Raw genomic sequence first — 57671 nt, 5'->3', positions numbered from 1 at the left:
GTCCCTGCCGTCGATCCGCTTGGTTCAGGAAAACGACAAATCGCTGGTCACCAAGATCAACTCGACACTGGTGAACACGGTCCCGCTATGGGAAACGCAGCTGGCCCAAGCGGTTACGATACAACGCAGCGCCGAAGCCGCCGCCGCGGTGCGGGATGCCAACGACCTGACGAACGAGCTTTTGACTTCGAATGCGGCCAACCTGCGCGAATCGAACAAGATGATCCGCCAAGAGATGGAGCGCGGCGTGTTCGACATCGAAGCGGTCAAGCAGGCCAATGCCGACCTGATTGGCACCATCAACGAAAGCCTTGCCATTGCGGACGAAGGCAAGGCCAAACGCGCCGCAGCCGAAGCTGAGTTGCAGAAGATGGAAAAGGAACTGCGCGACACTTTGGCGGCCGCCAAGGCGCGCCGCGACGGAACCGGCGACACTGCCGGTACGGCGGTTCCCGGCTAAGGGCGGGATCGGCGTGCGGGCCTTCGGTTACTTGAAAGGGACCTTGGGGATGGTATCGCTTTTGGCTCTGGCCAATTGCGACGAGACCCTGACGTCATCTGTTGTTCCGCAACCTCGCCCGACACCCGCCCCCGTGGCAGCCAATGCCTATGTGCCGCCGTCGGCCGCAAGTCAGGATCTGGCGCGTTTTTATCAGCGGGTTGAACGGGATTTGCTGGTGCGGGGGCTTTTGCGCACCGATGGGGGCGGTCCGGACACCCCCTATGATGCCGACGATCTGGCGCGGAATTTTGAAGCGATTGCGTTCTACAGCGAGTATCCGACGCAGAGCGTCGCGGTTGGCTCGCGTCAGACGGACGGGCAACTCAGCCGATGGTCCGGCTCTGTCCGCATACAGACCGAGTTCGGGCCCTCCGTGCTTCCCTCTGCACGGCAGAAAGATGCAGATCAGGTGCGGTCCTTTGCAACCCGACTGGCCAGATTGACCGATCATCCGGTTTCCGTTGTCTCCCGCAACGCCAATTTCCATGTCTTTTTTGCAGGCAAGGATGACAGCGCCTATGTCGTATCCCGCCTCAAACAGCTGATCCCGAATATCAGTCAGGACTCGCTGAATCTGGTGGCCAATCCACGTGCAAATTTCGACTGTCTGGTGTTTGCATCGGCAACGACCTCATCACCGCACAGATACGTACGTGCCGTGTCCCTCATTCGGGCGGAATTGACGGATTTGGGTCGCCAAAGCTGCATTCACGAAGAAATTGCTCAGGGTCTTGGTTTGTCCAATGACAGCCCGGCAGCGCGACCTTCGATTTTCAACGATGATGACGAATTTGCCTTGCTGACCAGTCACGACGAAAAGCTGCTGACGATGTTGTATGACCCACGGTTGCAGCCCGGCGTAGGCGTTGATGAAGCGCGGCCCATCGTACGAATTATCGCACATGAATTGATGGGGCAGTCGCTCTGACCCCAAGGACAGGAGAACCCAAATGGGAATATTCGATTTTCTGACCGGAGAATTCATTGATGTCATTCATTGGGTGGACGACACCCGTGACACGATGGTCTGGCGGTTCGAACGTGAGGGCCACGAGATCAAGTATGGCGCCAAGCTGACCGTGCGCGAGGGCCAGGCGGCCGTATTCGTGCACGAAGGCCAGCTGGCCGACGTTTTCACGCCGGGCCTCTATATGCTTGAAACCAACAACATGCCGATCATGACGACGCTGCAGCATTGGGATCACGGGTTCCAGTCGCCGTTCAAGTCCGAGATCTATTTCGTCAACACGACCCGGTTCAACGACCTGAAATGGGGCACAAAAAATCCGATCATGCTGCGCGATCCCGAATTCGGCCCGACCCGGATCCGCGCCTATGGCACCTACACGATCCGGGTGAAGGACCCGGCCAAATTTCTGGTCGAGATCGTGGGCACCGACGGTGAATTCACCATGGACGAGATCAGCTTTCAGATCCGCAACATCATCGTGCAGGAATTCAGCCGGGTGATCGCGGGCTCGGGCATCCCGGTTCTGGACATGGCTGCAAACACCGCCGATCTGGGCAAGCTGATCGCGGCCGAGGTCTCGCCCGTGCTCGACGGTTATGGGCTGGAAATGCCGGAATTCTACATCGAAAACATCTCACTGCCGCCGGCAGTTGAGGCGGCGCTGGACAAGCGCACCTCGATGGGGCTGGCGGGGGATCTGGGCAAGTTCACCCAGTATTCCGCGGCCGAGGCGATGACGGCGGCCGCCAGTTCCCCGAGCGGAGGCGGCGGCATGGGCGCTGGCCTTGGTATGGGAATGGGCATGGCGATGGCGAACCAGATGTCGAACATGGCAGCGGGTCAGTCGTCAGGCCCGTGGGGCGCGCCCGCGCCCGCTGCCTCGCAACCATCCGCGCATGTGGCCCCGCCGCCTCCGCCGCCGGTCGAGCATGTCTGGCATATCGCGGTGGACGGTCAGACCAGCGGCCCGTTCTCGAAGGCCAAGATGGGCCGCATGGCCAGCGAGGGAGAAATTACGCGGGACACTTTCGTGTGGACGCCCGGCCAGGACGGATGGAAGAAAGCGGGCGAGGTGCAGGAACTGGCGCAGCTGTTCACGATCCTGCCGCCTCCGCCGCCCGGGGCGTGAGGCATCGGCATGACCGCATCGCGGAAACGCTCGAAGACAGGCGGGCGCAAAGCGCCGCAGCCGCAATTCATCTGCCCTTGCTGCGACTATGTCACCCTAGCCGAGCGCGGGGCCTATCTTCACTATCCCCTCGACAAGTGACCACCTATGACCCAGCCTCCTGCCCCGCCATCCGGTTCTGCGGAACATCGTTTTCAATGTGACAATTGCGGCGCGGATTATCGATTCGACCCGCAATCCGGCACTCTGACCTGTGACCATTGCGGCCATTCCGAACCGATCGGTGCAGGCCCCTGGGGCAGCGCCAGCCTGCGCGAGCTGGATTTCGACGCTGCCATCGCCGACCGCCTGCCCGACAGCGAAATCGAGGAGACGCGGGTTCTGTCCTGCCCGAACTGTGCAGCGCAGGTTGAATTCGATCCCGACACCCATGCTGCGGAATGCCCGTTCTGCGCCACCCCGGTCGTGACGGACACCGGGGTGAACCGGCATATCAAACCGAAAGGCGTTCTGCCCTTTGCGCTGGACGAGCGCGCCGCCCACAAAGCCATGAGCGACTGGCTGGGGCGGCTGTGGTTCGCGCCGAACGGGTTGAAGGATTATGCCCGCAAGGGCCGCAGGATGCAGGGCATCTATGTGCCCTACTGGACCTTCGACGCCGATACGAAGTCGGCCTATCGCGCAGAGCGCGGCATAGTCTACTATGAAACCCGCACCGTCATGCGGGATGGCAAACGGGTACAACAACAGGTGCCCAAGGTCCGCTGGACGCCCAAGTCCGGCCGGGTGGCGCGGTTTTTTGACGACGTGTTGGTGTTGGCCTCAAAGTCCCTGCCCAAGGCTTACACGGATGCTCTGGAGCCTTGGGATCTCCCAGCTCTGGAACCCTACCAGCCAGAGTACCTCGCCGGTTTTCGGGCCGAGGCCTATACGGTCGAGCTGAAAGACGGATATGCCGAAGCGCGCGCATATATGGCCCGCGTGATCGAGCGGGACGTGCGGTTTGATATTGGGGGCGACAGGCAACGCATCCATGCAGTGGACACCGATGTGCGCGATGTCACGTTCAAGCATATCCTGCTGCCGGTCTGGTTGGCGGCGTACAAGTATCGCGGTCAGACGTATCGTTTCGTGGTGAACGGCCGGACCGGCCGGGTTCAGGGAGAACGCCCCTGGTCGGCAATCAAGATCACGATCGCCGTTGTGCTTGGCCTGCTGGTTGCCGCGGGCATCGGATACCTGATGGCGACCGGACAGCAATGACCTTCGGGGGTTACTCCGCCGAAAACTCTGCGGCGGAACCCCTTGAACATCCCCGGCTTCTCACCCATCCTGCCGCCGGCTGCCCCGGAGGAGAAGACGACGTGACCCTGGCCGACCTGAACACGCTTCTGACCGCGCGCCATTCCTGCCGCGCCTTTCGGCCCGACCCGGTGCCACGTGGTGACATCGAACAGATCGTGGCCAGCGCGTCGCGGGTGCCAAGCTGGTGCAATGCGCAACCTTGGCAATTGGTCGTCACCAGCAAAGACGAAACCGACAGTTTCCGCGACGCGATGTCAAACGAAGCCAGGAACGGCACGCCGGCCCCCGATCTTCCTTTTCCCGTTTCCTACTCCGGCGTGTATCAAGACCGGCGCCGGACGTGTGGCTGGGCGCTTTACAGCGCGGTTGGCATAGAACGGGGGGACCGTGAAGGATCGGCGCAGCAAATGATGCAGAACTTTGCCCTCTTTGGCGCACCACATTGTGCCATCATCTCAAGCCCGGCAGAGCTGGGACCTTATGGTGCAATGGATTGCGGCGGCTTTGTCACGGCTTTTGCGCTCGCCGCTCAGGCCTTGGGCGTGGCAACCATCCCGCAAGCGGCATTGGCGGCGTACAGCCCTTTTTTGCATCAGTATTTTCAGATCCCCGATGACCGGTTGATCCTGTGCGCAATTTCCTTTGGCTATTCGGATATGGATCATCCTGCAAACAGCTTCCGTACGGAACGCGCGGCATTGGGTGACTTTGTGGACTGGCGCGGCTAAACCATCGCTCAGGCAGGCTCAACGTTTCGGGGGAGGAACCAAGTGCGCGCATTGCTGCAAAGGGTGACACAGGCCAAAGTGTCGGTCGAAGGCACCGTCATCGGCAAAACTGGTCCCGGGCTCATGATTCTTGTCTGCGCCATGCAGGGCGACAGCAAGGCACAGGCAGAAAAACTGGCCGAAAAAACCGCGAAACTGCGGATTTTCAAGGATGACGCCGGCAAGATGAACCGCTCGCTTCTGGATGTTCAAGGCTCTGCTCTGGTGGTCAGCCAGTTTACGTTGGCGGCGGACACTTCCAGCGGCAATCGCCCCGGATTTTCAAACGCAGCCCCGCCCGAGCTGGGAGAGCAGTTGTACAAGGTCTTCGCCGAGCACCTTGCCGCGCAGGGTGTCGCGGTGGAAACCGGCCAGTTCGGCGCGGACATGGCGGTAGAACTTGTAAATGACGGGCCGGTCACGATCTGGGTGGAGAATTGATGGATATTGAGAAGCAAGCCGTCACGTTGTGGCAGGCCGGTGTTGAGGCCGTCGGCGGGTACGAGGCCACCCTGGCCGCCTTGCCTGATGTCCCGAAACCCGACCGTATTCTGGCCGTGGGCAAACCCGCCGCAGCCATGGCGCGGGCTGCGCTGGAACATTTCGGCGCCATCCCAACGCTTGTGGTCACCAAAGACGACCATGGCCGCGACCTGCCGGGTGGGGTCGAGGTGATCGAGGCGTCGCACCCCGTTCCGGACGACCGCAGTCTTGCGGGCGGGCGGGCGCTGCGCCTGGCCATGGAACAGATGGGGCCCGGATCACATGTGCTGCTGCTGGTCTCGGGCGGCGCGTCATCTCTGGCCGAGGACCTGCTTCCCGGAACATCGCTTGATGACCTCGGGGCGTTGAACCGCGAACTGCTGTCGAAAGGGCTGGATATCCGCGCGATGAATGCCGAGCGTCGCAAGCTGTCGCGTATCAAGGGCGGCGGTCTGCTGTCCCATTTCGCCGGAGACCGCGCCACTGTTCTGGCGATCTCGGACGTGCCCGGAGACGATCTGAACGTCATCGGCTCGGGAATCGGAGCATTGCCCGACAACCATTCCTTTGCGGCCACCACCCGGATCGTTGCTTCGAACGCGCATGCACGCAATGCCGCTGCCAAAGCAGCGGAAACAATGGGGCTGAGGGTTTTGACCAATGATGAGGCCTTGCACGACGACTATTTGCAGGTCGCGGCTCGTCTTGGGCCCATGCTGCGTGGAATGGAAAAAGGCGTGATGATCTTTGGCGGAGAACCGACCGTGGTCTTGCCTGATTACCCGGGACGTGGTGGTAGAAATCAGGCCCTTGCGCTTGCTTTGGCAAAAGAGATCGCGGGGCAAACGGATCTTGCGGTGATCGTGGGTGGCACCGACGGCACGGATGGCCCGACAAATGCGGCGGGTGGAATCATAACGGGAGCAACCTGGGGTGAGGGCGCCGAACGCGCCCTTCAAAACGCCGATAGCGGGTCTTTCCTGGAAAAAGTCCAAGGCCTGCTGACAACCGGGCCAACCGGCACCAATGTCATGGATCTGGTTGTCGCGATACGTGGATGAATTGACGCTTATCATGCCGCTTTGGCCCGCAATCGACCAGAAACTACCCGAAAATGCAGAATGTATCTGAACACCCACTAAGCGATTGCCGCACACCGGACAACAAAGCGAAGGCTTCGGCCTTCGGCATTTAGGAGAAATAACCTTGCCCGGTTCGCGGAAATAAGCCAACGTTGACTCATGCGTCAACAAAAAGCCCCCCAAGGGGCTAGAACCACTCAATAGGGAGACACTCAATGAATGAACAAATAACGCATATGGCCGGTCAGGTCACAGCCGGGAAGATGACTCGCCGCGAATTCATGGGGAAAGCCGCGGCCCTGGGTGTTTCGGCGGCGGTGGCCAGCACGATGTTCGCAGACGCAGCACGCGCGGCTGGCCCGAAAAAAGGCGGTGACCTGAAATTTGGCCTTCAGGGTGGCGAATCCACCAACTCGCTGGATCCCGCGACCTATGCCAGTTCGGTTCCGTTCCAGAACGGCAAACAGTTTGGCGACCAGCTTGTGGAAGTTGCACCCGATGGGTCCATCGAACCGCGTCTGGCAGAAAGCGTCGAAGGCAGCGCGGATGCCAAGGTTTGGACGTTCAAACTGCGTCAGGGTGTCGAATTCCACAACGGCAAAACCATGACCAGCGAGGACGTGCTGAAGACAATGCAGCGCCACTCGAACGAAGACTCCAAGTCTGGTGCCCTTGGTATCATGAAGGGCATCGAGTCGATGAAAGCCGATGGCGACAATTTCCAGGTCACTCTGTCCGAGCCAAACGCTGACCTTCCGTATCTGATGGCCGACTACCACCTGATCATTCAGCCCGATGGCGGCATGGACAATCCCGGAGCAGGTATCGGAACCGGACCATACAAGGTGGAAGTAGACGAACCCGGTGTGCGCCACTTGTTCACAAAATACGAGAACCACTGGAACTCTGATTTTGGTAACTTCGACAGTGTTGAAGTCGTGGTTATCAATGACGCAACTGCGCGTACCGCTGCATTGCAATCGGGTCAGGTCCACGCCATCAACCGTGTTGAACCAAAGGTCGCGGACCTGCTGGGGCGCGCACCCAATCTGACCGTGCACTCGACCGCTGGCCGCGGCCACTATGTCTTTATCATGCACTGCGATACCGCACCGTTCGACAACAACGAACTGCGCACGGCCCTGAAGTATGCCATCAACCGTGCGGATCTGGTGGACAAAGTACTGCGCGGCTATGGCTCTATCGGTAACGACATGCCGATTAACGCAGCCTATCCACTGTTTGATGAGACCATCGAACAGCGCGAGTTCAGCGTGGAAAAAGCCGCCGAGCACTACAAGAAGTCCGGTCATGATGGCTCGCCGATTGTCCTTCGTGTTGCAGACGGCGCCTTCCCGGGCGCAGTGGATGCTGCAGCCCTGTTCCAACAGACAGCGGCCCAAGCTGGAATTCCCCTGGAAATCAAGCGCGAGCCAAATGACGGCTACTGGTCCGAGGTTTGGAACGTACAGCCCTTCTGTGCCTCTTACTGGGGCGGTCGTCCGGTGCAGGACCAGATGTATTCGACCGCGTATCTGTCGACGGCTGACTGGAACGATACACGTTTCAAAGTTCAGGCATTTGACGACCTGCTGTTCGCGGCTCGTGCAGAACTGGATGTCGAGAAACGCAAGGGCATCTATAGCCAGATGGGCCGCATGGTCCGTGATGAAGGCGGTCTGATTTGCCCGATGTTCAACGATTTTGTCGAAGGTGTCAGCAACCAACTGGATGGTTGGGAAAGCGACCCGACACAGGAAATGATGAACGGCAACATGTCCCGCAAAATGTGGTTCGTCTGATACAGGCATCGGATAATGCATCCTATCATAAAACTGGTTTCCCAGCGCCTCGCGCTGGGAATCCTATTGCTGTTCGGCGCTTCGGCCTTGATTTTTGGCCTGACCGAAGCTCTTCCCGGAGACGCCGCGCAAGCCGTCCTGGGGCAGTCCGCAACCCCCGAGGCCTTGGCCAACCTTCGCGAAGAAATGGGCCTGAACCGCCCGGCCCTGACCCGTTATTTTGAATGGCTGGGCGGCATCGTTCAGGGTGACCTTGGCCAATCGCTGACCAACAAGCTTGATATTGCCGAGAGCATCGGAAAACGCCTCGGGAACACGTTGTTCCTGGCTTGTGTCGCGGCAATCGTATCCGTCCCGCTTGCGATTTTCCTGGGGCTACTGGCCGTCCGGTACCGCAATCGCTGGCCCGACAAACTGATTTCCGCCGTCACGCTGACAACGGTTTCTATCCCCGAGTTCCTGATCGGCTACGTCGTGATCTACTACATCTCGGTCAAACTGGGATGGTTTTCCTCGCTTGCGATGATCAACGACTCGATGTCGTTCTGGCAAAAGCTGAACGCGATTGCGCTGCCTGCCTTCGTTCTGACACTGGTGGTCCTGGCGCAGATGATGCGGATGACCCGCGCTGCAATTCTGAACCTCATGCAATCAGCTTACATCGAAACCGCCGAACTCAAGGGCCTGAGCACATTTCAGGTCATCGCGCGCCATGCCTTTCCCAACGCAATCTCACCCATCGTGAACGTTGTCATGCTGAACCTCGCCTACCTCGTTGTTGGCGTCGTCGTGGTCGAAGTCGTGTTCGTCTATCCCGGCATGGGGCAGTACCTTGTGGACGCAGTGACCAAGCGTGACGTGCCGGTTGTTCTGGCCTGCGGCGTGGTGTTCGCGGCTGTTTACATCGGCCTGAACATGGTCGCGGATATCGTCTCGATCCTCGCCAACCCAAGACTGAGGCATCCGAAATGAAAAACATCCCTATTTCGGCTCTGATTGGCCTCATATTCACCGGCGCCTATTTCTTCGTGGCCATTGCTGCCCCGTTGATCGCGCCTTACGGGATGGCGGAAGTGGTCGGCGATGTATGGGAACAGGCCAGCGCCGAGCACCTGCTGGGCACCGACAATATCGGCCGCGACCTGCTGACCCGCATGATCTATGGCGGCCGCACGACGATCTTCATTGCCGCCGCAGCGACATTGCTCAGCTTCTTGACCGGTACATCGCTTGGTCTTCTGGCCGCCGTTCTGGGCGGTTGGGCGGATCAGGCGCTTAGCCGGACAGTCGATCTGATCATGTCGATCCCTACCCTGATACTTGCGCTGGTCATTCTGGCCATCGTTCCGGTTACTGTTCCGATCCTGATCCTTGTCATGGGGCTTTTGGATGCGACACGCCCCTATCGCCTGTCGCGCTCCGTCGCCGTGGATATCAACGTGATGGATTATGTCGAAGCCGCCAAACTGCGTGGTGAGGGGCGGACATGGATCATCTTCCGGGAAATCCTGCCGAACGCATTGTCACCGCTGGTGGCCGAGTTCGGCCTGCGGTTCATTTTCATGGTGCTTTTCATCTCTACCCTGTCCTTCCTGGGTCTCGGCGTTCAACCGCCGCTGGCCGACTGGGGTGGCATCGTGAAGGAAAACAAGGACGGCATCGTGTATGGCATTGGCGCGGCCCTGTACCCCGCGGTGGCCATCGCGACGCTCGCAATCTCGGTCAACCTTGTGGCTGACTGGATCCTCAACCGTACTACATCGTTGAAAGGAGGTCGGGGATGAGTGATACCCTTCTCAAGGTCCGTGACCTCAAGATCGGTGCGACCGTTTACCCACCGGGTGAGAAACCCCATGACATCGAAATCGTGCACGGGGTCAGCTTTGACCTCGAGCGCGGCAAGGTATTGGGTCTGATCGGTGAATCCGGCGCTGGGAAATCCACCATCGGTCTTGCCTCGATGGCCTATGGCCGGGGTGGCGTTGAAATCACCGGCGGCGAAGTCTGGGTCAACGGGCGCGACATCCTGAAATCATCGCATGGCGATATTCGGAATCTGCGCGGGGGTGAGGTTGCCTATGTCTCGCAATCTGCCGCCGCGTCGTTCAACCCGGCCAAGAAGATCATGGATCAGGTTGTCGAAGCGGCTGTCGAGCACAAGAAGTTTTCGCGCAAAGAGGCCGAGGCCCGCGCGCGTGAGCTTTTCGCAAAGCTGGGCTTGCCTGACCCTGACAACATCGGCAACCGTTATCCGCACCAGGTTTCGGGCGGTCAGTTGCAGCGTTGCATGACCGCATTGGCACTGTGTCCTGAACCCGATCTGGTGGTGTTCGACGAACCGACCACGGCGCTGGATGTTACCACCCAGATCGATGTTCTTATGGCGATCAAGGATGCCATACGCGATACCGGCGTTGCCGCTTTGTACATCACGCATGACCTGGCGGTTGTTGCGCAGGTCAGCGACGATATCATGGTTTTGCGGATGGGTGACACAGTCGAATACGGCAGCACCGATCAGATCATCAACAACCCGCAGGAAGAATATACTCAGGCTTTGGTCTCGGTGCGTTCGATCGAGCACGAAGAAAAGCAGCCCACACCTGAACCGCTGCTTACCGTTGACGGGATCACCGCGCGCTACAAGGGGCTGAACTTCGACGTGCTGCATAACGTCAATGTCGAGCTTCATCCGGGGCAGACGCTGGCGGTCGTGGGCGAATCCGGTTCGGGCAAATCCACGCTGGCCCGGGTGATCACCGGCCTGTTGCCGCCGCGCGATGGCGAGATCCGTTTTGCCGGTCGCACGCTGTCGCCGGACCTTGCGGGGCGTTCTCGCGAGGATCTGCGCGAGTTGCAGATGATCTATCAGATGGCGGACGTGGCAATGAACCCACGCCAGACCGTCGGCACCATCATCGGCCGCCCGTTGGAGTTCTATTTCAACATGCGTGGCGCTGAAAAGCGCAAGCGGATCATCGAGCTGTTGGATGAGATCGAGTTGGGCGAAAAGTTCATCGACCGCTATCCTGCGGAACTGTCCGGAGGTCAGAAACAGCGTGTCTGTATCGCCCGGTCACTGGCAGCCAAGCCCAAGATGATCATCTGTGACGAGGTCACTTCGGCGCTGGATCCGCTGGTGGCAGACGGGATCCTCAAGCTGCTGCTGGACCTGCAAAAGATCGAAGATGTGGCCTATCTGTTCATCACCCATGATCTGGCGACGGTCCGCGCGATCAGCGACAGCATCGCGGTGATGTATCAGGGTCGCGTGGCCCGTTATGGCTCGAAGAGCCAGGTGCTGAGCCCGCCCTTCGACGATTATACCGACCTGCTGCTCAGTTCGGTGCCTGAAATGCATCTGGGCTGGCTGGAAGAGGTTGTCGCCCATCGCAAGATGGAAAGCGCCGGCAACTGATCCGGTTCGTGACATTTCGATGAAGGTTTGAAATCCCGGCACCTTGTGTGAAGACAGGTGTCGGGATTTTGCTATTGGGGGCGCAAAGTGGCAGCCCGAAGACGTCGAATCTCTTAGGGTCGCCGGAACGCAATGTCTCTCAAAGGGCTTCGACATGGACCGCAAGCTACTTCTCATCATTCTGGACGGTGTCCCCTATCGCAACTTTCGCCGCCTGTTCGGCAATCTCGAAGGCTGGGTCGACAGCGGAGAAGCACGGCTTTGGAAACTCCGCGCGGTGCTGCCCTCGACATCGGCCAGTTGCTATGCGTCGATCCACACCGGCGTGACGCCGCAAGAGCATGGCTGTACCGGAAATGGAAACGTCTTCCGGCTAAGCCACAAGGACGTGTTCAGCCAGGTGCGTGAAGCCGGTGGTGTGACCGGGGCGGTGACACACAGCTATTGGTCGCAGTTCTTCAACCGTCATCCCTTCGATTACGTCCGCGACATCGAATATGACGAACCCGAAAGCGCGACGATCAACCATGGCCGTTTTCACAGCATGACGGGCTATGGCAAAGCCAATCAGATGACGCCATCCGATGTCGACCTGTATGCCACTCTGACCAATCTGTGCCTTCGTTTCGGGCTGGACTATGGCATTCTGCACACCTGCACGCTGGACAGTATGGGCCACCGTTTCTTCCACGATTGTGAAGAAATGGATCACGCTTGCTTTGTCGCCGACGAGATGCTGGCCCCTTTCATCCCCCGCTGGCGCCAGTTGGGATATGAAGTGATCGTCACCGCGGATCACGGCCAGGACGAGCGTGGGCACCACGGCGGGCGCGGCTCGCTGCAACAGGAAACGGCGCTGTACTATTTCGGCGACGCCGAAGGGCCGGACTCCGATACCGTTATAAGCCAGTTGCAATTGGCCCCGACGATCCTGAGCCGAATGGGCGCCCCCATTGCTGAGACAATGAAGGCCGAACCGTTTCTGCGGTAACACGCAAGCAGCTTCGGGGCCGCTTATGCGGCCTTCGCAGCTACCACTGTCGCAAACACCTGATATCCATAAAGAGACCCGTTTCGAGCACGTCTTTCGTGCTCGGCCACAAGCCCTTCTGCCAGTTCTTTTCCGATATCACCCCGCTCGTACATTTGCTTGGTGGTCAGGGCGACCCAAGGCAACATCTGCTCGGCTGTCGAGACAACTCTGCTCTGCACGTCAAAATGTTGCACGGAAAGTCCGGCATCGGAAATCATTGACCTGAGTTTTGCGACGATAAAAGGATCGGTCACAAACTCGCGCACAAACTCCTTTGCGCATATATCCAGTGGATCATTCGGAAAAGCATTGAAGGTCGCTTTTGAGAAATCAGCGTCACAGACGATCAAGATCCCATCGGGTTTCAGCACTCTGAAGGCCTCGGCAACCAACGATTTGGGGTCTTCTACATGCGTGAGCACCGTGTGCATGATAACCGCATCGACGGCATCATCCTCCAGCGGAAGCGCGGCACCGTCGGCAACCTTGAAAGTCAGGTTCGAATACTCCTTGGCCCGCGTGTTGGCTTCCGAGACAAATCCTTTCGAAGGTTCGAAACCTATGACCTTCGCCGGGTGGCAGTGTGATGCGATGCGACGTGTGACGGCGCCTGCACCGGCGCCGACCTCGACAACCGTCGATGCATCCGTGACGTTCAGATGACCCAGATACGCGGCCACGATCCGCTCCATCGTCGGGTCTGCTTGCCGCTGGTCCATCGAATCCGCAAACAGCTTGATGAATTCAGGCCCTGCGGCATCGACGTTCTGAAAGGGGTCGGCCATTAGGTAAGATCTCCTCGGAAAATTTGAGTGAGCTTACCCCAGCCAGCCGGTTTTCGGCATACAGGCCCCAAAAAGGACCAGAGCCTTCAATTCACTGCATCAGTCGTAGGACCAGATCCCCTGCCCCAGCGCTTCTATCGCAACCGAGATACGCTCAAAACTGTCGGCCGCACGTTTCACCGCGGTTCGTGCGCGCAGATACCCGTGCACAAGACCGAATTCATTGATCCAGTGGGCCTGCCCGCCCGCCGCATTGATCCGACTGCAATAAACTTGCCCGTCGTCACGCAGCGGATCGCAATCAGCCGTTACAACCACGGTCGGTGGCAGGTTTGAAAAGTCACTGTCCTGCAATGGCGCATAGGTCGGATCGCCCTGGGGCGGATCGCCCGCGCATCGGACGGTTTCATAGAACCTGATTTCATCCAACGTCAGCAAGGGGGCCTGGGCATGTTCCTGGTAGGACCCCTGACTGCGGTCCCCTCCGAGGCCCGGATAGATCAGCACCTGCCCCAGGATCCCGTCCAAACGCCCGCGCGCGTAATGGGATACGGCAGCAGCCAGATTTCCACCGGCGCTGTCACCGGCCAAAATCAAAGGGTCTCCGAATTCATTTGCCGCCCAGTTCGCAGCGCTCCAACAGTCATCAAACTGTGCCGGGTGCACATGTTCAGGACACAGCCGGTAATCGACGGCGACGACCCGGTACCCGGTTTGGGCGCATAATTCAGCGCAAACATCGTCGTGACTTTCCAGACCACCAACAACGAAACCGCCACCATGAAAATAGATGACGGTTCGGGTTGGTTGCCCGGCAGAGTAAATTCGAACCGGAACACCATCGGCCGCCCGGTCCTGAGTTTCCACGCCAGCCGGGCGTGGTTGGCGAAAGTCCTGACACATGGTGTCATAGACACGGCGCTGATCCTCGATCGACAGCTCGACCGCGTCATCGGGATAGCTTTCGGCCGTGCGACGTATGAACGCCCAGGTTTCTTCGTCGATCAGGCGTTCATAGTCCATTGTCCCTCCGGCTTATTCAGACCACTCCCATGGCCGGGTGTATACGCCCAGCACTTTTGCGACATCGTCTTCCGAAGATCCGTTCGCGTCAAGCTGCGCAACGAGGCCGCGTTTCTTGTCATCAATGACGGAAACCACCCGCGCCGCCAAACCGGCATCCTCGAGGGCGCCGTTGTAGATACGAGTGATGGCCTGTTTCCGAAGTTCAGGTTTGAACACCTTGCCAACGGCCGTTTTGGGCAGTTCATCCAGAATGGTCATGTGCTTGGGTTGCGCCGCGCGTTCATGCACGTGAACCTTGCAGTAATCCATCAGCTCTTTTTCGGTGACAGACGCACCCTCGACCAGTTCGACAAAGGCGCAGGGAACTTCACCGGAATGCGCATCCGGCTGGCCGATGGCACCGGCAAAAGCGACGGCCTCGTGACCCAGCAAAGCCTCTTCGATCTCGGCAGGGTCGATGTTGTGACCGCCACGAATGATCAGGTCCTTGGCGCGACCGGTGATCCATAGATACCCATCTTCGTCGAAGCGCCCCAGATCGCCCGTGCGCAGGTACTTGTCGAAGTGATACAGGTTAACGTTTTTGTCGGCCTCGGTATAGGTATTGCCCGCATAGACACCCGGGTTCGAGATGCAGATCTCACCGATTTGATCAGTTTCGCACTCGGTCGGTCCGTCTGGCCCATCCTGCAATATCTTGACGTCTGTATAGGGGAACGGAATACCGATCGATCCGATCTTTTTCTCACCATCCACCGGGTTGCACGAAACCAGACACGTGGCCTCTGTCAGACCGTACCCTTCGACAATGGTGACGCCAGTCGCTTCTTCAAAGCGGCGGAACAGTTCCACCGGCAGCGGGGCCGAGCCCGAGAAGGCCGTTTTTACGCTTGAGATATCGGCATCGACTGGGCGCTGCATCTTGGCTGAAATCGCGGTTGGCACGGTGATGATGAAGCTCACCTTCCAACGCTCGATCAGCTTCCAGAAATTGTCGAACACCCCGTCGCCGCGATATCCCTGTGGCGTCGGGAAAACCACATGGGCACCGGATGATACGGCCGCCATCACAATCACATGCACCGCAAAAACGTGGAACATGGGCAGCGGGCACATGATGACGTCGTTTTCGTCAAACAGAAGCGTGTTCCCCAACCAGCCGTTGTAGATCAGGCCGGAATACTTGTGCTGCGCCACCTTCGGCATACCCGTGGTACCGCCGGTATGGAAATAACAGGCGACACGATCTTCCTTGCTGTCTTCAAACGTCAGCGTCGTCGGTTGCTTGGCCAGTTCCGTGTGGAAGTTCTTGTAATCCGCATGGGCAAGCTTTTCCTTGTCGCCCATCTTGGGGCGCAGAAACGGCACCAGCCATGATTTGGGCGGGGTCAGATACCGGTTCAGATCGATTTCCAGAATGGTATTGACCTTGGGTGCGTGGCGCACCGCCTCTTCGACCTTCTGCGCGACATCTGTTTTCGGGAAAGATTTCAGCGTCACCACGACCTTGGCGCCGGTCTCGCGCAGGATCGCGGCAATCTGTTCCGGTTCAAGCAAGGGGTTGATCGGGTTCACGATCCCCGCAACCGCGCCGCCCATCATCGTGACCAGTGTTTCGTTGCAGTTGGGCAGCACATAGGCGACCACGTCTTTTTCACCCACACCCAGCGAGCGGAACAGGTTTGCTGCCTGGTTGACCTGACCCAGAAGTTGCGACCAGGTCAGGGTCTCGGCCTTGTCCTTCGGGCCCGAGAACAGTTGGAAGCTCATGGCATTGTGGTTGGGGAACTTCCCTGCGGTGCGCGACAAAAGCTGATGGAAGGTGACGGGCAAATCCCGATCCTCCCACGGCATTTCCTGTTCCATGCGCTTCTTGTCTTCCAAACCCACAAAGGCCATGTGGTTCCTCCCGTATTATTCTCCCGCGTTTTGCGCGGGCTTGTTGTTCGCAACCAAGATGGAAGCAAAACGAACCTCGCGCAAGCGAGGCCTTAGCCTTCAGGGGGAGTAAAATGTAGAATGACGCTACGGCGAATTCGCAAGTGCCGGAGCGTCACTCTTATTCTGCGGCGACACCATCGGTGAACTGCAACCGGGCAAGGCGTGCATACAGCCCGTCCTGAGACACCAGATCCTCGTGACTGCCTTGTGCAACGATGCGGCCTTCCTCTAGCACGATGATGCGGTCCGCTTTCTTAACGGTCGCCAATCTGTGCGCGACGATCAGGGTCGTGCGCCCGGCACGCATCTTGTCCACCGCGCCCTGCACTGCGCGTTCGCTTTCCGCATCCAGCGCCGAAGTCGCCTCGTCCAGCAGCAGAACCGGCGCGTCGCGCAGGATTGCGCGGGCAATGGCAATACGCTGCTTCTGCCCGCCAGAAAGCATGACACCGCGTTCGCCGACAAAGCTGTCATATCCTTGGGGCAAGGCCGTAATAAAATCATGCGCGGCAGCGGCCCGGGCGGCGGCCTCGACTTCTGCATCCGAGGCGTCCAGACGACCAAAGCGGATGTTTTCCCGCGCGGATGCAGCAAAGATCACGGGATCCTGAGGCACCAGAGCCATGTGGCGGCGGAAGTCCGACCGGTTGATGTCGCGCAGATCAAGACCGTCCAGCGTCACGCGGCCCGAGTTCGGATCATAGAATCGCTGGATCAGTTGGATCACGGTTGTTTTTCCCGCCCCGGATGGCCCGACGAATGCGACCGTCTCGCCGGGTTTCACCAGAAGTGACAGATGATCCAGTGCAACCGTATCGGGCCGCGCGGGATAGCGGAAGCTGACATCTTCAAACCGGATTTCGCCCTGAATGTTCTTGGGCAGCGCTTTGGGATTGGCAGGGTCGGTCACGGTATCTTCTGCATGCAGCAGCTCGACCAGACGTTCGGTGGCCCCTGCGGCACGCTGAAGTTCGCTCCAGATTTCGGACAGGGCCGCGACCGAGCCCGCCATGATGATCGAATAGATGACGAACTGGATCAGAACGCCTTCGGTCATCACGCCATTTCGTACGTCATTGGCACCCATCCACAGAACGCCCACGATGCCCGAGAAAACCAGGAAGATCACGATCACCGTCAGCACCGCGCGGGTCTGTATGCGGCGCAGCGAGACGCTGTAGGATGTCTCGGTCATCTCACTGAACTGCTGGCGGCTGGCCTGTTCATGAGAAAATGCCTGAACGGTCTGTACCGCGCCCAATGCCTCACCCGCGTTGCCGGACGAGGCCGCGATCCAGTCCTGATTCTCGCGGCTGATCACGCGCAGACGGCGACCAAGTACAAGGATCGGCACGATGACCACCGGGATCAACAACAATACCAGCCCGGTCAGCTTGGCGGATGTCAGCAACATCAGAACCAGCCCACCGACGAACATCAGTATGTTTCGCAGGGCAATAGATATGGACGAGCCGAGAACAGATTGGATCAGCGTCGTGTCAGTGGTGATCCGGCTCAGCACCTCACCGGTCATGATTCGCTCATAGAATTCCGGGCTCATACCGATGACCCGATCAAACACCGCCTTGCGGATATCGGCCACTACCCGTTCGCCCAGACGGGTCACAAGCGCATACCGAATACCGGTGCCCACGGCCAGAACGGCAGCAATGACCAGCGCGGCCAGAAAATACCAATCCAGAAGCTCTCCATCCTGAATTCGGAAATTGTCGACCACGCGCCGTACCGCCAATGGCAGCGTCAGGGTCATGCTGGCCGTCAGAATCAACGCCAACGTCGCGCCGATCATCAGGAATTTGTAGGGTTTCATGAACGGCCAAAGCGAGGCCAGAACCCCAATCCTCTTTGAACGGGCGCGTTCCTCGGAGGCTCCGGGCGCGGCGGTATGCGTTGGCTTGCTGGCGGCTTGTCTTGCCATGTCTGGCCCTTGTATCCTGAACCGTACTGAGTGACCGCTTTCTTGGAGGTAGCGGCAGGTATGGTCAAGCATCACAACCGCAATCGGCAGGTCGAAAGGGCCATTTGACGCAGAATTTCAAGGAAGGCATGGAGCGGGTAGACGGAATCGAACCGACATAGCCTGCTTGGAAGGCAGGGGCTTTACCATTAAGCTATACCCGCAAATGGTTTGCGCTGGTTAAGTCATGCTTTCGGGATCGTCAAGCCGGAAGTGGCAAATTTAGTGGCGCAATTTTTCCGACACTGCTCGGCCCGTCAGTCCTGATTGCGAAATATCCGGGTCGAGGAAAAGAACCGCTCCAGTTCTTCGATCCGCTCCTTGCTTTCTTCCCAACGCGCCTCCTGCACTTCGGCAATCAGCGTTTCCGAGATCAACTGCAAGGCAATGGTCGAATCCCAACTGGAGGGCGCCTCGACCAATGCGTGGAAGGAATAATTGGCGGTCTTTCCGATTGGCGAACCCCATTGGTCCGTAAACAGAACAACGGTGACGCCGCGGCCCGAGGCAACCTGTGCCAGCTTCTCCAGATGCGCCTCGTAACGGCGGATGTCGAAGATCACCAGAACGGATGATTCATCCATATCCAGAAGGTATTGCGGCCAGACATTCGCCGAATTGCCCAGCATCGTCACGTTGGGCCGGATGATCTGCATGTGATTGAACAGGTAATCCGCATTTGACCGCGTGATGCGACCACCTACGACGTAAAGATGACGCTCTGTCTCGGCCAAAAGACGCGCGACGGCATCGAACATCTCTTTGTCCAGACGTTCCAGCGTGTGGCGCATGTTGGTCCATACGGCCTGGGCAAAACGCGTCGTCGGATGTTCTGCCTCATCATCCACAACCCAGGCGTCCCGTTTTGAGATCGGCTTTTTGATCTGCGCCGCAACCTCTTCGCGCAGCGCATCCTGCAAGTCGGGGAACCCGTCAAACCCAAGCTTGCGCGCCATGCGAATAACGGTCGGGGTCGAAACCTGCGCCGCAGCGGCCAGCTTGGTGATCGATTGCAAACCAGCCATCGGATAATCCTGCAACAGGACCGAGGCCAATTGACGTTCAGACCGTGTCAGATCGTCCAGCTCATCCTGAATCCGCTGTTTGACAAGTTTGGCAACGGTGGCCATCGGCGCCCTCGTTTCTTGAATTTGTTACAGAATATGTTCGTTTGAAATTTTGTCTACAGAAATTTTCTTGACAGGTGAGAAGTTGCTGTAACAAATGCTACCTATGTGTCACGAGACCGAGTCATCATTGCTTTTGCCGACCGAAGCACCGGCAGCCCGCGTGCTCAATGCGCACGGTCGCGCGCCTGCCGTGCTGATATGCGAACATGCAAGCCGGTTTATTCCGGCCGCGCTGGATGGACTGGGGCTGGATGAGGCGGCGGCCAGCTCTCACGCGGCCTGGGACATCGGCGCGCTGGACCTGTCGGTGGAGCTGATGGGCGCTTTGGATGCGCCGCTGGTCCACTCGCGCGTCAGTCGGCTGGTTTATGACTGCAACCGCCCGCCCGAACGCGAAGATGCCATGCCGCAGGTCAGCGAAGTGTTTTCCATTCCCGGCAACATGAACCTGACAGATGCTCAGCGCGCCCAGCGGGTTCGCGACGTGTATGAGCCTTTCAAAACGCTGGTTTCATCCACTTTGGACGAACGGCCTGAACCTCCGGTTGTCATCACGATCCACAGTTTCACGCCCGTCTACAAGGGGACCCCCCGAACGGTAGAGCTGGGGATTCTTCATGACGAAGACGACCGCGCCGCGCAACTGATGCTGAGCCACGCGGAAAGCTCGGGATTGCGCGTGGCTTTGAACGAACCTTACTCGGCGACGGATGGCGTCACGCACACGTTGCGCGAACACGCGGTCCGGCGCGGGCTTCCAAATGTCATGATCGAAGTCCGAAACGATCTGATCGACACAGCAGACGGCGTGAACCGCATTGCGGGATTGCTGACGCCAATTCTGCAATCGGTCATCCAAAACTTATCGCACGCAGAGGCGAAACCATGAGAGCAGAGGTATCGGGATGAATTTCATGCGGGGATATGTGGCGGTCATTGACCGCACGAACCGCTGGATCGGACGCTTCGTCATGTACGGCATCTTCGTCATGATGGGCATCCTGCTCTGGTCCTCGATTTCAAAAACCTTTTTCCTGCCATCGCTGTGGACCCTGGAAATGGCCCAGTTCGCAATGGTCGCCTATTACATTCTGGGCGGACCCTATTCGATCCAGATGGGATCCAACGTCCGCATGGACCTTCTGTACGGCGAATGGTCCGACCGTCGTCGCGCGTGGACGGATGCGATCACCGTCCTTTTCCTGATCATCTACCTGGGCGTGATGATCTACGGCGGATACGACTCGCTGAGCTATTCGCTGCAATATGGCGAACGCAGCCCGACCGCGTGGCGTCCATACCTGTGGCCAATCAAGGTCATCATGGTCGTGGGCCTGTTCCTGATGTTGCTTCAGGCGATCTCGGAACTGTTCAAAGATATTCTGCGCCTCAGGGGCGATGACATCCCGCGCGAGGTGATCTGATGTCGTACGAATTGATCGCCATCCTGATGTTTTCGACCATGATGCTGATGCTGCTGACCGGGCAGCGCGTTTTTGGCGCGATTGGTTTTGTCGCCGTGATGGCCGCCCTGTTTCTGTGGGGGGATCGCGGCGGCTATGACATTGGCTTTTCGGCCGCCATGAAGCTGATGAAATGGTATCCGCTGCTGACCCTGCCGATGTTCATCTTCATGGGCTATGTTCTGGCCGAATCCAAAATTGCAGACGATCTGTACAAGATGTTCCACGTCTGGATGGGGGGCCTGAACGGCGGGCTCGCAATAGGCACGATCGGCCTTATGGTGCTAATTTCGGCCATGAACGGGCTGAGTGTCGCAGGCATGGCCATCGGCGCGACCATTGCGCTGCCGGAACTTCTGAAACGCGGCTATGACAAGAAAATGGTGACCGGGGTGATACAAGCCGGATCGTCATTAGGTATTCTTGTGCCACCCTCCGTCGTGCTGGTTCTTTACGCGATGATCGCGCGCCAGCCAGTCGGGCAGCTCTGGCTTGCCGGGCTGCTTCCCGGGCTAATGATGGCCGCAATGTTCATCCTTTACATCGTGATCCGCTGCCGCATCAACCCGGCGTTAGGGCCCGCCTTGTCAGCCGAGGAGCGCGACGTGCCCATGGCAGAGAAACTGCGCCTGTTGCGCGCAGGCCTTCTGCCCTTGGGTATTTTTGCCGCGATGATGGTGCCCTTCGTCAACGGCTGGACCTCGCTGGTCGAAAGCTCGGCCATCGGTGCGTTGACGGCGTTCGCCGCGGCCATCCTCAAGGGCCGCATGACACGTGAGGTTTTCGAGACATCCGTGCGGTCGACGCTGGGCATCACCTGTATGTTCATGTGGATCATCCTGGCTGCGCTTGCCTTTGGCGCTGTTTTCGACGGCTTGGGCGCCGTTCGGGCAATCGAGAATCTGTTTACCGAACGGCTGGGCCTCAACCCGTGGGTGATCCTGATCTTGATGCAGCTCAGCTTTATTCTGATGGGCACGTTTCTGGACGATACGGCCATGCTGGTGATCGTCGCGCCTTTGTACGTGCCGCTCGTGGGTGCATTGGGGTTCGACCTGATCTGGTATGGGGTTCTGTACACGATCACCACCCAGATCGCCTATATGACGCCGCCCTTCGGCTACAACCTGTTCCTGATGCGCGCGATGGCGCCACCAGAGATATCGCTGCGCGACATTTACGGTTCGATCCTGCCCTTCGTGATGGTGATGACGCTGGCGCTGGCGATCATCATGACGTTCCCGCAGATCGCACTGTGGCTGCCTGAATACATCTACAACAAATGATCCCGGATCAAACCGGGGCTTCGCGGGCAATCCCCGCACAATCGAAACTGACCAACGGAGAGAGAGAATGACGAACAGACGTACATTTCTGAAAGGTGCTGCGGCCGCTCCCGCCGCTGCTCTGGCGACGCCTGCACTGGCGCAATCGACCATCAGATGGCGGATGCAGACCTATGCCGGCCCGGCGCTGGCCGAACACGTGATCGACCCGGCCATCAAGATGTTCAACACGATCGCCGGAGACCGGATGCAGATCGAGCTGTTCTATGCCGACCAGCTGGTTCCGACGGGCGAGCTGTTCCGCGCCATGCAGCGCGGCACGATTGATGCCGTGCAGTCGGATGATGACTCGATGGCATCGCCCACCGAGGTCACCGTGTTCGGCGGCTATTTCCCCTTTGCCTCGCGCTACTCGCTGGACGTGCCGGTTCTGTTCAACCAGTACGGGCTGAACGAGATCTGGGACGAGGAATACTCGAAAGTCGGCGTCAAGCACATTTCGGCCGGCGCCTGGGACCCATGCCATTTTGCAACGAAAGACCCGATCAACAGCCTGGCGGACCTTCAGGGCAAACGCGTGTTTACCTTCCCGACCGCGGGCCGCTTCCTGTCTCAGTTCGGCGTTGTGCCGGTCACCCTGCCCTGGGAAGACATCGAAGTTGCGGTTCAAACCGGCGAGCTGGACGGCATCGCGTGGTCCGGTATCACCGAAGACTACACAGTCGGCTGGGCGGATGTGACCAACTACTTCCTGACCAACAACATCTCGGGTGCCTGGGCCGGTTCGTTCTTTGCCAACATGGACCGCTGGAACGAGCTGCCCGAAGATTTGCAGACCCTGTTCCGCGTCTGCACCGATCAGTCCCACTATTATCGGCAATGGTGGTACTGGGGCGGCGAGGCAAGCCTGCGCGTCAACGGAGACAAGATGCAGCTGACGTCGATTCCGGACGAAGAGTGGGCAACCGTCGAAGCTGCGGCCGTTGCCTTCTGGGACGAGATCGCAGCCGAATCCGAAACCAAGGCGAAGGTTGTTGAAATCTTCAAACAGTACAACGCCGACATGCTCAAGGCTGGACGGCCCTACCGCTACGGCTAAGACTTGGCCAAGCGACCCGCCCCTTGCATGGGGGCGGGTCTGACTGAACGAATGGCCGATGAAGGATTTCGGCAAAGACAAAGGTGGCACATGCTCACGTTCGAACATCTGAAAACGCAGGTATCCGAAGGTTCGGTTGATACGGTTCTGGTCTGCATGGTGGACATGCAGGGCCGGTTGATGGGCAAGCGTTTTCACGCGGGCCATTTCGTGGCAGGCGCATGGGAAGAGACCCATTGCTGCAACTACCTGTTGGCCACCGATCTGGAGATGGCGACACCTGATGGCTATGCCTCGACCAGTTGGGAACGGGGCTATGGCGATTATGTCATGAAACCGGACCTCAGCACCCTGCGCCCGGTGCCGTGGCTTGAAGGCACGGTGATGGTGATGTGTGACGTGCTGGATCATCACACGCACGAGGAAGTGCCGCACGCGCCGCGTTCAATCCTGAAAAAGCAGGTCAGCCGTTTGAAAGCCATGGGCTATGACGCCATGACGGCGACCGAGCTTGAGTTTTTCCTGTTCGAGAAAAGCTTTGACCAGATCCGCAAGGAAGGATTCCGGGATCTGGAGCCGATCTCGGGCTATAACGAAGACTATCATATCCTTCAGACCACCAAGGAAGAGCATGTGATGCGTCCGATCCGCAACCATCTGTGGGATGCGGGCATTCCGGTTGAGAACTCCAAAGGTGAGGCCGAGACCGGGCAGGAAGAGCTGAACATCAAATACGCACCCGCGATGGAAACAGCCGAGTATCATTCGATCGCCAAGAACGCTGTGAAAGAGATCGCGTGGCAACATGGTCACGCAGCGACGTTCCTGCCGAAATGGCACCACGAGAAAGTCGGCAGCTCGTCCCATGTGCACCAGTCACTGTGGGCAGATGGACAGCCTGCCTTTTATGACGCCGGGGACGATCTGGGCATGTCGGCGCTGATGAAAAGCTATATGGCTGGGCTGCTGAAATATGCCCCCGATTACACCTATTTCATGGCACCTTACATCAACAGTTACAAACGCTTCATGAAAGGCACCTTCGCGCCAACGCGGATCATCTGGTCCGTGGACAACCGCACCGCCGGGTTCCGCCTGTGCGGTGACGGTACCAAGGCCGTACGCGTCGAGTGCCGAATTCCGGGCTCAGATATGAACCCCTATCTGGCGATGGCTGGCATGCTGGCGGCAGGGATCGCGGGCATCGAGGAAGGGCTGGATCTGCAACCGCCGACCAAAGGCGACGTTTACCAGGGTGAGACTGCCATGATCCCGGGCAACCTTCGCGCTGCGCGAGATGCGTTGCACGGATCGGTCATGTTGCGCGCGGCCATGGGCGATGACGTCGTCGACCACTATACCCGTGCCGCGGAGGTAGAGATCGAGGAGTTCGAACGCGTGGTCACGGATTGGGAAATCGCCCGCGGATTCGAGCGGGCGTAAGGTCGGGACACGCTGGGGGCTCTGCCCCCAGACCCCCGGGATATTTTGGGCCAGATGAAGCAGGGATCCTGTTTCTTTCGGAAATGGAGTGAAAATGGGGCAGATGTTGAAATGTGTCTCGCCGATCGATGGATCGGTTTATGCCGAACGTGAAGTGTTGTCGCGAGAAGCCGCGTTCGGGGCCGCGGCGCGTGCTCGGGCTGCTCAGGCGGAATGGGCAGCTCGTCCGTTGCAGGGGCGGATCGATCTTGTGATGGCGGGTGTGGCCGCCGTTGGCGCCATGAACGATGAGATCGTGCCGGAACTGGCCCATATGATGGGTCGCCCAGTGCGTTATGGCGGCGAGTTCGGTGGATTCAACGAACGTGCCAGCCATATGGCGGAGATTGCCGAGACGTCCCTGGCAGATATCGCCGTCGGCGAAGACGAAACGTTCAAACGCTACATCAAGCGCATTCCTCATGGGGTGGTCTTTGTGGTGGCGCCCTGGAACTATCCCTATATGACGGCGATCAACACGGTCGCACCGGCGCTGATCGCGGGCAACACGGTCGTCCTGAAACACGCGACACAGACGCTGCTGGTGGGCGAGCGCATGGCAAAGGCGTTCCAGTCGGCAGGTGTGCCCGAGGACGTATTCCAGAATGTGTTCCTGAGCCATGACGTGACCAACGACCTGATCGCGGGTAATGCATTTGATTTCGTGAACTTCACCGGATCAGTCGGCGGCGGTCAGGCGATGGAACGTGCCGCGGCGGGCACGTTTACCGGCGTCGGCACCGAGCTGGGCGGCAAGGATCCCGGCTATGTCATGGACGACGCCGACCTGAATGCCGCGGTCGACACGCTGATTGACGGTGCGATGTTCAATTCGGGCCAGTGTTGTTGCGGAATCGAGCGGATCTATGTTCACGAGAGCCTTTATGATGACTTTGTCGCCAAGGCGGTGGACATCGTGAAGGGTTACAAGCTGGGCAACCCGCTGGATGCCGAGACGACGATTGGCCCGATGGCCAATGTGCGGTTTGCCGATGAGGTGCGAGCCCAGATCGCCGAGGCGGTTGCAGCCGGTGCGGTTGCGCATATCGACACCTTCGCTGAAGACGACGGTGGCGCGTACCTGACACCGCAAATCCTGACCAATGTCACTCATGACATGCGCGTGATGCGGGACGAAAGCTTTGGGCCCGTGGTGGGCATCATGAAAGTGTCCTCGGACGAGGAGGCCATCGCATTGATGAATGACAGTGAGTTTGGCCTGACTGCCAGCCTGTGGACCCGCGATGTGGATCGTGCGGCGCGGTTGGGTGACCGGATCGAAACGGGGACCGTGTTCATGAACCGCGCCGATTATCTGGACCCCGGCCTGTGCTGGACGGGCTGCAAGAATACCGGGCGCGGCGGCGGTCTGTCCGTCATCGGATATCACAACCTGACACGTCCCAAATCCTACCACCTCAAAAAGGTAACGGGCTAAGGACGACGGCCTGCTTCGGACCCACCCCCTCGCCGAAGCAGGCCTTATTTTGCAAAGGAAACCTGAAATGACACTTGTTGGAAACTGGTCCTATCCGACCGCCATCAAATTCGGAGCCGGGCGCATCAGGGAATTGCCCGAAGCCTGCGCCGCCGCCGGAATGAAGAAACCACTGCTGGTCACGGACAAGGGGCTGGCCGATCTGCCCATCACCGGCTCGACACTGGACATCATGGAAGCCGCCGGACTGGGACGCGGCCTGTTCAGCGATGTGGACCCCAACCCCAATGAGAAGAACCTTGAAGCCGGAGTTGCGGCCTATAACGCGGGTGGCCATGACGGGGTGATCGCCTTTGGCGGCGGCTCTGGGCTGGATCTGGGCAAGATGGTCGCTTTCATGGCCGGTCAGACGCGCCCCGTTTGGGATTTCGAGGATATCGGCGACTGGTGGACACGAGCCGATGCCGACGCGATCGCGCCAATCATTGCCGTTCCGACCACCGCAGGGACAGGATCGGAAGTGGGCCGCGCGAGCGTCATCACCAATTCCGAGACCCATGCCAAGAAGATCATCTTTCATCCCAAGGTTCTGCCGACCGTGGTGATTTGCGACCCGGAGCTGACCGTCGGAATGCCCAGGTTCATCACGGCAGGAACAGGCCTGGACGCCTTTGCGCATTGCGTCGAAGCCTTCTCGAGCCCGCATTATCACCCGATGAGCCAGGGCATCGCGCTGGAAGGGATGCGGCTGGTGAAGGAGTACTTGCCGCGCGCTTATGCTGACGGCACCGATATCGAGGCCCGCGCCCAGATGATGAGCGCCGCTGCCATGGGTGCAACGGCTTTCCAGAAGGGTCTTGGCGCGATCCACGCGATGAGCCATCCAATTGGCGCGGTATTCAACACCCATCACGGCACCACAAACGCGGTCTGCATGCCCGCCGTGCTGAACTTCAACGCCCCCGCCATTGCAGACCGGTTCCAGCAAGCTGCGGCATATCTGGGCATCGACGGCGGCTTCGATGGTTTTTGCGCCTTCGTGCAGGATTTCAACGACAGCCTTGGCATCCCCCGCACTCTGTCCGACCTAGGTGTGACCGAAGCTTCAATACCAGAGCTTGTCGAAGGCGCGATCATCGATCCTTCATGCGGTGGAAATCCGATTGAGTTGACGAAAGACAACCTGACTCAGCTGTTCAAAGCAGCGCTGTAAGAAACCAAAGGGCCCGGCGAAACTTGCCGGGCCCTTCGCGTTCGGATTGCCAAGATCAGATCAATGCCCGGTCAAAACCAGAGTGTTCACCGGCATCAGGATCAAACGCAGGCGCAGACCCGCTGCATGCACCACGCCGATCGTGTCGACCACGTGCAGGAAGGCCGCCTCCCAAAAGCCCAGATCTTCGTGCTCCAACCGCTCGTGATTGTCTGTGTAGACATTGGCCAGACAATTGCTGCCCGGTGGAATGTCATCGGCCATACCTTTGTACAGCGGCTCCATATAAACCAGAATCGAGCCCGGATTATTGTTGGTCTGCACATCCCGCAATTCATCCGATGGACGGATCTGGCCGGAAGGAATGACATCCTGCACCTCGACCACCACGGTGGGGATCACGGTGAATGGCTTGGTCATGCAGCCCAATTCGCCAATCATGCCCGGCTTGATCACCTGGGCAGACAGCTGGCTGAAAGCGGCCTGAAAGCGGTCATGTCCGGTGTGCGATGGCACTAGAACACCAGCAGGGCGCAACAGCGGGCTTACGTAATCACCGACCTGAAGGCCGAACTGTTCGACCCGCCCCGTGACGCCCGCTATGATTACGGTTTTGTCCAATTCGGTCTGCGCAGCATCCAGTTGCGCAATGGCACTTGCCAGCTGCGCGGGGATCAGTTCTTCAATCTGCTGCTCAACCGCAGCACGTTTGGATTCCGCTGCAAGAACCTGGGCCTCTCGCTGGGCAACAAGGTTTTCCAGCCTCTCAATCTCGGCCAGCCTTACCGCGCTTGAACCCTCATCTCGCAAGGTTGTGTTGCGCTCAAGATCCTCCAGAGACTGCGCAAGCGCTGCCTTGGCACCTGCAATTCCAGCTTCGGCCTCGGCCAAATCGGTTTCCGCAACCTTAAGTGAGGCCTGCACCTGTGCAATCTGCGCATTCGCCGCCTGAACCTGTGCAGTCTGGCTAAAATCCTCGATCCGGAAAATCGGTTGCCCAGCGGTTACCAGTTCGTTGTTCTTGACGAAAACCTCGGAAACACGGCCACCCAATTGCGGCAGAATGGTCACTGTCCGGAAATAGGATGCCGCGGTTTTACTGGCCGGATGAAAATAGAACAGCGTGGTGATCACGGTCAGCGCCAGAATGGCACAGGTGGTCAAACCCCAACGCAATTCGTACCACATGGTAAACAAGGTAATCTCGTGACCGATCCGCTTACCCTGAACGAACCGGCGGAACAGATAGTCGGGCAGCACAGTTACCAGGGCGCAGAGCATGGTCTCGATCATGTGGTGTGCTCCTGCGTATCGCTGGCTTCGGACTCCGGCGATGCCGGTACCGTTGTTTCAGGCACTGTCTGCGGAACAGGAGACGGACCCAAAGAACGAATGGCATCGGCAATACTTCTAAGCGGGGTGGCAAAATCCGGAAACTGGAACCCCGCGACCAGAATGGCGGCAATCCAGAAAAGCCCATTATGTGTGAACAGTGCCAGCAGCGCCAGAATACCCACCAATTGGAATTGCGGGTGATTGTTTTCGTGGGCCATTTTTTCAGGAACCGAATGAAGTGTCAGGTATCCGACACCGATCAACACCACCAGAACGACGAAAAAAACGACCATGGCGGAGAAAAGGTAATCGCTTCCGTCAGCTGCGACAACGTATCCGGGAATATGCCCTGTGGCCATTGGATGAAGGTCTGCTGCGGTCACCTTACCCTCCTGTTTATTTTGATACTTCTTTGACCGGGTTGAAGCGCAATTTCAAGGCTGCTTATAGTCTGAAAACCCAAACGCGTGGCGAATAAGGAGCTTTAGGGTCAGCATGGAGTTCAAGAAACCCATTGCATATCCGTTTCGAACGGATCGCAAGTCATGATTGATTTCCTAGTCATCGGCGGCGGAATCGCCGGGCTGAGCGCCGGTGCGCGCCTGTCGCAACACGGCACTGTGGTGGTTCTCGAAGCCGAAGACGCCCTGGGCTATCACGCATCGGGCCGGTCGGCGGCGTTGTTCGAAGAAAGCTATGGGCCTCCCTCGGTCGTCGCCCTGAACAAAGCGGGGGCCGCCTTTCTTCATACGCAGAATGGCGGTTACCTGACACCGCGCGGATTGATGCTGGTCGGAGCAATTGACCAGCCCGACATTTTTGAGGCCGATCGCGCCGATCTGAACATGGTGAAGATACCGATGGATCAGGCGATATCGCGCGTTCCGATCCTGAACCCGGACAAGGTCGGGTTTGCAGCCATCAGCGAAGCGGCCTTTGACATCGATACAGATCGCCTGTTGCAGGATTTCGCCCGGACCATCCGGCAAAACGGAGGAACGGTTTCGACGAAAAGCAAAGTCACCGGCATTCGAAAAGAAAAGCACTGGGTGGTCGAGGCCGATGAGATCTTTGAAGCCCGCATTCTGGTCAACGCAGCCGGTGCCTGGGTGGATGAGGTTGCGCAGCTTGCAGGGCTGCCCGGTATCGGCATCATACCCCGTCGTCGGTCAATGGCGCGTCTGCCCGCCCCCGGAGGGCATGACGTTTCTGTCTGGCCGATGATGCTGGGCGCTGGCGAGACATGGTACGCCAAACCGGATGCGGGCAAGCTTCTGGTCTCACCATCCGAAGCCGATCCGGTTCCGCCACAGGATGCTTATGCCGATGATATGGTGCTGGCAGAGGGTCTGGCACGGTATGAGGAGTTGATGACCGAACCTGTCACAAGGGTTGAAACAAATTGGGCGGGCTTGCGCAGTTTTGCCCCGGACGGGACCTTGGTGATTGGGCGCGACCCGCTGGATCCTTCGTTTGTCTGGTGTGGCGGTCAGGGCGGGTATGGTTTTCAAACCTCACCGGCGGCCTCGCAACTGTTGTGCGACCTTGTTGTCGGAAACACACCCGAACTGGAACCTGACATAGTAGGCATGTTGACCCCTGACAGGCTGGAACGATGATCAAACGCAGCCTCCCCACTTCTGCAAGCGTCGCCAATGCGTCTGTAGATGGCAAGCTGGTGGCCCCGGCAGCATCCCGGAACACCGACGCCCTGTGTGCAGTGTTGCAAGAATGGGGGCCGTCCCAGGGCCAGGCATTGGAAATCGCAAGCGGGACTGGTCAGCATGTCAGGGCCTTTGCCGAAGTGCTTCCCGGGCTGACCTGGCAGCCTTCGGAAGTTGACCCTGAGCGGCGCGTGAGTATCGATGCCTATACCCGCGACCTGCCCAATGTCGCGCCGGTCGCAGAACTGGATGCAGCGACATCAGGCTGGCACAGGCGGTTTTACGGCCAGGATCTGATCGTTCTGATAAACTTGATTCACTTGATCAGTTGGCAGGAAACCAAAACCATCATTTCGGAAATCGCACAATCCCTGTCACCAAAGGGGCGGTTCATCTTGTACGGCCCGTTCAAACGTTCGGGCCAACTCATCAGTGACGGGGATGTCCGCTTTCATAAGGCTTTGATCCAGCAAGACCCGGAAATCGGCTATAAAAACGATGTGGACATTCTGAATTTGTTCGAAAACGTCGGCCTGCTCGCGCTGGCACCGGTCGAAATGCCTGCCAACAACCTTGCGTTCATTGCCGAACGCCCTGAAGTCTGATCGAGATCAAAGTCAAACAGCCGCAACCCATTTCATATTCCAGTTGCTAGATATGAAGAAGGGTACTCAGCAATGGCATGGCAAGAAAAACTCTCGGCAACACGAAAGAGTTTGCGAAACCTGAACGGATCCATTCCCGATACGACACGCGCATTTGGAGCGCTTGGCAAAGCCGTCAAAGAGGGCGGGACGCTCGACTACAAGACCAAGGAATTCATTGCGTTGGGCATGTCAGTCACCCTGCGATGCGAACCCTGTATCACCCTGCACACCGAAGCTTTGATCAAGGCCGGTGCGACACGGGAAGAAGTGTCCGACGTGTTGGCCATGGCGATCCAGATGGGCGGCGGCCCAGCCATGATGTACGCGGCCAAGGCGCTGGAATGCTTCGACGAACTGTCTGGATGAAAAGAAGAAAAGGCCCCGAAGGTTTCCGGGGCCTTTCTTCGATCAACCGTCCTTGCGGATGGTTTCGTTTTTCGGGTCGTAGGGGCTGTCGCAGGTCACGACCGCATCCCACAGCTTGTCCTGCATCTTGACCTTCAGCTTTGTGCCTTCGACAGCCAGCTCGGGCTTCACATAGCCCATGCCGATGGATTTCTCGAACACTACGGAATACCCGCCCGAGGTCAATCGACCCACGCGTTCACCTTCCGGTGTGTACAGTGCCTCGCGGCCCCATGGGTCGGCATCCTCCGGCCCGTCGATCAGCAGGGTACAGCATTTCACGCGCACGCCGGTCTCTTCCAGCTTGGCCTTGCCGTAAAAGTCTTTCGACAAATCGACAAAGCGCGGCAGGTCGGCCTCCAGCGGGGTCGCGTCACGGCCCAGTTCGGTGCCAAAGGCGCGATAGGATTTCTCCTGACGCAGCCAGTTCTGGGCGCGGGCACCGACCAGCTTCATGCCATGCTTCTCGCCGGCTTCTTCAAGCAGGTCGAACAGGTAGTTCTGCATCTCGATCGGGTGGTGCAGTTCCCAGCCCAGCTCACCGGTATAGGCCACGCGGATCGCGTTGACAGGGCACATGCCCAGTTCGATCTGACGCGCCGACAGCCACGGGAAGCGCTTGTTCGACAGGGCGGTTTCCGGATCGGCGTCCTTGATGACCTCTTTCAGAACGTCACGCGACTTGGGTCCGGCGATGGCGAAGACGCCCCATTGCGTGGTCACGTCCTGGATTTCGATATATCCGAACTCCTCCATCTTGTCCTCGGCCGCCTTGCGCAGATAGTCGGCGTCGTACTCGGTCCAGGCTCCGGCAGAGACGAGGTAATAGTTGTTCTCGCCATTGCGGACGATGGTGTATTCGGTGCGGGTGGTGCCGTGCGAGGTCAGCGCATAGGTCAGGTTGATACGACCAACCTTGGGCAGCTTGTTGCAGGTGAACCAATCCAGGAACTGGGTCGCACCGGGGCCTTTTACGACATGCTTGGTGAAGGCCGACGCATCGATCAGGCCAACGCCTTCTCGGATCGCTTTGGCTTCTTCGACGGCATACTGCCACCAACCACCGCGGCGGAAGCTGCGGCTTTCTTTGTCGAAGTTGTCAGGCGCATCCAGCGGGCCGAAATAGTTTGGACGCTCCCAACCGTTGACCCAACCAAACTGTGCACCACGCGCCTTCTGACGGTCGTATGCCGGAACAGTACGCAACGGACGGCAAGCTTCACGCTCTTCATCCGGGTGGTGCAGGATATAGACGTGTTCATAGCACTCTTCGTTTTTGCGGGCCGCGAACTCGGTGGTCATCCAGTTGCTGGAATAGCGTTTGGGGTCCAGCGAGGCCATATCGATCTCGGCTTCGCCATCGACCATCATCTGCGCCAGATAGTAGCCGGTGCCGCCTGCCGCGGTGATGCCAAAGCTGAAACCTTCGGCCAGCCACATGTTGCGCAGGCCCGGCGCAGGGCCGACCAGCGGATTGCCGTCAGGCGTATAACAGATCGGGCCGTTGAAATCGTCTTTCAGGCCGGACTCGGCACAGGACGGCACGCGCTCGGCCATAGCCATGTACTGATCCGCGATCCGATCCAGATCCAGCGGGAACAGATCCGCGCGGAAGCTGTCCGGCACACCGTGTTCAAACCGCGCGGGGGCGCCATGTTCATAGATACCCAGGATCCAGCCGCCGCGTTCTTCACGGGCATAGGATTCGTTGTCGGCGTCGCGCACGACGGGGTGTTCCGGGTTGCCTGCTTCGCGCCATTTGACCAGTTCAGGGTCCTTGTCCATGACGATAAACGTGTGTTCGACCGGGATCGCAGGCATCTTGATGCCCAGCATCTTGGCGGTGCGCTGTGCGTGGTTGCCCGATGCAGTGACGACATGCTCGGCAGTGATCACAACCTTTTCGTCGCTTTCGACAAGGTTGCCGCCTTTTTCCACCATCTTGGTGCAGGTGACTTCCCAATGGGTGCCGTTCCAGTGGAAGGCATCCGCCTGCATCTTGCGCACGATCTCGACGCCACGCTGACGGGCCCCCTTGGCCATGGCCTGCGTCACATCTGCCGGGTTAATATACCCGTCTTCGGTATGGTAGATCGCGCCCTTCAGATCCGATGTCTCGATCAGCGGCCAACGCTCCTTGATCTGCTCGGGCGTCAGCCACTCATAGGCAACATCGCAGGTTTCGGCGGTGGACGCGTAGAGCATGTACTCGTCCATGCGCTCCTGCGTCTGTGCCATGCGCAGGTTGCCGACGACGGCAAAACCCGCATTCAGTCCGGTTTCTTCTTCCAGCGTCTTGTAGAAGTCGACCGAGTACTTGTGGATGTGCGTTGTCGCATAGGACATGTTGAACAATGGCAGCAGACCAGCCGCGTGCCAGGTGGACCCGGACGTCAGCTCGTCCCGTTCGATCAACATCACATCGTCCCAGCCCGCTTTGGCCAGATGATAGGCAATCGAGGTCCCAACGGCGCCGCCGCCAACAACCAGTGCTTTGACTTGGGTTTTCATAACCGGGCGTCTCCCCTTGAAATCAGTTGACACCATATGGCGCACTTGAGGGGGATCGCGCGACATTCATCCGACCAGTGATATGAAAAAAACGACCCGATCATCAAATGCGGGTCGCAGATCGGACATGAAACCCGTGATCTCAACCGCTGGAGCGACAGCGCTTGCTTGTCCCGATCGTGGTGCAGACAAGTTTCCGAACTTCCTCTGACGGTGTCTTCGCCGCGGGGTCCTCGGACTGTGAAGGTTGCGCATCTGCTTCAAGCCGACTTTCCGAAATCCCGACACGCGCGGATACCGAGGCAACATAACCTTTGAAGCCCAGCCCGTTCTCGGATGCCTTGGCCTGCTGATAATAGTCCAGCCCAACAATGGCGACCCCGCAGATCGCTGCAAACCCTGCCAGATATTTTGCGCTCATCTCGACCACCTGTTCCTAACCGAGTCGGTGAGACCAGAACATGTGGACGATTTGAAGGCGCAATGCGGGCCAGAACGCGAAAACCGCTAGGATTGGCCGGATAATACCTTGCCGGGATTCATGATGTTCTCGGGGTCCAAAGCAGCCTTGATTGCGGCCATATACTGCGTGGCGGCGCCCAGTTCTTTGATGAGGTATGGCCGTTTGCCCTGACCGATTCCGTGTTCACCTGTGCAGGTGCCTTCCATTGAAATTGCCAGGTCGTTCAACCATCCGACAAACTCTTCGGCTTTGGCAACTTCTTCGGTGTTCTGCATATCGATCAAAATAAGCGTGTGAAAGTTCCCATCCCCCACATGCCCCACAATTGGCGCGAGCAAGCCAAGATCAGCTGCCTTCTGCTGAGTGCTTGTCACACATTCCGCCAGGCGCGAGATCGGCACGCAGACATCCGTTGAAATACCACGCGCGCCGGGGCGCAGTTGCAGACACGCCCAATACATATCATGGCGCGCCTGCCAAAGCTTGTTCCGTTCTTCGGTGGTCGAGGTCGCAGCAAAATCCGTACCGCCGAACTCCTCGGCGATCTGACCAAAGGTTTCAGCCTGTTCCGCCGCACCGCTTTCAGAGCCATGGAATTCAAGCAGCAGCAATGGCGTTTCCGGAAGACTCAGCCCGGAATAGGCGTTTGCCGCCTGAACCGACATTTCATCTAGCAACTCTATTCGGGCAACCGGAATGCCATACTGAATGGTCATCATCACCGCGCGGCACGCGGCATCGACCGAAGGAAAGGAACACCTGGCCGAGCTGATCGCTTCGGGGATGCCCTGCAAGCGCAGAGTCAGCTCGGTGATGATACCCAACGTGCCTTCCGCCCCAATCAGAAGGCGTGCCAGATCATACCCGGCCGATGACTTCTTGGCCCGGTGACCGGTACGGATGATCTGGCCGTCCGGCATGACCGCCTCGAGGCTGAGAACGTTGTCGCGCATCGTTCCGTATCGCACCGCATTGGTGCCCGACGCGCGGGTCGCGGCCATACCGCCCAGCGACGCATTCGCCCCCGGGTCAATCGGAAAGAACAAACCCTGATCCCGCAAATGAGTATTCAGCGCCTCGCGCGTGACGCCGGGCTGCACGACACAATCCAGATCTTCGGCGTGGACAGCCAGCACCTTGTCCATCTGCATCAGATCGACCGAGATCCCCCCCGCTGGCGCATTCACATGCCCTTCCAGCGACGTTCCCGTGCCAAAGGGAATCACCGGCACCCGGTGCGCGGCACAGGTTTTGACGATTTCCGACACGTCCTGCGTAGTATGCGGGAAAACCACGGCATCCGGGCTCTGGTTTTCGATCCAGGTCGTGGTGTGCCCGTGCTGTTCACGAATCGCGGCACCCGTTTGCAACCTGTCGCCAAAACGTTGTTTCAGAACGCCTATGACGGTTTCAATACCTGTTTCATTCCGAGGCAAAGCGGTCGCCTGCACCATCGTCATCCTCCCCTGTCCCAGCACGTTGCGGGCCGTTCAGTCCATGACTAAAGGGCCCGTCAAGTGCCGGCAATCCCCACAAATACCGAGGCCCTATTCGCCCAGCGCAATACCTTCGCGACGGGGGTCGGCACCACCGCTCAGCCCGTCGCCGATTTCGATGGCGTGAAGGCCAGATGTCAGGTCACGCGGGTTTACCTCGAACCCAAACTGGGTCAGCCCGTCGGAAAAGCCTTCGGCAGAGGTCCCGACCTCGACATCATATGTTCCGAAACGATTGACAAGATGCGGCAGCGACACGGCTTGTTGCACATCCATGCCCCAGTCGGCCCATGCGATGATCGATTTGGCCACATAGCCGATGATCCGACTGCCACCCGGCGAGCCAATCGCCAGAACCGGCGCGCCATCCTGCATCACGATGGTCGGGCTCATGGACGAACGCGGGCGTTTTCCGGGTTCCAGCCGGTTAGCGATCGGCACACCATTGCTGTGGGTCTTGAACGAAAAATCCGTCAGTTCGTTGTTCAGAAGGAACCCGTTCGTCATCAGACGTGAGCCAAAGCCGTTTTCGATGGTCGTGGTCATCGACAACACGTTGCCATAGCTGTCTACAATCGAGATATGCGAGGTCGAAGGCAGCTCCAGCGACACATCATCCGCCCAGTTCAGCGCGTGGTCGAACTCCGGCTGACCGGGCCCGACATCTGCCAGCGCGCCTTCAGTGTTCAGCGATTCCGCTCGTAGCGACAGGTAGGCCGGATCAACCAGCCCCTTGGTCGGCATGGGCACGAAATCGCTGTCAGCCATGTACCGGCCGCGGTCCGCAAAGGCGAGGCGCGAAGCGTCTCCGATCAACCGCCAGGCCTCGGCGCTTTCCGGCCCCATGGCCGCCAGATCATAGCCGTTCAGCATCCCCAGAATTTGCCCCACGGTCAGCGCACCCGAAGACGGCGGGCCCATGCCGCAGACTTCATAGGCGCGGTATTCCGCGCAAACCGGTTCGCGCTCGATCACCTGATACAGCGCAAGATCCGCACCGGACAGAACACCGGGATTGCCCGGAGCATTGCGAACCGTGCGCACGATGTCTGCCGCAATCTCACCGCCGTAGAATCCAGCCGCCCCGTCACTGGCCAACACACGCAGAGTTTCGGCATAAGCTGGGTTCATCAGGCGCTGCCCCTGTTGCAGCGGCGCGCCCCCCGGCAGGAAATATTCAGCGGTTTCCGGGAAGCGCGACAGGCGCTCGGCATCGTTTTCAACAAGGCTGGCCAGACGCGGGGACACCAGGAACCCTTCATCCGCCAACCGGATTCCATCGGCAAACAATCCGGGCCACGAGGAACGCCCCCAGCGGCGATGCGCCTCTTCCAGCAAGGCAGGTGTGCCCGGCGTCCCCACGGACAGCCCACCGACAACCGCATCGAAGAATTTCAGCGGCTCACCGTTTTCGTCCTGAAACAGGGTCGGTGTGGCCGCCAGCGGCGCCGTTTCTCGCCCGTCCAGAGTTGTCATCTGACCGGTCGCTGCATCGTACCAGACCAGAAACGCACCGCCGCCCAAGCCCGAGGATTGCGGTTCGACCAGGCCCAGCACGACCTGCACCGCCACCATGGCGTCTGCGGCAGACCCTCCTGCGCGCAATACTCTGGCGCCGGCCTCCACCGCCAGCGGGTTGGCCGCGGCAACCATCCAGTTCTGGGACGTGACCGGAACGCCATCCAGTTTGGCCTCGAGCGCCGCGATGACCTCGTCGGTCATGGCCTGTACCTGCCCTTCCGTCGCCGTTTCGGGTGCAACGGCATCGGCCGCTTCCTGAGCGAACCCCGGAGCTGCAAAACAAAATGCAGAAAACAGTAGAACTGAAACACGTCTCATCTGATCAAATCCTCCAATACATCCCTGACTATCAAAATTGCGCGCCGAACACGCTCTGAACAAGTCCAAGCTGCACGCCATCAACACATGGCCGACGTCCGCAGCACGCGTTAAGGCTTTGCGTCGCCTACCAATCGATCCTGATCATAGTGGGTCATACCGCGGAACTCGGGCAACCACGCTTCACGCCGGGTGACCCAGCTTTCATATGTTGGCGTTAACTGATCTGGCACATCAAGGCATCCAAGATGCACCTCCACTTCGGTTCCGCTGCGCGCAAAGACCGGAGAGCCGCAGACGGGGCAAAAGAACCTGTCAGCATAACCACGCGCTTCGCCGGAAACCTCTATTCTGTCGTCCGGGAAAACGGCCGCCGCATAGAACACCGCGCCATGATGCTTGCGGCAGTCCAGACAGTGACAGATTCCGACCCGCAGTGGACGACCCGAAGCCCTGATGCGCAGATTTCCACAACGGCACCCTCCTTCATAGACGTCCATTCCTGCTCCTTTCCAGAGCGCTAGAGCATTGCCGGTACAACCTGATCCGGCGGGCGGTGGCCGTCTTCGAAGGTCTTGATGTTGATGATGACCTTCTCGCCCATCTCCACCCGGCCCTCGAGCGTGGCCGATCCCATATGAGGCAACAGAACCACATTGGGCAGCTGCCTCAGGCGCGGGTTCACGTCAGTGCCCTGTTCGTAGACATCCAACCCCGCCCCCGCAATTTCACCTGCGCGGATCATCCGGGTCAGGGCGTTTTCGTCCACGACTTCACCACGTGACGTGTTGACGATCACTGCCGAGGGTTTCATCAGTTTCAGACGACGTGCGTTCATCAGATGGAAGGTCGACGGCGTTGAGGGGCAATTGACCGAGATCACATCCATCCGCGCGACCATCTGATCCAGGCTTTCCCAATAGGTTGCCTCCAACTCCTGCTCGGTCTCGGGGCGCAGCCTTCGGCGGTTGTGATAATGGACTTGCATTCCAAACGCGTTCGCACGGCGCGCCACAGCCTGCCCGATCCGGCCCATGCCCAGAATGCCCAGACGACGACCTCCGATACGGCCTCCCAGAAACGCGGTGGGCGCCCAGCCGGACCAATCTCCCTGCTGCATCACGCTCAGACCTTCGGGAATACGTCGGGTAACCGCCAGAATCAGGGCCATGGTCATATCGGCGGTGTCATCGGTCAGAACCCCAGGCGTGTTCGACACCAGAATCCCACGCTGGCGCGCGGTGGACACGTCAATATTGTCGACACCGGCACCGTAATTGGCGATGAGCTTAAGCCTTTCGCCCGCCTGCCCCAGCAGACCGCCATCAATCGCATCGGTTACCGTAGGCACCAGGACATCAGCTTCCTGCACTGCGGCCACCAGTTCTTCACGCGTCATCGGAGTGTCATAGTCGCGCAAGCGCACATCAAACAACTCGCTCAAACGTGTTTCGACCGCTTCGGGCAACCGTCGCGTAACGACAACACTCAAACGTTCTCTTGGCACCTCGGCCCTCCCACTGCTTTGCAAACGGACGCGCGCCATGGCATCGTGGCGCAGGATAAGGCGGGGCACAAGAACCCCTTTGGCATTGAGTCGACCTTTTTTCGGAACCGGATCAACAGGCACAAGAGCAGGCAGTCAGTGAGTGGTATTCGACCGGTAAATCGCCGCTGTCTGGCGGCACTATCCGTATTTCTGATCATGTTCGGCGCATGGGCTGCTCATGCCGACGTGAAACGAGGATCCGTCACCAACCTCCCCCTGCCCCGTTATGTCTCGATGAAAGCAGCAGAAGGTAACGTGCGACGCGGACCTTCTTTGACACATCGAATCGACTGGGTGTTCAAACGGCGCGGAATGCCGCTTCAAGTCACTGCCGAATACGGCAACTGGCGACGGGTTCAGGACCGCGACGGCGCTGGAGGCTGGGTTCACTACGCCCTGTTGTCGGGTGTTCGGACAGTACTGATTGAATCCGAAATGCTGCCTGTCTATGCCCGACCCGATCCGACCTCACCCGTGAATGCGCATTTCGAATCCGGGGTCGTGGCCCGACTGGGAACCTGTTCGCTGGACTGGTGCCGGATCACCGCCGGCGGGTATCGGGGTTGGACCTTGAAGTCGAACCTATGGGGGGTCGACCCGTCCGAGATTCGCGAATAACCACAGGGCCGACCTGCCCCCGCGTTGCGGACACGCGACAAGGTGTTTGAGTTTCCCGCCGTTATGCTGTGAAACTCGACCAAAACGGAGGCGATCATGCGTGCAGTTACATATTCCACCTTCGGAGACCCGGCCGATGTCCTGCGGATACAGGACCTCCCTCCGGTCCCGCCGGGTCCGGGCGAGGTCACGGTAGAGCTGTCCTTTTCCGGAGTGAACCCTTCCGACGTCAAAGCCCGCGCCGGGACCAGACCGGGCGTGACAGAGCCTCCGTTCCCCCTGATCATCCCGCACAGTGACGGCTCCGGTGTGATCTCGGCCGTTGGCGACGGAGTTTCCGCATCTCGGATCGGGCAGCGCGTGTGGATCTGGAACGGCCAATGGCAACGCCCTTTCGGCACCGCCGCCAGCCACATTACCCTTCCCGATGCCCAGGCCGTGGCTCTGCCGGATGCGGTGTCGTTGCAGACCGGCGCGATTCTGGGCATTCCCGGTCTTACCGCCTGCCACGCGGTGTTTTCAGGCGGCCGTCCCGATGGGCAAACGATCTTGATACACGGTGGCGCGGGCACCGTCGGCTTTCTGGCCGTTCAGCTTGCCAAATGGGCAGGCGCGCGCGTGATCGCGACGGCCAGCCCTCGCAACTTTGACCGGGTCCGGGAAGCCGGCGCAGATATCGTGATTGATTACGCCAGCGAGGATCTGTCCAACGAAATTCTCGATGCAAATGAAGGAAAGACAATCGGCCGAATCATCGACGTCGAATTCGGCCGGAATATTCAAACAAACGCCACGGTCATTGCCGAGAACGGTCGCATCAACGCCTATGGATCTGCCCAAGACATGACCCCCGTGTTTCCGTTCGGACCGATGATGTTCAAAGCCATGACGCTTGAGACCATTTTGATTTATCTTCTTCCTCCGGATCTTCGTACCAATGCCGTGAAGACCCTTCACAAGGCCTTGACGGATGGCGCTTTGACCTGCCCTGTTCAAAAGGTCTTTGCACTTGAGGAATGCGCGTCTGCGCATGCAATGGTGCAGGATGGAAACCGGACCGGAGCCGTGTTGATCGACACCAAATGACCGCCCTGAAAAAAATCTGTTCAACCTGAGTTTTTTTGACAAAACGCTCTTGATCCCTGCCAACAACAATCGTAGACAGCCGCTCACCGTTGGGGTGTAGCCAAGTGGTAAGGCAGCGGTTTTTGGTACCGTGTATCGTAGGTTCGAATCCTACCACCCCAGCCAGCTCATCAGAACATCGTTACTCCGATACCTGTTGACACCGTTTGCTGCGGAAAATGCCCCCCTTTATGCCCCGGCCACCCGAGCCACCCGCTAACAACCACAGCGGGTTTTGCGGGGGTACCCCTCCCACTTTACGGGAGGAGCGGGTTAGCGTGTTTTGACCCGAGAGTTTTGCATAGCCACAGGGCTAAAGCAGACCCCAATCGACACCGTTCGCCTGCCGATCACGCTCATCCTGAAGGTTATCTCGGCGGTCACCGATGGTCAGATGGCGGGGATTGATACAGCGACGGTTATGGCAACGGTGGCGGATTACCTGATCGCGGGTGGCGGCAAGCCGGTGGGTTATGCAGTAGACGAACCTATAAGCGCGATCCTGATGCTCGCGAAACCGAAGTTTTCTTGGTTGCTCCGTCTCGGTGACCATACATCCGTTTCCATCTACTTCCGTGTTAGCCAGCAAGTCTTCCACGCGCCCTAGCGCCTCGTTATAGTGGTTTGCTAAGACGTCTTCGTACCAAGCCTGTAGGCGGCTCCGCTCTCGAAAAACAGGAGGTCTCATATGATTTCCACATCCTCCTCAATGTGATCAACGGGCTCGTCGTAACCCTCTGGACCGAGAACGCGGCCATTTGAGACACGGTAGTCCGGGTGAACCCAAATCACCCTCGCATAGTCAGTTCCGCCCCACTTAGCTTTCGCGGGAATCCACCCAAGTTCGTTCATCATGTGAGCCAGTCGGTTCGGGTTTACCTTAAGGTTTTCGAAGAATAGCTTTCGGAGACTGGCCTGCGGGATCGCGAACTTTCCCGTTCCAGCGATGAACTCCGCTAACTCCTGTTGCAGGACTTCACCAGAAGCAGCGTGAAGTCGTTGCATAATAGGGGTGTCGACTGCAGCCATATTCAGCGACCGAGGGTTAAACCCATTCGACTGCTGTCTAGCCATCAGAGCATTGTAAAGGCGCGCGATATTCTCCGGATTATCCATGTACTTGTAGAAGCTGGACATGAAGGACTGGAAATCCTCATTGTCCGGTCCGGAAGCGTGGCCCGGGTGATTTGCATCAATCACATAGAACCGGCGGTCATCTGGCTCAATCCAATGTGGATAGTGGTTCGTCGTCATCAGGTACACGCTGACGCTGCGAACCTCGGTTACCTCCTTTCCTTTGCCCTCGACGGCGACTCTGGGCTCGGTGATGAAAGATTTTACAGCGTTTCCAGCGTCAGTTCCCGGCTTTAGCTTGACCTCCTCGCAGGTAATGAACTTTTTCGACATCAGTGTCTGATTGAACCGAGATGTGAGCTTGGAGATGCCGTTGATCCCAATCGAGTTACTTGGACCGAACAGAGCATTGAGGACCTGTCCAATGGTACTTTTTCCAGTTCCTTTCGTCTGCGAATACAGCAGTATCGAAAAACTTGGCTTGCTGCCCTCGTTCTGAAGACTCCAGGACAACCAGTCCAAGAAGAAGGTTCGATCACAGTCATGACGGAACATGCGCTCCAGCAGTTCCTGAAACATACCGTAATCGGCCTCGGTTAGCCCCAGGTTTCTGTACTCCGGCTTCGTCCACGTGTTTATGCTTGCTGACCCGTCGGACCAGATCAACCCGTCTGAAACCTCAGGGCAGCACTCGGAACGACCGTCCCAGACAGGAATGGTCTGAGTTTTGTCAGTGTGAATTTCCTCGACCGAGTACTGGTAGACTTCACGCCAAAGTTCGTCTGTCAGTTCGATTTCGCGGTATTTCTCCGAAAACCGAATTAAGGCAGCGCGCTTAAGATCCGACGCCGAAATGGCCGTGGTCGGATCGTTTCGCCGGAAAAACCTACCTTCCTTGCGGACGTAGTTTCTGGCCAAATCGCGACATAAGATTTCTTTAGGGTTGTCCGAAGTATGGTTGGTCTGATTGGCGTCTGTGGTCTGAACTTCCGCATTGTCTCCGCCATCTGAAAAGATCTCCAACTGAACGTCATCTAAATTGCTTTGCCCATGTGCTATCGGGCGGCGATTCCTCCATGATTTTTTGCGTTCTCTTGGTTTGAGCTCGTTGCTCGGTAATTGCTTGTTCACTCTGTTTCTCCTGCATCTTGTGCCAATTCGTTGCGTGCAAAACAAACCTGTCCAATGCGCTTTTCGGCACGGTGAGACAGGGTCAGGGTAAAAATAAGAATCAGGCCATGCGGCTCATCATCAAAATCCGCGCAATGGGACTGAGCCGATTACGGATTTTGCAATCAAAGCAGGCTGTGACGTACAAGCCCACTTATTAAGGTCGCCCAACCCAGTGATGTTAGACGACTACCAGTTATGAATTATCAGTGATCTCAATCGAGATTATGAGCTTTGACCTGAAGGTATTTAATGAGTTATCGAGTCACTTCAATACCCCCAACCACCCGCGATCAGGTAATCCGCCACCGTTGCCATAACCGTCGCTGTATCAATCCCCGCCATCTGACCATCGGTGACCGCCGAGATAACCTTCAGGATGAGCGTGATCGGCAGGCGAACGGTGTCGATTGGGGTCTGCTTTAGCCCTGTGGCTATGCAAAACTCTCGGGTCAAAACACGCTAACCCGCTCCTCCCGTAAAGTGGGAGGGGTACCCCCGCAAAACCCGCTGTGGTTGTTAGCGGGTGGCTCGGGTGGCCGGGGCATAAAGGGGGGCATTTTCCGCAGCAAACGGTGTCAACAGGTATCGGAGTAACGATGTTCTGATGAGCTGGCTGGGGTGGTAGGAAACCTTGCCCACCGATGAAACCTATCAACTTTTCCCACTAGCCTGAGAAACTGGGGCGGTTTCGGGGGCATTCTGCTTAGCGAAGCGACGGGCGGAATGGAGCGTTAGAGGGTCAGCATGGGGCATTTCTAACAGTGAGCACTGGGCGTTTTGATCGCTGGATCGATCGTTCACTGCCGCTGGCGGGACACAGCTTACTAGACCGCTAGAGAACCCATAACTGGCGCTGAGACGACCGCTGGCGAGTCGTTCCGGGGGCTGAAGACTGGTCGCTGGTGCTGGTGGGTGGCGGAAACTTGTAATGGCGCTCTGTGTCCCAGTTCACAGGACCTCTCGTTCATCCAGGTTAACGTGACGTCATCAATGGGAGGTCGCAATGCTTCGTAAGGCTTCAAATACCTGGCACACTCGCACCGAACACGCAGTAACCATGATCCACCCAGTAGTGCGTATCTTGCGTCATTGCATCCAGATGCAACGCCAAGTGAACCGCTACCATTGAATTCGAGCGCGGGTAGGCCGACCGGCTGACGACCGATTGTTGACATTGATGAAGTGGCTGACCAGTGGCGTAGAAGCAGACGTTCGATCGGACAACAGCGAATGACCGTATCGAGCCCATTCCTGCCGTTTAGCGAGCTTCGGTCTTTCGCATGTGCGGCACGTCGAAAACCGCAAATTCCGACGTTCAAATTCCAGTGTCAGATGGCAGGAGAGCGGACGTTCCCGCCATTGGCTGCAGTTCCGCCAATGACAGCTCTACGCAAAACGATCATGTTTCTGCCCAAATCAGATGCGTGAAAGCAGCGAACCCAGTTTGCGCCGATTGAGACATTTTTCTGAAGTCAAATTTTGATTGATGAGTTCTGCGCGCTTGAAAATAGGACGAATACCAATTCGGAGATCATATCATACGGAAAAATCCGCGTAGTTCTTCGAATTCCGCAACGCTGACTTTGCCACTCTGATATGCTATTAGGGAGGCAATTAGCACATTCTTTTTGAGAACCTGATGAAAAACAAGTCGCTGGAAGATTCCTTCCGATACATTGAATCAGCGCTGGAGAAACATTCTCTCGAGCAAAAGATTTTTCGCTTTTCTCGTTTCCTCCAGAGCCCTAATTTGGAAGGGCTAGTATCTCGCGAAGCGTCGCTCATCGAGCCCGAACTTCACATTCTCAGAACAGGATTGGAATCTGTAGATTTCGACAAACAGTGCCAAAACCATCCTCAAAAAGTGACTGCTTGGACCAACCAAAAGCTCAAAATTTTACGGAACGCGCTAGAGGAAAAGAAGATTGCCAGGCGCGAGGTTCAACCCATCTCGCCTAGCATCAGACGCATAGTTATTGTTTTGTGACGGCACTTGGAACACACCGGAGTAAATCAAGCATCTGAAAAACACGGCCTTATGAACCCGCTTCTTTTCACTATCGTAGTGCAGCTCATGCGAATGTCGGCGTCGACTACGAGAATACTAGCCTCGCAATTCACGCCCTAGATTGGGTGGCCTACGTGACATAACCGAACTCGAGTTTTTGATTCTCGAGCTTGACCGTTAGACCGCGAATATGAAAAAAGATCCCGAGCCTGAAAATGATCTTCGCTCCAGAGCTCTGGAGTTGGCCTACCGTTTCCTAATCGGCAATCCTCTAAAGAGGTTTTTTACTGCGATCTTCCTTGGAGGAATTACTCTAATTGGCGGCGAAGGCCTTCTGTATCTGCTGACCGAGTATGTGCTCAATGAGTATGGTTCGATGGTCAGAAATTCAGCAAAGAATCTTGACGAGGATGCCAATTGGCTCACCGTGCGCAACTCAGGTCTGGTGCTATGCGCGATTGGCATCGGTCTTCACTTGATGCTATTTGGCTATGAGCAGTGGCAGGCTTCGAAGAAAGCCCAAAAGGACCAAAAAAAATTGAAGGCCCAGTTGGTTGGCAAGCTGCGTGACATTGCAATCGGTTTCGCTGACGAGGGGATTTCAAGGAGCGCAGGATATATGATTGACGATCTTCGTGAGGCAAAAAGACTCGCGCTGGAACTCAAGCCTGAGCTTCCTGAAGCGATCCTTTCAGACCCGATCTTCGCGGTTGTTGCTGATCCCAAAGTCGATGCCTCTGCAACCAAACCATACCTAGGCGTAACTGCGACAGAGTTACAAAGCTTCGCAGACCGTTTGGCCAACCAATAGGAACAGAAGTTATGAAATTGAATGAGTTTGAAGAATCCATAGTGCATGAATTCATCATGGGTTTCACAGACTTGATACCCGATGAATACGACGACATACTTGCCAAAGCAGAACTCGGCATCCAAATCAAACGACCCGTGGAATTTGAGATAGAAGATGTGCGGCTTGGAATTGTCAGAGGTGCATCGCCAGTATTCAGCTTGCGCCCCAAGGGCACCGCTCTCTTAATCTTTACTCAAGACGCGCATTTGGCGAGGAGTGTTCTCGTTGCCTTTCGGAAGAACGTTATCCAAACGTTGACTGTCCGCGTTGAGAGGTCCTGGCGTTGCTACATACAGTGTGGCGACCGGATCATTGAAAAGACCTGTGAAGAAGATAAAGACTCGACGGAAGCCTGTTGCAACAGTCTGAGAGACCAATGCTAAGTCAGCGTCCTCTGCAACCGGAAGCTGTGCAGAATGATTTCGCTCCCTTGGGTTAGTATTGGGCCGTCCTTGGCTACCGCAATGGTTGCTATGCGCAGTTAGGTGTTCTTGGTGCGCCACGCAGCATGCAGCAAAATGGGCTCACTGTCGCCGTTCTCTGCGGTGGGGATCGACGGGAGGTAAGAGCCCTTACCGGACTTTCGTCAACACCCAGAGTCTCGCTTGTGCAACAAGTCTCAAACGTCGCATTCCAGACATTCGCATCCCGGCGTCTGATGGCTTCTTCGCGGACTGAGCCGTTTTAGCTACATTGCAGCAAGTTTGGTCGGAGTGAACGACTGGTTGGCGGAATCAGTTTCGGTCTTGGTCAGCGGATCGAGGGTTTCAATTGGGACTCAAATCAGACATTGCAACTTCCAACTAGTGCGAAGCTTTAGATATTTGAATCCGATAGTAAGTGTTAGCTCGGCCTATCCAGAAGATTGGTGCAAGCTTGGCCGTACATTGCGGAATCGGTGTGATTAATCAAATTTGAGCCTGAAAATGCTGGGGCTTTCTATTCAGAGTAATCCGTAAACTGGACACAGTTGATTTCAAAGTGCTGCCTTGACGGACGCAATTACTGTGGCGATGATTAAAATATGTGCATTTTGAGAACATTCTTTCTTTCTATTGTGTGCATCCTGGTGACTTCTGGATTGCTCTACGCAGAAAGTGGGATCGTAAAATCTTTTGCAGGTTGTGCAGGTCGCTTCTCGGCTGAAATGGAACACGCGTGGCTTTTGAACGATCCAAAAGCTCAGGATTATGAACTGCGGCGCGGTAGGTTTATCTCGTTGCTGGAAGCGACTACGACAGCAAATAATGCCGAATTTGTCCTAGGCCACAGGGTGAATTCCAAACACGCCCACGCACGTTTGCTGCAAACCGCAACCTTTACTTCTGATGAAGTGAAAGCAAGTGCGGCGCGCCGAGCTGCCAAGCAGTACTTGGATCAATGCAACCTGTTGATCTTGGGCGGCGCTTAAAGACCGCTTCGCTGCGCCGCCGCATTTTTAAGCGCGACGTGCTGCATTGCCGCGAAATTGGGCAATACCCTCAATCAATCCAAGAACTCGGGCTATGAGACTCTAAGAGCTGCAAAGAACTGTCCTAGCACTATGGAGTGCCGCAAGACGGCTTGGAACATGTGCGAAGGTGCCCGGCCTAGGAACCTGAAGACGCCCTCGCACACCGCAATTATGCGTGGGGGGTATATGGGACGTTTCGGCGCCCCGAACAACCCTGCTGCGCGTCGCATAAAAGGAAATGCTGATGCACACCAAAATTCTCACCACAACCGCCGCAGTCCTGTTGGCCAGTTCATTGCCTGCACTGGCTGATTGCCCGATCAAGGTTGGCGTCCTTCATTCGTTGTCCGGTACCATGGCCATTTCGGAAACCACGCTGAAAGACACGATGGAAATGCTAGTCGAACAGCAAAACGAAGCGGGTGGTCTTCTGGGGTGTGAGCTTGAAGCCGTCGTTGTAGACCCGGCCTCGGACTGGCCACTGTTTGCCGAAAAGGCGCGTGAGTTGCTCACAGTCCACGAGGTTGACGTGATCTTTGGCAACTGGACATCGGTTTCCCGCAAATCCGTCCTGCCGGTGATCGAAGAACTGAACGGCCTGCTGTTCTATCCGGTTCAGTATGAGGGTGAAGAGAGCTCGAAAAACGTGTTCTATACAGGTGCTGCGCCGAACCAGCAGGCGATCCCAGCCACGGATTACTTCCTGGATGAGCTGGAAGTTGAGAAATTCGCGCTGCTGGGAACCGACTACGTCTATCCGCGGACCACGAACAATATCCTTGAAAGTTACCTGAAGCAGAAGGGCATCGCGGAAGAGGATATTTTCGTCAACTACACGCCGTTCGGTCATTCGGACTGGTCCAAGATCGTGGCCGACGTGGTTGCACTTGGCGCGGATGGCAAGAAAGTCGGCGTGATTTCGACAATCAATGGCGACGCGAACGTCGGGTTCTACAAGGAACTTGCTGCTGCGGGCATCTCGGCTGATGACATTCCGGTTGTCGCATTCTCGGTCGGTGAGGAAGAGTTGGCCGGTCTGGATACCACCAACCTCGTCGGTCACCTGGCGGCCTGGAACTATTTCCAGTCGGCCGAAAGCGATGCGAACGAAGCATGGGTTGAAGCTTGGAAAGCCCGAATGGGTGAGGACCGTGTGACCAATGACCCGATGGAGGCCCACTATGTCGGCTTCAACATGTGGGTGAACGCGGCGACGGCTGCCGACACCACCGATGTCGATGCCGTTCGGACCGCCATGTACGGTCAGGAATTCCCGAACCTGACAGGCGGCACCGCTGTGATGCTGCCCAACCACCATCTGGCCAAGCCGGTCCTGATCGGTGAAATCCAGGAAGACGGTCAGTTCGACATCATCAGCCAGACCGAAGAAGTTCCGGGCGACGCCTGGACCGACTATCTGCCTGAGTCCGCTGTTCTCGTGTCGGATTGGAAAGAGCTGGGTTGCGGGATGTACAACACCGAAACCGAGAGCTGCGTACAGATCAAGTCCAACTACTAAGGTCTTAACCTGAATTCCTCGGGGCGCGCGAGTTGTGCCCCGAGGCTCAATACAAAGGTCTTCCTAAATGACGCTTCCGTTCAGGCGGGCAGTGCTTGCCCTGCTGGTCCTTGTGGCCCCTACCCTTTTGCAAGCGCAATCCGCAGACGCCCCGGTGCAGCAGATATTGCAGTCTCACGCGGAGGTGATCCAGAAATCCTCTCGCAAGACGATTGGCCCTGCGATCGACGCGCTGGCGCAAAGTGGGCTGCCGGAAGCGCAGACCGTTCTGGAGCGTTGGCAGGCCAAGGACATGTGGTTCAACAAAGAAACCGGTCTTTTTGTCTTTGCCTCAAAGGCTGACGGTGGGTTGCAAGTCTTCGATGTATCTGACGGGGCCGAGATCGGGGTTGTCGAGAAAAAGAAATACAAACAACTCAAGCCCAATTCTGGCATTCGCGGGTTGATCGCGTCTGCTCTGGTGCAGTTTCAGTTGAACGACCCCAATCCAAGGACACGCGTCGCTGCTTTGACAGCGATTGAGCGAGACGCCGAAGCGTCGCACCTGTCTGCCCTGCGGGGTTCCAACGAGGCTGAACAAGACGCCAACCTCAAGGCGCGCAAAGACCGGTTGGAACGCTTGCTCACCATTCGCTTTGATGAGGATGAGGCCGCGAGGCTTGCTGCAATCGACAGCTTTGCCGGCGATCTGGGTGTTGATGTCAGGGCAACGCTCAATCCTTTGGTTTCATCCGAAATCAAGGTCGCAGATGAAATCCCGGACGGTGCGGTTGGCATTGAGGTCGGATCGGACGATCTGACGCAGGACCAGGCCTATGACCTGCTTGTCGCAAACGGGTTGGCCCCGGAGCCGGTGGATGCAGCAGCGGTAAAGCAAGCCCTGATCGCCAACATAAACGGCGATACTGTTGCGGGTGTACAAGTGGCGAGCCTTGACGAGGACGTCGCCCGAGAGGCCGCGTATCAGGTGTTGGCCCAGCAAGGTCTTGCGACCCCGCTGGTGACACAGGAAGATATTGCCGAAGCTGTTCAAAAACATAAGTTTTTCAAGGTTTACGTCTCAGCCCCCTTGCCCATCGCTCTTGCTGCACAGGCGGCTTTGGACAACATTGAAACGCAAGTTGCTTTGAACCAGACAGCGGATCTGGTGCTGGACGCGCTGTCTTTGGCCTCGATCTATTTCCTTGCGGCGATCGGTCTTGCGATCACCTTCGGAGTCATGGGCGTGATCAATATGGCGCATGGTGAGTTCATCATGATGGGCGCCTACACCGGCTATGTGGTGCAGTTGTTCATTCCTGACCTGACGCTTTCGATCCTTGTGGCCATTCCCTGCGCGTTTCTGGTGACCTTCGGGGCCGGTGTTCTACTGGAGCGGCTGGTCATTCGGTGGCTGTATCACCGGCCGCTAGAGACGCTGCTGGCAACCTTCGGCGTTTCCATTGCCTTGCAGCAACTGGCCAAGAACATCTTTGGCACGCAGGCGCGTCCTCTGACTGCTCCGGCATGGTTGGACGGGTCGATGGTGCTGAACGACATCGTCTCGATCAGCTATATCCGCATCGCGATCTTCGTTCTGGCGTTGCTGTTTCTGGCCCTGTTCCTTATCGTCATGAACCGAACCCGGGTGGGGCTTGAGGTGAGAGCGGTCACTCAAAACCCCCGCATGGCGTCCTCCATGGGTATTAACCCGGACCGGATCAACATGCTGACATTCGGCCTGGGCTCAGGCATCGCGGGCATCGCCGGCGTGGCCATCGGGCTTTATGCCAAAGTCACTTCCGAGATGGGCTCTGACTACATTGTGCAAAGCTTTATGACAGTTGTCGTTGGCGGTGTTGGCAACATCTGGGGCACGCTGCTGGGTGCGACGATGGTCGGAACGCTGCAAAAGGGGATCGAGTGGCTCAACCCGTCCAATACGCTGGCGGCGCAGACGTACATGATCCTTTTCATCATCCTGTTCATTCAATTCCGACCGCGCGGTATCATCGCGCTCAAAGGTCGGGCGGCGGAAGCGTGATATGGTTGACATGACTTCTACAGCCAAGCCTGTACGCAAGCCGCTGGTGCTGCGCTATCCCTCTGTCGCGATCTTTCTGATCATCCTGTCCCTGTTTACGGTTATCATTACTGTTTTGGGCGAAGGGTTTGGCATCGGGCTGATTTCCACCAGCTTTATCAAAACTTTGGGCAAAACGCTGTGCCTGTGTCTTGCTGCACTGGCGATGGATCTGGTGTGGGGATACACAGGTATCCTGTCGCTGGGGCACATGGCATTTTTTGGCATTGGCGGCTACGCCATCGGCATGTGGCTGATGTACGCCCGGACCGAGATTATCGTGGTCGACAGCCTCGCGGCGTCTGCATTGCCGCCGACGGTCCAGGAAATATCGGATGGCATTGCCGCTCAGATTTTCGGCGTTGTCGGTGCGTCCGAGTTTCCCCCGATCTGGGCTTTTGCACATTCCTTACCGCTACAACTGGCTGCGGCGGTGTTGGTACCCGGTCTGCTGGCGCTTGTTTTTGGGTGGTTGGCGTTTCGCAGTCGGGTGACCGGGGTTTACCTGTCGATCCTGACGCAGGCGATGACGCTGGCGCTGTCCCTTTACCTGTTCCAGAACGACAGTGGGCTGCGCGGGAATAACGGCTTGTCGGGGCTGCAGAACCTGCCGGGTCTGGACTCGGTGCCGCAATCAACGGTTTCGATCCTGTTCTTTTGGGCGTCCGCCCTAGCGCTTGGCCTTGGCTACCTTGTCTGCGCATGGGTGGTGTCCGGCAAATTCGGATCGGTCATTCGCGCCATCCGAGACGATGAAAGCCGCGTTCGGTTCCTTGGATACTCAGTCGAGGCCTACAAGCTTTTCATCTTCACCTTCACCGCCGTGATCTGCGGTATCGCGGGCGCTTTGTACTATCCGCAAGCGGGCATCATTAACCCGGCCGAAATTGCGCCCATCGCGTCAATCTACCTGGCCGTTTGGGTGGCAATCGGCGGACGCGGACGGCTGTACGGAGCGGTGATCGGTGCGGCCTTTGTCTCGTTGCTGTCGACATGGTTTACAGGCGGGCAAACCCCCGACATCTCGCTAGAGTTCTATACGATCCAATGGGTCGATTGGTGGACCATCCTGCTTGGTTTCTCGTTTGTTGCGGTCACGCTGTTCGCGCCCCGCGGCATAGGGGGACTGATCGACAAGCTTACAGAACGCCGCGCACCGGATCGACATGGGGCCGACCTGGGACCAGACCTTGGGTCGTTGCGCGAAAAGGAGGCGAATGAATGAGCACGCTGCTCGAAGTCTCTGGCGTTTCCGTATCCTTCGACGGGTTCAAGGCCATCAACAACCTGACGTTCCAAATCGGTCCGGCCGAAATGCGCGCTGTCATCGGCCCGAACGGGGCGGGAAAGACGACGTTCATGGACATCATCACGGGCAAGACCAAGCCGGAAGATGGTCATGTTCTGTGGGGTGAGAAATCTGTCTCACTACTGTCGATGAGCGAAAGCCAGATCGCGCAGGCCGGAGTGGGAAGAAAGTTCCAGCGACCAACTGTGTTCGAAGACCAAAGCATCCGCGAAAACCTGATGCTTGCCCTGAAAAACAAACGCGGGCCGTTGGCTGTGCTGCGGTTCCGGGCGCGTCAGGAAGATCATGAGAAAGTCGCAACGCTGGCCGAGGAAATCGGACTGCAGAGCGCCTTGGGCCGCAAGGCGGGTGAACTTAGCCACGGGCAAAAGCAATGGCTCGAGATCGGGATGCTGCTGGCTCAGGACCCACAATTGCTGCTGGTCGATGAGCCTGCGGCCGGGATGACCCCGGCAGAGCGCAAGCATACGACCGACATTCTTGTCGAAGCGGCCAAAACCCGGGCCGTCGTTGTTGTCGAACACGATTTGGAGTTTGTCCGTCGCCTGAACTGCAAAGTCACCGTGCTGCACGAGGGTTCGGTCCTGGCCGAAGGATCGTTGGACCATGTCACCCGGAACGAGAAAGTAATCGAGGTTTATCTTGGCCGCTGACCTTCTGAACATCTCTGATTTGACTCTGCACTATGGCGGCAGCCAGATCTTGAACGGCGTCGACATCACCGCGCGTCAGGGTCAGGTGACCTGCGTGATGGGTACAAACGGCGTCGGAAAAACAAGCCTTTTGAAAGCGATATCCGGCACGCATCCCCGCAGCGGTGGCGACTATGTGCTAACCGGCGAAGAGATCGGCAACACCACATCCTTCGAGCTGGCCAGAAAAGGCGTGGCTTACGTTCCGCAAGGGCGCGAGATTTTCCCGTTTTTGACGGTGCGCGAAAACCTCGAAACCGGCTTTGCCTGCCTGCCCCGCAGCGATCACACCATCCCCGACTATATCTTTGACCTTTTCCCGATCCTCAAAGAGTTCCTGTCGCGGCGTGGAGGCGACCTGTCTGGTGGTCAACAGCAGCAACTTGCCATTGCACGTGCGTTGATCACAAAGCCAAAACTCTTGCTGTTGGACGAGCCGACCGAGGGCATTCAACCCAACATCATCAAGCAGATTGGCGAAGTCATTCGTCTGCTGCGTGATCAGGGTGAAATGGCCATAATCTTGGTCGAGCAGTTCTTTGAGTTTGCTTATTCGTTAGGCGATGAATTCTTGGTTCTCGAGCGAGGCACCCCTCTTCTACGCGGCTCCAAATGCCAAATTGGCAAAGAACAACTAAGGTCCGCAGTATCTGTTTAACGGCATTGTAGTGGTTCACTTCTGCTCTGCCATGCCCGACGCACCGGATTTAACAATTCGGACTTATGCTCATACCGTCTCGTAGCTCACTTAGCTGCATAGAATGCCGATTACTTGCAGTTTTTTGTTTTCCGATGTTCGTGGATCAGGGGCATTTGGGGCTCGCTGCCAACTTTCTCTGCGGTGAGCATGAACAAGTCATATGAGCCCTGAGCTGCCAATTGTTGCGCTTTTAGCCTATGCAGGTGCGGCAGGTCGTGAAGGGCTGCGAGCGGCCACCGATGCGAAAAGCGGCGAATGGCCGTACCGAGCCCAAAGTGACTGATGCTGCGCGGCGAACGAAAGTCCGGTCTACCAGAGTGCTTAGTTGCCCTAAGGCTTTGTCGCAATCTGGCTTACGTAAGACATGAAACCGAAGAAGGTCTTCTCAGCCACCCGGCGTCTTGCCTCCGCCTTCAACGCCTCCGCTGTTTCGGGAAACAGTACGCGCTCTTCGATCATGCGGTCAGCACCTCGGTCTATGACAGTCAGGAAGTATGTCGCTTCTGCTTCGGCGACGTATCCATGCCCTCTTCTTGCCCCAAGTTGAAAGCCGGTCTTGGCGAGCATTCCGGAGACCTGACGCATTATCCAAAGGTTGGTGACATTTTGATTGATCATGAACCGAATGAGTTGATCCAGCGGATCGAAATCTGCAATCTGCGCCGTCGCTGTGTCGTAGTCGCCATCACAAATCGCCAATACACCACCCGGCTTCAGGATGCGGAATGCTTCCTGAACAACAACTTCGGGGTCAGGCACGTGACACAACAGGGTATGCATTAGGACAACGTCGAATGATGTGTCCTCAAACCCCGTGTCCTTTGCATCGCCGATATCGAAGCTGAGCCGCGCATCATCTCCAAAGCTCTTTTTCGCCCGTTCAACCATCACCGGTGAAGGTTCGAGCCCATGCGCTGTTTTCGCGCCTGCAACGTCCAGTAGGTCCTTAGTTACGTGGCCTGTACCGGACCCGAGTTCCAACGCACGTGCATTGCTCGGGAGCTTTAACTCACTCAAGTAGGCCTTGCGAATTGCGACCTGTGCAGGCTCAAGGCAACGGGCTTCCATCGCTGCTGCAATACGTTCCTGAAGCGCGGTGTCTTGTGCGCCAAGATCAGAATATGGATCAGACATGGCTTAGCTCTCAAAATACATCCTGCAGAAATGCTAAACACACTTAGCCACGAAATCAAAAGAAGCGGACCTGTGGGCAACCCGATCAAACGGCAGCAAAGTCCCGCAACTCGGTCATTCAGCCGGCCCTCAACCAAAGTCCGCTTTGGAAAAAAGAATGCAAAGTGAACACCCCCGGCAAACCGCTACGCTAGGCCTTCTCGGCTCCACCGAGCCTTTATCTGGCAGGGGTTGTGCTTGTTCTGAGCGTCTTGGTGTGCCCGCGCATGACAGCTTGGGCATAGTGCAATCGTGATGAACGTTTTCTTGCCCGTTGAGATGTCGGAGCAAAGTTCCTCACCGCAAATCTCAAGCAACTCCCCGTGTGACTTTAGTTCATTAGTGGTTATGCCACAGTGTTGGCACTGCGCCTCTTCAAGGGCGCACCTGACTTCTTCAACCGAAACTACCCGTTGATAGTTGCATTCAGTATCAGTCATTTTTTGCCCCGCGAACTCAACCCTGTGCAATGGACCTGCTCTGGCCTCACCCAGTAATCGCCTTGGGAGTTTCAGGCTAACGCAGGTGTCTCGCGCAGACAAGCCAGCGGGTATCACTCGCTCCTTCGTCCCGAAAATCGAGCAACTTCCTGCATCTAAATAAGGAAGCAACTGCAGGAGTTTGATCCATGAAGTACCTGTCTGCCCTCGGCGTTCTCGTCGGGGGTTTTCTTTTGCACCCACCGCCCAAGGCCGTCCTGACGACGATGCTCTGGGTGGTGTCGCGGTCCCACCCCGCTGTCTCGGCGTTGGTTCTGCTGGCGGTCCTCTGGACGTGGAGGACCGACGATGAGTGAGCTGGAGCTGAACCCCGGTGACGTCGTGGTCGTCCAGGCCTTCGATGACGTCCCTGAACATCTGTTCCGCATAGACGAGGTGTTCGAAGACTGCGTGACCGGCTTTGCTGTCACCGGCCCTCTGGCTGGTACCTACGGCGAACCGGATCGGGAGATGATCCTAAGGGTTATCTCAACCAACTGAACCCATCCCACATTCCAAATCTGAAAGGAGGAGACTGATGTCTGCTCACATTCGCTATGCCTATCTGAAGGGCCATACATGGTTGTTCAGACGGAACTATCCCGTTGACGTCGCTCTCGCGCTGGGCGCTCAGGCCCTGAAGCAGAGCCTCAAAACCAGTGATCCCAGAACAGCCCGTGTTCGTGCCGCTGAAGTCAATGCCCGGTTCGAGACGTTGGTTGAACAGGTGCGGGCTCAGGCAGAGGAGACTCTGTCTGCCCCAGAGAACACTGCTGAGGTTCCTGATTGGGTTGACCAGCCAGAGACTTCTCTCGTCCGTCTCCGGGCCACTCTGGAGGACTCTGGATGCAATCTGGAGCGGTCCAAGTTCATCAGACCATCAGCACCGGTAAAGGTGCCAGTTCGTGACCTGAGCCGAGCCTACCTTTCCCGGCGTAGTAATGAACTTCGACCCAGCGGGTTTAAATCGGTCCGATACTCCGTCGGGTTGTTCACAAGCCGATATGGTGACCAGCCGGTTTGCCGCCTGACCAGAACAGACGGACGAGAGTTCCTGTCCGCAATAGCCCAACTGTCTCCGATGATCGGTAAGTCAGAGAGGACCCGAGGGCTGACCCTGGACCAGTTAGTCGCGTACTCGTCTCGTGGGGCGGTGACTATTACAGCCAGAACTCAGCGGCGTATCTGGTCGCAGGTCAATCACTTCCTCGACTGGGTGGTCTATGAAGGGCATCTGGAGGTCAACCCGTTCCGGACAGTGCCCTTCGATCGCAAGGTGCGTCCTCAACCCTATGCGGTTCCGACTGACGATGAAGTCGTGCGGTTGCTGGGAGCCAATGACCGTGAATTGCATCCGGTTCTGCTAACCTGCCTGCTATCAGGAATGCGAGCGGGAGAAGCGGTGGGGCTGCTCCGGGAAGACCTCGCGGCCAAGGGCAATCTCGGTTGCTTCGTGCATGTTCGACCCAATGAACTGCGACTGCGGAAGACCGACGCGGCGGAACGACTGGTTCCGGTCCACCCGGCGCTGGATGAGACGTTTCGGCAGCTACCATCATCTGGTCCTCTGTTCCCCGACCTCACCGTGGCACATGTCACTAAGGGCTTCGCGAGACTGCGCCGACGGCTGGAGCTTGATCGACCGGGGCTGGTGTTTCACTCGACCCGCAAGTGGTTCATCACCCAGTGTGAGAGAACCGGTGTTCCTGAGCACTTCACCGCATCTCTGGTTGGCCACCAATCGGCACGGTCGGAGAACGGGATTACCTACGGCATCTACTCGGCAGGGATCAGTGACGAGCAACGTCGGTCTATCGTCGATCAGATAAGACTCCCGGCATGACGTTCCCGGACATTGATGCGTTCGAGGAGCGGGCTGCTATCGCCGAATACGATGGTGGTTGCACCCGTAAGACAGCGGAAGATCTGGCTGCTCGGGCTCAAGGGTTCCGGGATGCCGAAGCCTACTGGCAGTGGTTGGCTGACTATGTCGTTAACCGAAGACCACCCTGACACCCAACCCTCGGCGGCCCCTAGCGGGTTGCCGGGGGCGCTCACTTTGTTTTTTTTGCGGGAGCGGACATAGCGGAATAATGACCGAACGACCGAGTTGCGGGACAAAGCGGACGTCCGCTGGGTCCGTTTGTAAAGGCCCAACAACGATGGTCGGCGTGTGTGATTCCTAAATTTGA

General features: G+C 57.6%; 53 protein-coding genes and 2 tRNA genes (1 of these 55 running past the window's edge). 38 read left to right on the top strand and 17 right to left on the bottom strand.

From position 1 onward, the window contains the following. The 12 genes from GOW56_RS06335 to GOW56_RS06280 all read left to right on the top strand — a co-directional run. A protein-coding gene (locus GOW56_RS06335) for a toxic anion resistance protein (protein WP_171205351.1) crosses the window boundary here: on the top strand, nucleotides 1-460 show its end. The gene continues 731 nt to the left of window position 1, outside the view; the window shows 460 of its 1191 coding nt (coding positions 732-1191); its start codon lies off the left edge, out of view; its stop codon occupies nucleotides 458-460. A 49-nt stretch (nucleotides 461-509) separates the two neighbouring features. After that, nucleotides 510-1430 (top strand): DUF2927 domain-containing protein, encoded by a 921-nt coding sequence (locus tag GOW56_RS06330; RefSeq protein WP_171205350.1) that lies wholly within the window; start codon nucleotides 510-512, stop codon nucleotides 1428-1430. Between the two features lie 22 nt (nucleotides 1431-1452). Continuing rightward, nucleotides 1453-2601 carry an SPFH domain-containing protein gene (locus GOW56_RS06325; protein ID WP_171205349.1) on the top strand — a complete coding sequence of 383 codons (1149 nt, stop codon included), beginning with the start codon at nucleotides 1453-1455 and terminating at the stop codon, nucleotides 2599-2601. 147 nt (nucleotides 2602-2748) lie between these two features. Then, nucleotides 2749-3864, top strand: a complete 1116-nt coding sequence (locus GOW56_RS06320) for a TFIIB-type zinc finger domain-containing protein (RefSeq protein ID WP_171205348.1) — start codon at nucleotides 2749-2751, stop codon at nucleotides 3862-3864. A 101-nt stretch (nucleotides 3865-3965) separates the two neighbouring features. Further along, nucleotides 3966-4634, top strand: coding sequence for a nitroreductase (locus tag GOW56_RS06315; RefSeq protein WP_371807879.1), 669 nt, complete (start codon nucleotides 3966-3968; stop codon nucleotides 4632-4634). A 42-nt stretch (nucleotides 4635-4676) separates the two neighbouring features. Then, the gene (gene dtd / locus GOW56_RS06310; protein WP_171205346.1) at nucleotides 4677-5114 is read left to right on the top strand and encodes a D-aminoacyl-tRNA deacylase; all 438 of its coding nucleotides are present in this window, start codon (nucleotides 4677-4679) and stop codon (nucleotides 5112-5114) included. Next, on the top strand, nucleotides 5114-6217 hold the full coding sequence (locus GOW56_RS06305; protein ID WP_171205345.1) for a DUF4147 domain-containing protein: 1104 nt from the start codon (nucleotides 5114-5116) through the stop codon (nucleotides 6215-6217). The genes dtd and GOW56_RS06305 overlap by 1 nt, the downstream gene beginning before the upstream one ends. Nucleotides 6218-6453: 236 nt before the next feature. Continuing rightward, nucleotides 6454-8040, top strand: a complete 1587-nt coding sequence (locus tag GOW56_RS06300) for an ABC transporter substrate-binding protein (RefSeq protein ID WP_171167064.1) — start codon at nucleotides 6454-6456, stop codon at nucleotides 8038-8040. 15 nt (nucleotides 8041-8055) lie between these two features. Then, nucleotides 8056-9012 (top strand): ABC transporter permease, encoded by a 957-nt coding sequence (locus tag GOW56_RS06295; RefSeq protein WP_171167062.1) that lies wholly within the window; start codon nucleotides 8056-8058, stop codon nucleotides 9010-9012. Beyond that, on the top strand, nucleotides 9009-9824 hold the full coding sequence (locus GOW56_RS06290; RefSeq protein ID WP_171205344.1) for an ABC transporter permease: 816 nt from the start codon (nucleotides 9009-9011) through the stop codon (nucleotides 9822-9824). The genes GOW56_RS06295 and GOW56_RS06290 overlap by 4 nt, the downstream gene beginning before the upstream one ends. Further along, on the top strand, nucleotides 9821-11458 hold the full coding sequence (locus GOW56_RS06285) for an ABC transporter ATP-binding protein (RefSeq protein ID WP_152458795.1): 1638 nt from the start codon (nucleotides 9821-9823) through the stop codon (nucleotides 11456-11458). The genes GOW56_RS06290 and GOW56_RS06285 overlap by 4 nt, the downstream gene beginning before the upstream one ends. A gap of 154 nt (nucleotides 11459-11612) precedes the next feature. Further along, the gene (locus GOW56_RS06280) at nucleotides 11613-12449 is read left to right on the top strand and encodes an alkaline phosphatase family protein (RefSeq protein WP_171205343.1); all 837 of its coding nucleotides are present in this window, start codon (nucleotides 11613-11615) and stop codon (nucleotides 12447-12449) included. Between the two features lie 23 nt (nucleotides 12450-12472). On the opposite strand, the gene GOW56_RS06275 is transcribed toward GOW56_RS06280, so the two are convergent. The 6 genes from GOW56_RS06275 to GOW56_RS06250 all read right to left on the bottom strand — a co-directional run bounded on the left by GOW56_RS06275 (nucleotide 12473) and on the right by GOW56_RS06250 (nucleotide 19351). Then, entirely contained in the window at nucleotides 12473-13276 is an 804-nt protein-coding gene (locus GOW56_RS06275; RefSeq protein ID WP_171167060.1) for a methyltransferase domain-containing protein, read from the bottom strand. A 99-nt stretch (nucleotides 13277-13375) separates the two neighbouring features. Then, nucleotides 13376-14299, bottom strand: coding sequence for an alpha/beta hydrolase (locus tag GOW56_RS06270; protein ID WP_171205342.1), 924 nt, complete (start codon nucleotides 14297-14299; stop codon nucleotides 13376-13378). Between the two features lie 12 nt (nucleotides 14300-14311). Continuing rightward, nucleotides 14312-16201: an acyl-CoA synthetase gene (locus tag GOW56_RS06265; RefSeq protein ID WP_171114710.1), complete on the bottom strand. Its 1890-nt coding sequence runs from the start codon at nucleotides 16199-16201 to the stop codon at nucleotides 14312-14314. Nucleotides 16202-16361: 160 nt separating this feature from the next. Further along, nucleotides 16362-18182 (bottom strand): ABC transporter transmembrane domain-containing protein, encoded by a 1821-nt coding sequence (locus GOW56_RS06260; RefSeq protein ID WP_171205341.1) that lies wholly within the window; start codon nucleotides 18180-18182, stop codon nucleotides 16362-16364. 129 nt (nucleotides 18183-18311) lie between these two features. Then, a tRNA-Gly gene (locus GOW56_RS06255) sits at nucleotides 18312-18385 on the bottom strand. 93 nt (nucleotides 18386-18478) lie between these two features. Beyond that, a complete protein-coding gene (locus GOW56_RS06250; protein ID WP_171114706.1) occupies nucleotides 18479-19351 on the bottom strand; it encodes a MurR/RpiR family transcriptional regulator in 873 nt (290 codons plus the stop codon). Between the two features lie 127 nt (nucleotides 19352-19478). Here GOW56_RS06250 and GOW56_RS06245 point away from each other — a divergent pair, with 127 nt between their 5' ends. The 7 genes from GOW56_RS06245 (at nucleotide 19479) to GOW56_RS06215 (ending at nucleotide 27332) form a co-directional block, all read left to right on the top strand. Further along, nucleotides 19479-20240: an N-formylglutamate amidohydrolase gene (locus GOW56_RS06245; protein WP_254447167.1), complete on the top strand. Its 762-nt coding sequence runs from the start codon at nucleotides 19479-19481 to the stop codon at nucleotides 20238-20240. A 16-nt stretch (nucleotides 20241-20256) separates the two neighbouring features. After that, nucleotides 20257-20775, top strand: a complete 519-nt coding sequence (locus GOW56_RS06240; RefSeq protein ID WP_152458809.1) for a TRAP transporter small permease subunit — start codon at nucleotides 20257-20259, stop codon at nucleotides 20773-20775. Next, nucleotides 20775-22100: a TRAP transporter large permease subunit gene (locus tag GOW56_RS06235; protein WP_171205339.1), complete on the top strand. Its 1326-nt coding sequence runs from the start codon at nucleotides 20775-20777 to the stop codon at nucleotides 22098-22100. The genes GOW56_RS06240 and GOW56_RS06235 overlap by 1 nt, the downstream gene beginning before the upstream one ends. A gap of 67 nt (nucleotides 22101-22167) precedes the next feature. Further along, entirely contained in the window at nucleotides 22168-23199 is a 1032-nt protein-coding gene (locus GOW56_RS06230; protein ID WP_170343589.1) for a TRAP transporter substrate-binding protein, read from the top strand. 90 nt (nucleotides 23200-23289) lie between these two features. Next, nucleotides 23290-24642, top strand: a complete 1353-nt coding sequence (locus tag GOW56_RS06225) for a glutamine synthetase family protein (protein WP_171205338.1) — start codon at nucleotides 23290-23292, stop codon at nucleotides 24640-24642. 94 nt (nucleotides 24643-24736) lie between these two features. After that, nucleotides 24737-26119: an aldehyde dehydrogenase family protein gene (locus GOW56_RS06220; protein ID WP_171205337.1), complete on the top strand. Its 1383-nt coding sequence runs from the start codon at nucleotides 24737-24739 to the stop codon at nucleotides 26117-26119. A gap of 67 nt (nucleotides 26120-26186) precedes the next feature. Then, nucleotides 26187-27332, top strand: a complete 1146-nt coding sequence (locus tag GOW56_RS06215) for an iron-containing alcohol dehydrogenase (RefSeq protein ID WP_171205336.1) — start codon at nucleotides 26187-26189, stop codon at nucleotides 27330-27332. Between the two features lie 60 nt (nucleotides 27333-27392). Here the strand turns inward: GOW56_RS06215 and GOW56_RS06210 are convergent, their stop codons facing one another. Then, nucleotides 27393-28625 carry an HlyD family secretion protein gene (locus GOW56_RS06210; RefSeq protein ID WP_170343585.1) on the bottom strand — a complete coding sequence of 411 codons (1233 nt, stop codon included), beginning with the start codon at nucleotides 28623-28625 and terminating at the stop codon, nucleotides 27393-27395. Then, entirely contained in the window at nucleotides 28622-29050 is a 429-nt protein-coding gene (locus GOW56_RS06205; RefSeq protein ID WP_371807878.1) for a hypothetical protein, read from the bottom strand. Before GOW56_RS06205 ends, GOW56_RS06210 begins: the two co-directional genes overlap by 4 nt. Nucleotides 29051-29212: 162 nt before the next feature. On the opposite strand from GOW56_RS06205, the gene GOW56_RS06200 reads away from it, so the two are divergent. The 3 genes from GOW56_RS06200 (at nucleotide 29213) to GOW56_RS06190 (ending at nucleotide 31344) form a co-directional block, all read left to right on the top strand. Next, nucleotides 29213-30286, top strand: a complete 1074-nt coding sequence (locus tag GOW56_RS06200; RefSeq protein WP_171205335.1) for an FAD-binding oxidoreductase — start codon at nucleotides 29213-29215, stop codon at nucleotides 30284-30286. Further along, nucleotides 30283-30936, top strand: a complete 654-nt coding sequence (locus GOW56_RS06195) for a DUF938 domain-containing protein (RefSeq protein ID WP_171205334.1) — start codon at nucleotides 30283-30285, stop codon at nucleotides 30934-30936. The genes GOW56_RS06200 and GOW56_RS06195 overlap by 4 nt, the downstream gene beginning before the upstream one ends. A gap of 72 nt (nucleotides 30937-31008) precedes the next feature. Further along, the gene (locus GOW56_RS06190; RefSeq protein WP_152458825.1) at nucleotides 31009-31344 is read left to right on the top strand and encodes a carboxymuconolactone decarboxylase family protein; all 336 of its coding nucleotides are present in this window, start codon (nucleotides 31009-31011) and stop codon (nucleotides 31342-31344) included. A 42-nt stretch (nucleotides 31345-31386) separates the two neighbouring features. Here GOW56_RS06190 and GOW56_RS06185 read toward each other — a convergent pair whose 3' ends face one another. From GOW56_RS06185 to GOW56_RS06160, 6 genes are all read right to left on the bottom strand, one after another. After that, nucleotides 31387-33894: an FAD-dependent oxidoreductase gene (locus GOW56_RS06185; RefSeq protein WP_171205333.1), complete on the bottom strand. Its 2508-nt coding sequence runs from the start codon at nucleotides 33892-33894 to the stop codon at nucleotides 31387-31389. 142 nt (nucleotides 33895-34036) lie between these two features. Next, nucleotides 34037-34315, bottom strand: coding sequence for a hypothetical protein (locus GOW56_RS06180; protein ID WP_171205332.1), 279 nt, complete (start codon nucleotides 34313-34315; stop codon nucleotides 34037-34039). Nucleotides 34316-34401: 86 nt separating this feature from the next. After that, entirely contained in the window at nucleotides 34402-35811 is a 1410-nt protein-coding gene (locus GOW56_RS06175; RefSeq protein ID WP_171205331.1) for an FAD-binding oxidoreductase, read from the bottom strand. 93 nt (nucleotides 35812-35904) lie between these two features. Further along, nucleotides 35905-37692 (bottom strand): gamma-glutamyltransferase, encoded by a 1788-nt coding sequence (gene ggt, locus GOW56_RS06170; protein WP_171205330.1) that lies wholly within the window; start codon nucleotides 37690-37692, stop codon nucleotides 35905-35907. A 110-nt stretch (nucleotides 37693-37802) separates the two neighbouring features. Then, nucleotides 37803-38192 carry a GFA family protein gene (locus GOW56_RS06165; protein WP_171205329.1) on the bottom strand — a complete coding sequence of 130 codons (390 nt, stop codon included), beginning with the start codon at nucleotides 38190-38192 and terminating at the stop codon, nucleotides 37803-37805. Between the two features lie 20 nt (nucleotides 38193-38212). Beyond that, entirely contained in the window at nucleotides 38213-39199 is a 987-nt protein-coding gene (locus tag GOW56_RS06160; RefSeq protein WP_171205542.1) for a D-glycerate dehydrogenase, read from the bottom strand. A gap of 198 nt (nucleotides 39200-39397) precedes the next feature. Between GOW56_RS06160 and GOW56_RS06155 the strand changes: the two genes are divergently transcribed. The 3 genes from GOW56_RS06155 to GOW56_RS06145 all read left to right on the top strand — a co-directional run bounded on the left by GOW56_RS06155 (nucleotide 39398) and on the right by GOW56_RS06145 (nucleotide 41110). Next, nucleotides 39398-39859, top strand: coding sequence for an SH3 domain-containing protein (locus GOW56_RS06155; RefSeq protein WP_171205541.1), 462 nt, complete (start codon nucleotides 39398-39400; stop codon nucleotides 39857-39859). Between the two features lie 96 nt (nucleotides 39860-39955). Beyond that, nucleotides 39956-40945: an NADPH:quinone reductase gene (locus tag GOW56_RS06150; protein ID WP_171205328.1), complete on the top strand. Its 990-nt coding sequence runs from the start codon at nucleotides 39956-39958 to the stop codon at nucleotides 40943-40945. Nucleotides 40946-41035: 90 nt separating this feature from the next. After that, nucleotides 41036-41110: transfer RNA gene (locus tag GOW56_RS06145), tRNA-Gln, on the top strand. 187 nt (nucleotides 41111-41297) lie between these two features. On the opposite strand, the gene GOW56_RS22070 is transcribed toward GOW56_RS06145, so the two are convergent. Both GOW56_RS22070 and GOW56_RS22065 read right to left on the bottom strand, forming a co-directional pair. Beyond that, on the bottom strand, nucleotides 41298-41537 hold the full coding sequence (locus GOW56_RS22070) for a hypothetical protein (RefSeq protein ID WP_171205327.1): 240 nt from the start codon (nucleotides 41535-41537) through the stop codon (nucleotides 41298-41300). Between the two features lie 131 nt (nucleotides 41538-41668). Next, complete coding sequence (locus tag GOW56_RS22065; protein WP_171205326.1) at nucleotides 41669-43189, bottom strand: primase-helicase family protein; 1521 nt, start codon at nucleotides 43187-43189, stop codon at nucleotides 41669-41671. 291 nt (nucleotides 43190-43480) lie between these two features. On the opposite strand from GOW56_RS22065, the gene GOW56_RS22060 reads away from it, so the two are divergent. The 10 genes from GOW56_RS22060 (at nucleotide 43481) to urtE (ending at nucleotide 53785) form a co-directional block, all read left to right on the top strand. Continuing rightward, a complete protein-coding gene (locus GOW56_RS22060) occupies nucleotides 43481-43654 on the top strand; it encodes an HNH endonuclease (RefSeq protein ID WP_171205325.1) in 174 nt (57 codons plus the stop codon). 1216 nt (nucleotides 43655-44870) lie between these two features. Further along, nucleotides 44871-45218: a hypothetical protein gene (locus GOW56_RS06125; RefSeq protein WP_171205324.1), complete on the top strand. Its 348-nt coding sequence runs from the start codon at nucleotides 44871-44873 to the stop codon at nucleotides 45216-45218. A gap of 211 nt (nucleotides 45219-45429) precedes the next feature. Continuing rightward, nucleotides 45430-46050 (top strand): hypothetical protein, encoded by a 621-nt coding sequence (locus GOW56_RS06120; RefSeq protein WP_171205323.1) that lies wholly within the window; start codon nucleotides 45430-45432, stop codon nucleotides 46048-46050. Between the two features lie 11 nt (nucleotides 46051-46061). Beyond that, nucleotides 46062-46475, top strand: coding sequence for a hypothetical protein (locus GOW56_RS06115; RefSeq protein ID WP_171205322.1), 414 nt, complete (start codon nucleotides 46062-46064; stop codon nucleotides 46473-46475). A gap of 641 nt (nucleotides 46476-47116) precedes the next feature. Further along, nucleotides 47117-47503, top strand: a complete 387-nt coding sequence (locus GOW56_RS06110) for a hypothetical protein (protein WP_171116855.1) — start codon at nucleotides 47117-47119, stop codon at nucleotides 47501-47503. A 286-nt stretch (nucleotides 47504-47789) separates the two neighbouring features. Further along, the gene (gene urtA, locus GOW56_RS06105) at nucleotides 47790-49064 is read left to right on the top strand and encodes an urea ABC transporter substrate-binding protein (RefSeq protein WP_171205320.1); all 1275 of its coding nucleotides are present in this window, start codon (nucleotides 47790-47792) and stop codon (nucleotides 49062-49064) included. 67 nt (nucleotides 49065-49131) lie between these two features. Next, nucleotides 49132-51087, top strand: coding sequence for an urea ABC transporter permease subunit UrtB (urtB, locus tag GOW56_RS06100; RefSeq protein ID WP_171116859.1), 1956 nt, complete (start codon nucleotides 49132-49134; stop codon nucleotides 51085-51087). A 10-nt stretch (nucleotides 51088-51097) separates the two neighbouring features. Then, entirely contained in the window at nucleotides 51098-52351 is a 1254-nt protein-coding gene (gene urtC / locus GOW56_RS06095) for an urea ABC transporter permease subunit UrtC (RefSeq protein ID WP_171205540.1), read from the top strand. Further along, a complete protein-coding gene (gene urtD, locus GOW56_RS06090) occupies nucleotides 52348-53088 on the top strand; it encodes an urea ABC transporter ATP-binding protein UrtD (RefSeq protein ID WP_171116861.1) in 741 nt (246 codons plus the stop codon). Before urtC ends, urtD begins: the two co-directional genes overlap by 4 nt. Further along, a complete protein-coding gene (gene urtE / locus GOW56_RS06085) occupies nucleotides 53078-53785 on the top strand; it encodes an urea ABC transporter ATP-binding subunit UrtE (protein ID WP_171116863.1) in 708 nt (235 codons plus the stop codon). The genes urtD and urtE overlap by 11 nt, the downstream gene beginning before the upstream one ends. Nucleotides 53786-54157: 372 nt before the next feature. Here the strand turns inward: urtE and GOW56_RS06080 are convergent, their stop codons facing one another. Beyond that, a complete protein-coding gene (locus tag GOW56_RS06080; RefSeq protein ID WP_170570595.1) occupies nucleotides 54158-54961 on the bottom strand; it encodes a methyltransferase domain-containing protein in 804 nt (267 codons plus the stop codon). A gap of 827 nt (nucleotides 54962-55788) precedes the next feature. Between GOW56_RS06080 and GOW56_RS06070 the strand changes: the two genes are divergently transcribed. Genes GOW56_RS06070 through GOW56_RS06060 form a run of 3 tightly spaced genes read left to right on the top strand, consistent with a single transcriptional unit; the run spans nucleotide 55789 to nucleotide 57492 of the window. Next, nucleotides 55789-55980, top strand: coding sequence for a hypothetical protein (locus tag GOW56_RS06070; protein WP_171167008.1), 192 nt, complete (start codon nucleotides 55789-55791; stop codon nucleotides 55978-55980). A gap of 37 nt (nucleotides 55981-56017) precedes the next feature. After that, nucleotides 56018-57322: a DUF6538 domain-containing protein gene (locus GOW56_RS06065; RefSeq protein WP_171205318.1), complete on the top strand. Its 1305-nt coding sequence runs from the start codon at nucleotides 56018-56020 to the stop codon at nucleotides 57320-57322. Continuing rightward, nucleotides 57319-57492: a hypothetical protein gene (locus tag GOW56_RS06060; protein ID WP_171167005.1), complete on the top strand. Its 174-nt coding sequence runs from the start codon at nucleotides 57319-57321 to the stop codon at nucleotides 57490-57492. Before GOW56_RS06065 ends, GOW56_RS06060 begins: the two co-directional genes overlap by 4 nt. Nucleotides 57493-57671: the final 179 nt, after the last annotated feature.

Origin of the sequence: Ruegeria sp. HKCCA0235A (assembly GCF_013033235.1) — a bacterium.
Lineage (GTDB): Bacteria > Pseudomonadota > Alphaproteobacteria > Rhodobacterales > Rhodobacteraceae > Ruegeria.
Note: the sequence above shows the minus strand (reverse complement) of the source record. Positions and strands in the feature narration are given on the sequence as shown.

What these genes read in the sequence shown, in the direction of transcription:
- GOW56_RS06285 (WP_152458795.1), top strand. Translation starts at nt 9,821, where the DNA reads ATGAGTGATACCCTTCTCAAGGTCCGTGACCTCAAGATCGGTGCGACC.
- urtA (WP_171205320.1), top strand. Translation starts at nt 47,790, where the DNA reads ATGCACACCAAAATTCTCACCACAACCGCCGCAGTCCTGTTGGCCAGT.
- GOW56_RS06230 (WP_170343589.1), top strand. Translation starts at nt 22,168, where the DNA reads ATGACGAACAGACGTACATTTCTGAAAGGTGCTGCGGCCGCTCCCGCC.
- GOW56_RS06125 (WP_171205324.1), top strand. Translation starts at nt 44,871, where the DNA reads ATGAAAAACAAGTCGCTGGAAGATTCCTTCCGATACATTGAATCAGCG.
- GOW56_RS06155 (WP_171205541.1), top strand. Translation starts at nt 39,398, where the DNA reads ATGTTCGGCGCATGGGCTGCTCATGCCGACGTGAAACGAGGATCCGTC.
- GOW56_RS06210 (WP_170343585.1), bottom strand. Translation starts at nt 28,625, where the DNA reads ATGATCGAGACCATGCTCTGCGCCCTGGTAACTGTGCTGCCCGACTAT.
- GOW56_RS06070 (WP_171167008.1), top strand. Translation starts at nt 55,789, where the DNA reads ATGAGTGAGCTGGAGCTGAACCCCGGTGACGTCGTGGTCGTCCAGGCC.
- GOW56_RS06120 (WP_171205323.1), top strand. Translation starts at nt 45,430, where the DNA reads ATGAAAAAAGATCCCGAGCCTGAAAATGATCTTCGCTCCAGAGCTCTG.
- GOW56_RS06280 (WP_171205343.1), top strand. Translation starts at nt 11,613, where the DNA reads ATGGACCGCAAGCTACTTCTCATCATTCTGGACGGTGTCCCCTATCGC.
- GOW56_RS06295 (WP_171167062.1), top strand. Translation starts at nt 8,056, where the DNA reads ATGCATCCTATCATAAAACTGGTTTCCCAGCGCCTCGCGCTGGGAATC.
- GOW56_RS06240 (WP_152458809.1), top strand. Translation starts at nt 20,257, where the DNA reads ATGAATTTCATGCGGGGATATGTGGCGGTCATTGACCGCACGAACCGC.
- GOW56_RS06150 (WP_171205328.1), top strand. Translation starts at nt 39,956, where the DNA reads ATGCGTGCAGTTACATATTCCACCTTCGGAGACCCGGCCGATGTCCTG.
- GOW56_RS06305 (WP_171205345.1), top strand. Translation starts at nt 5,114, where the DNA reads ATGGATATTGAGAAGCAAGCCGTCACGTTGTGGCAGGCCGGTGTTGAG.
- GOW56_RS06300 (WP_171167064.1), top strand. Translation starts at nt 6,454, where the DNA reads ATGAATGAACAAATAACGCATATGGCCGGTCAGGTCACAGCCGGGAAG.
- GOW56_RS06165 (WP_171205329.1), bottom strand. Translation starts at nt 38,192, where the DNA reads ATGGACGTCTATGAAGGAGGGTGCCGTTGTGGAAATCTGCGCATCAGG.
- GOW56_RS06195 (WP_171205334.1), top strand. Translation starts at nt 30,283, where the DNA reads ATGATCAAACGCAGCCTCCCCACTTCTGCAAGCGTCGCCAATGCGTCT.
- GOW56_RS06250 (WP_171114706.1), bottom strand. Translation starts at nt 19,351, where the DNA reads ATGGCCACCGTTGCCAAACTTGTCAAACAGCGGATTCAGGATGAGCTG.
- GOW56_RS06320 (WP_171205348.1), top strand. Translation starts at nt 2,749, where the DNA reads ATGACCCAGCCTCCTGCCCCGCCATCCGGTTCTGCGGAACATCGTTTT.
- urtC (WP_171205540.1), top strand. Translation starts at nt 51,098, where the DNA reads ATGACTTCTACAGCCAAGCCTGTACGCAAGCCGCTGGTGCTGCGCTAT.
- GOW56_RS06065 (WP_171205318.1), top strand. Translation starts at nt 56,018, where the DNA reads ATGTCTGCTCACATTCGCTATGCCTATCTGAAGGGCCATACATGGTTG.
- GOW56_RS06235 (WP_171205339.1), top strand. Translation starts at nt 20,775, where the DNA reads ATGTCGTACGAATTGATCGCCATCCTGATGTTTTCGACCATGATGCTG.
- GOW56_RS06270 (WP_171205342.1), bottom strand. Translation starts at nt 14,299, where the DNA reads ATGGACTATGAACGCCTGATCGACGAAGAAACCTGGGCGTTCATACGT.
- GOW56_RS06060 (WP_171167005.1), top strand. Translation starts at nt 57,319, where the DNA reads ATGACGTTCCCGGACATTGATGCGTTCGAGGAGCGGGCTGCTATCGCC.
- GOW56_RS06260 (WP_171205341.1), bottom strand. Translation starts at nt 18,182, where the DNA reads ATGGCAAGACAAGCCGCCAGCAAGCCAACGCATACCGCCGCGCCCGGA.
- urtD (WP_171116861.1), top strand. Translation starts at nt 52,348, where the DNA reads ATGAGCACGCTGCTCGAAGTCTCTGGCGTTTCCGTATCCTTCGACGGG.
- GOW56_RS06225 (WP_171205338.1), top strand. Translation starts at nt 23,290, where the DNA reads ATGCTCACGTTCGAACATCTGAAAACGCAGGTATCCGAAGGTTCGGTT.
- GOW56_RS06190 (WP_152458825.1), top strand. Translation starts at nt 31,009, where the DNA reads ATGGCATGGCAAGAAAAACTCTCGGCAACACGAAAGAGTTTGCGAAAC.
- urtB (WP_171116859.1), top strand. Translation starts at nt 49,132, where the DNA reads ATGACGCTTCCGTTCAGGCGGGCAGTGCTTGCCCTGCTGGTCCTTGTG.
- GOW56_RS06110 (WP_171116855.1), top strand. Translation starts at nt 47,117, where the DNA reads ATGTGCATTTTGAGAACATTCTTTCTTTCTATTGTGTGCATCCTGGTG.
- GOW56_RS06200 (WP_171205335.1), top strand. Translation starts at nt 29,213, where the DNA reads ATGATTGATTTCCTAGTCATCGGCGGCGGAATCGCCGGGCTGAGCGCC.
- GOW56_RS06325 (WP_171205349.1), top strand. Translation starts at nt 1,453, where the DNA reads ATGGGAATATTCGATTTTCTGACCGGAGAATTCATTGATGTCATTCAT.
- GOW56_RS06290 (WP_171205344.1), top strand. Translation starts at nt 9,009, where the DNA reads ATGAAAAACATCCCTATTTCGGCTCTGATTGGCCTCATATTCACCGGC.
- GOW56_RS06115 (WP_171205322.1), top strand. Translation starts at nt 46,062, where the DNA reads ATGAAATTGAATGAGTTTGAAGAATCCATAGTGCATGAATTCATCATG.
- GOW56_RS22070 (WP_171205327.1), bottom strand. Translation starts at nt 41,537, where the DNA reads ATGGTCACCGAGACGGAGCAACCAAGAAAACTTCGGTTTCGCGAGCAT.
- GOW56_RS06265 (WP_171114710.1), bottom strand. Translation starts at nt 16,201, where the DNA reads ATGGCCTTTGTGGGTTTGGAAGACAAGAAGCGCATGGAACAGGAAATG.
- GOW56_RS22060 (WP_171205325.1), top strand. Translation starts at nt 43,481, where the DNA reads ATGAGTTATCGAGTCACTTCAATACCCCCAACCACCCGCGATCAGGTA.
- GOW56_RS06080 (WP_170570595.1), bottom strand. Translation starts at nt 54,961, where the DNA reads ATGTCTGATCCATATTCTGATCTTGGCGCACAAGACACCGCGCTTCAG.
- GOW56_RS06175 (WP_171205331.1), bottom strand. Translation starts at nt 35,811, where the DNA reads ATGGTGCAGGCGACCGCTTTGCCTCGGAATGAAACAGGTATTGAAACC.
- GOW56_RS06275 (WP_171167060.1), bottom strand. Translation starts at nt 13,276, where the DNA reads ATGGCCGACCCCTTTCAGAACGTCGATGCCGCAGGGCCTGAATTCATC.
- ggt (WP_171205330.1), bottom strand. Translation starts at nt 37,692, where the DNA reads ATGAGACGTGTTTCAGTTCTACTGTTTTCTGCATTTTGTTTTGCAGCT.
- GOW56_RS06215 (WP_171205336.1), top strand. Translation starts at nt 26,187, where the DNA reads ATGACACTTGTTGGAAACTGGTCCTATCCGACCGCCATCAAATTCGGA.
- GOW56_RS06180 (WP_171205332.1), bottom strand. Translation starts at nt 34,315, where the DNA reads ATGAGCGCAAAATATCTGGCAGGGTTTGCAGCGATCTGCGGGGTCGCC.
- GOW56_RS06185 (WP_171205333.1), bottom strand. Translation starts at nt 33,894, where the DNA reads ATGAAAACCCAAGTCAAAGCACTGGTTGTTGGCGGCGGCGCCGTTGGG.
- GOW56_RS06220 (WP_171205337.1), top strand. Translation starts at nt 24,737, where the DNA reads ATGGGGCAGATGTTGAAATGTGTCTCGCCGATCGATGGATCGGTTTAT.
- GOW56_RS06330 (WP_171205350.1), top strand. Translation starts at nt 510, where the DNA reads ATGGTATCGCTTTTGGCTCTGGCCAATTGCGACGAGACCCTGACGTCA.